This is a genomic window from Halocynthiibacter namhaensis, assembly GCF_000812685.1.
Classification (GTDB): Bacteria; Pseudomonadota; Alphaproteobacteria; order Rhodobacterales; family Rhodobacteraceae; genus Halocynthiibacter; species Halocynthiibacter namhaensis.
Genome location: NZ_JWIF01000045.1, coordinates 1 through 45372 on the forward strand (window position 1 = coordinate 1; position 45372 = coordinate 45372).

The window sequence follows — 45372 nt, forward strand, 5'->3', positions numbered from 1 at the left end:
ATTCAGGATCAATCGAGGGACGCTCAGTTGAGCTATAAAACTGCGCCAGATGCGCACGCACCCCAGATAGATCGATGATACCGTCAATTGCCCGCAAGACATGATCAACAGGAACATGATCCTCGATAGAGAAGTCATAAAACAGGGCGCTTTGCGCTTCTTGCCTTGGTCCCAACATCCAAACAATCTCCCATCTCAATAAGGAAATTGAATCAGTCAGGCGTGACTAAATCAACAAGAGTTTTTCAACAGAATAGGCAGATAGCGACCTTTGCAAAGTAGCGGCACCAGAACGCTGAGCTCCAAATAAAAAGAGACACGACCAACTGACCGTGCTTCTTGCGAAACATACAATTTGCCCTTGTTGAGTTTCCGGGCCAATGGGATGGTTGCAAGCATTTAGTGAAACCGCCTTGCCCAAACCATAGGTTTTTGGCGACCCTCACTCCCCACCAGCTCAACAAGATTGAATACCTAAGGAAATGGGATTATCAGGGATGAATGCGCGTTTACATTTCAGAGATAAAGCTTGCCAAACAACTTGAGCACACACATGGCGCAGGCTTGCTCTAAATTTCGAATTGCATAAAGCGAGGGCGCTATGGCGATCAGAACCGGATACACAAAGGCTGAGCTGTTGGTGATGGCCCGAACGATCACCGCTCAGGCGGATGCGCTCGTCGCTGAGCTGCCGAACCAGCCCCTACAAGTATTAGCTCTGGCCTGTGATTGTGACCGTTGTATCGACCCTGATTCCGTCTGGGCATTGCGGCGAACACCCGCACCGGACCTGACAACCGCCCTCGTCGCGCAATATCTTGGCGGGCTCGGCGCGATGGGCTTAGAGACTGATGATGATGCGCGTTTTGAGGCCCGTGTGATGCTAACCCATGTGGTTACAGAATACGGACGTTGGGTGGTGCAATCATCGGGCGTGACTGGCAACAAATCAATTCGCCCCTCCCACCTATCGCCGTTCGGCATAGTGGAGTGTTTGTTTCAAACTGGGGTTGTTCCAAGGTTGGATGCGACATTGCAAACGCAAATTCAAGACTATTTGTCCGACGTTGTCCGGTATTGCGTGGCCCAAAGAGCCCGCGGCCTTGACGGCGCATTGTGTTTCTTGTCGTTGTTCGGCGGTCGAATACAGGACATTATGGAAGAGTTTCAGACCGGACGTCCGTTGCGAAGTCTGAGATTTTGGACAGCGCTAGCGCGGGGCCACATCTGTTCACATCAGAACCACCGAACGATACCCAAGGATCTGCATCGTTGGTTTGTAGGCATGCCAAAAATGGATCGCGAATACCTGCTGTGTGCACTGGAAGAGCCCGGAGTTGAAAGGTTGATGGAGCGTTTTGCCTTCAGCGCGAAGGACCCGGGTTGGCTTTTGTATCTTTCGCGACTGCTGGAATGGCGGGAGGTCAGTATATTGGCCACTCGATATTCGGAATACTTGGATGGGCATCCCTAGATGGGCCAAACGCTCACTTCAAACTGGGTTCGCCAAGGTCTTGCGATACAGTTACCCTGCAAAACAAAAGCTTGCTTCATTTTATGCACTCAGTCCGTTCTAAAGAAGCCATTTAATGCAAATCACAACAAATGGCTCCTCCGGTATATTTTAAACAAATGCGAGCGAGGCATTGCTACCAATTAACACTCCTGCTGGCATATGGCGACGGCTGTCGTTACATTATACATCAAGGAAATTGCGGCACACATTGATTGCCGTGAAGCAGACCCATTAGGATTGCATGACCACCTTAATCAAGCAAACCGAGGGAACCAACTTCTGCTTTAGGCTGAATGTCATCATAAACTGCAAACTGTTTCGTGGTCTGGTCAGCAGATAACGTGTGAATTCGTTGTAGGTGCTATCGATGTCCGTTTGCTGGCATTCACCATGTTTCTAAACGTACTGAATGCGTTTCAAGGTAACTTTCGCTTCATAGACGATTTCACGAACGATATCGCTTGCGGATTGAACTTCTTTGACAGTTGATACGCCTTGTCCGGCCCACATTGAAACCGCCTCGATATTCCCGGTGAGGTCAGCTGATGGTGATTTTCTTTGATATCGCAGGACATCAGTTCCATCAGCAGATGTGGCCACGACATCACCTTCTCCGGGTCTTCCTGACTTGCATTTGTTTGACTCGATGCACCCACTGAGCTGATGATATAGGACCGCTATCTGCCTATTCTGTTGAAAAACTCTTGTTGATTTAGTCACGCCTGACTGATTCAATTTCCTTATTGAGATGGGAGATTGTTTGGATGTTGGGACCAAGGCAAGAAGCGCAAAGCGCCCTGTTTTATGACTTCTCTATCGAGGATCATGTTCCTGTTGATCATGTCTTGCGGGCAATTGACGGTATCATCGATCTATCTGGGGTGCGTGCGCATCTGGCGCAGTTTTATAGCTCAACTGAGCGTCCCTCGATTGATCCTGAATTGATGATGCGCATGTTGTTGGTTGGCTATATCATGGGCATTCGTTCTGAACGGCGTTTGTGTGATGAAGTCCATCTCAACTTGGCCTATCGCTGGTTTTGCAAGTTGGATTTGACGGACACAATTCCAGATCACTCTACATTTTCGAAGAACCGTCATACGTTGCCCGGCAGGGTATTGCGGAGCAATGTCCCGAGAGGGGCAGGTTCCGTGATAGTGATTTACTGCGGCATGTGTTTGAAAGCGTTGTGGCGCAGTGCATTGAAGCTGGCCTTGCAAGTGGTCAGAGGTACGCGGCAGATGCGAGTATCATTGCAGCGGATGCCACCGCCAGCAATCCACACCAAAGGCTGATTGGAATCCCAAAACGATAAACCCAGATGAAGCCCCGCGTGCAGTTCGCGAATATTTAGACACGTTGGATGACGCGGCTTTTGGTGCTGCCAGCCCTGTGGTTCCAAAGTTTATCTCACATGCAGATCCGGCTTCCCAATGGACAGGCGCACGTGGTGGCCCCGCGTATTTTGCGTATTCTACGAACTATTTGATCGATACGGACAACGCCGTCATTCTGGATGTCGAGCCAACACGGTCCATTCGCCAGGCGGAGGTGGACGCCGTCAAAACCATGATTGACCGCGTCCATGAGGTGCATGGCCTGATGCCCGAGCGCTTGATCGCCCCCTCTCGGGACATTGCTGCGCAATGCCCTGTCGGGCAATGGACACCGCTTATGGCTCAGGTCCAATGTTGGATTGGCTTGTGGAGAAGCGCGGGATTGCGCCGCATATCCCTGTGATTGATAAATTAGGCCGAAAGGATGGTACGTTTGAGCGGGCTGACTTTACCTTTGATGCGGAAAATGATCTCTATATTTGCCCCTGCGGCAAAGAGCTAAAGCAATATAGGTGTGCATTCACCACACCAAGATCTGGCCCCAATAAAGATGCCACCATCCGCTACCGCGCCCGAAAATTTGATTGTGAGGCATGCCCGCTTAAACAACACTGTACACCTAAAGAACCACAACGAAAAGTTACGCGTTCAATCTATGAACCCTCCCGTGATGTCGCCCGAGCCCTATCGCAAACGCAGCAATATGCCATCTCGAGAAAGTTACGCAAAAAGGTCGAAATGTCATTCGCCCATTTAAAACGCATTCACGGCCTAGGCCGGCTCCGATTGCGTGGCCCCTCTCGGGATCATGGCTCTGCCATGACCCTGCCAGCAATGCATGTGGCGCTCATGATGAATTTATCCTCGCCGCAACCGCCCAGAACCTCAAAAAATTAGCTAAACTGGCACCAAACCCAATTCAGGCCAGAGCCGTCCTATAAAGCTGCGGCGAAAGCCATTCAGTCTGTGAGGCACTCCCGCGAAAACCAAGAGTTTTTCAACAGAATAGGCTGGAAACCGTCATTAGCCGGCGGTGGGCCCCAAATGGCCATCAAGTCCGCACGATAGATACCCGTTCACACCCCCTTGCCCCTTGCCCCATCCCCCATTCCCCCCTATAAGGCGCCGTCCGGGTACAAAATATATGAACCGCGCAGTCTCTCGTGGATGGGTCGTATCCGGTTGTTGGCCTATCCTTTGAAATGCGCCCGAAAAATGAACGGAGCACACATGCCGCTATATGAGCATGTCTTCATCGCGCGTCAGGATCTTTCCAACACGCAAGCTGAAGGTCTTATCGAACATTTTGGCACTGTCCTTGCGGACAACGAAGGTAAACTCGTTGATAGCGAGTACTGGGGTGTCAAAACTATGGCTTACAAAATCAACAAGAACCGTAAAGGCCACTACGCCTTTTTGCGTTCTGATGCGCCAGCACCAGCCATTCAAGAAATGGAACGCCTGATGCGTTTGCACGACGACGTTATGCGCGTGTTGACCATCAAAGTTGACGAGCACAAAGAACTGCCGTCCGTACAAATGCAGAAACGCGAAGAACGTGGCGAACGCCGCGAACGTCGCTAATCAGCTTTAGAAAAGGACTGTAATTCATGGCTTCTAAACCATTTTTCCGCCGTCGCAAAGTTTGCCCATTCTCTGGCGACAATGCACCTGCGATCGATTATAAAGACACACGTCTTCTGCAACGCTACATCTCTGAGCGCGGCAAAATCGTTCCTTCCCGTATCACCGCAGTTTCCGCAAAGAAACAGCGTGAGCTGGCCCGCGCTATCAAACGCGCTCGCTTTCTCGCTCTGCTTCCTTACGCTGTTAAGTGAGGATCTGATCGATGCAAGTTATCCTTCTCGAACGTGTCGCTAAACTTGGCCAAATGGGCGAAGTTGTCGACGTAAAACCAGGTTACGCACGTAACTTCCTGCTGCCACAGAAAAAAGCGCTGACTGCTTCTAAAGCAAACATCGCCTCTTTCGAAGCACAGAAAGTTCAGCTCGAAGCACGTAACCTTGAAACCAAAAACGAAGCTGCTGCTTTGGCTGAAAAGCTTGACGGTCAACAGTTCATCGTGATTCGTTCCGCGTCTGACGCTGGTTCGCTTTACGGCTCTGTTACCCCACGTGACGCAGCAGAAGTTGCAGAAACCGGTGGCTTCACATTGGATCGCAAACAGATTTCTCTGATTGCCCCAATCAAAGCCCTTGGCCTGCACAGCATGCATGTACGTCTGCACGCTGAAGTAAGCGCGACTATCGAACTGAACGTTGCGCGTTCAGAAGAAGAAGCGCAACTTCAAGCTTCCGGCAAATCCATTCAGGAATTGGCCGCAGAAGCAGAAGCTGAAGCAGAATTCGAAATCGCTGAACTGTTTGACGATATCGGCGCTGCCGCATCTGACGACGACGACAGCGGTCTCGTGTCTACTCCAGAAGACGCATCTGAAGACGAAGCTTAAGCTTCCCTTCGTTGAAAATCTAAAGCCGCGCGGGCCCTGCCTTGCGCGGCTTTTTTTGTACCCAAGCAAGAAATGAAAATACAGGATCCTTCCTGACATAAGGCTGTCAGCAGCCCTGGTTTATAGCTGTCCCTTCAACCGAATCTGAGGACACAGAATATGAACTATTTTATCAAAACTACCGCGCTGGCTTTGGCGATTACAACTGGGTTGCTGGTTTCGCCATTGCGCGCAGACGACAAGATCGCAACCCAGGAATTGGTCCACGGCATGACATCCGCCATGGGGCGCGGCGATGTGCCGGTTGTTGTCGAAAGCTATACCGCAGATGGCTTGCTGGTCTTGGGGGACACCGAATTTCGCGGCCCCGACATGCTGACCGCCGCCTATCAAGAATTCGCCGCCATCAGCCCGCACATTACCTTTGAGCGCGAAAGCATCTGGGTTTCTGGCGACACCGCCCTACATATTGCCCCTTGGTCCATGACCGGCACAGGGCCAAATAACAGCGTGATCACCGATGAAGGCCTGTCCGTGGTGGTTATGCAGCGTCAAGACGACGGCATGTGGAAAATCACCATAGATCAACCCCATGCGGAAGCGAATACGAAGTAATCTGATCACATCAATCCAATCACTGGCAGCGCGGCTGATCTATACAGCCTCGCTGCCCTCTTGCGCTACCGGATGTCTGGTGCTCTGACTGAACTTGCCCTGTGGCTCGCTCCCCACCATTCCTTGCCAGATCATACGGGCCTACCGGTCACTCGCCGTCAACCATGATCAGAAAGCAAACCGGCCAGGCCCGGATGCACGCGCCCATAGCTGACAATTCGGATATCCAGCCCGGCGGCATTCACCTGACGCAAAGCGTAATCAATGGCGTCAGTGATCCATTCCATCCGGTTTCCAAAGGCCCCGCCCCCCAGCAGTGTCAGAAATAGTTTGTCAGAAACGCCACGCTCACGATTTGCAGCGGCAATCCGAAGTGTCATCTCATATGAGGCCTCCAGAACAAGGCGCGCAAAAGGTTCCCAATCCCATTCAGGCAAATTGTTATAGGACACAGGCAAAGCACTGGCATAGACCTGTGAAACAAGCGCTCCACTGCCACCGATCGTCACTTCCGTGTCCTGCTGCAGACCAATGCGCAGCAAACTCCGAACTTCATCGCGCGCGGCTTCGCTCATTCTCAGAATCTTACCCCGCAGCTGTGCCAAGGCTTCTTCGCCCGGCAGAACATATCCATTTTTCATCTGCCAGATTGCATTTTGCTGATTTCCCAACACGGCCCCTACGTCGAACAATGTATCAATCTGACTGCGGCATTGGCCGACATCCCCAGACAGGGTCGTAAAGTAATTTCGCCAGATCGTGCCCGCCCCGCAAGCAATCGCGCAGGCCGGTCCCTGGGTCAGGTCATATTCATACCCCGCGATCCCATCTAGTGGCGACACCGATGGCCCAATCATTTCCAGTAAATTGAACTGAGACGCCACCTGGAACACCGCGCCAGCATTTTCCGGCGCAGCGTGCAGCGCTGTGACATCTGCAACGACTTCGCGAAGCGTGTTTTGCCCTGCGGCCTTATACTCTGCCCCACGCAGTTCAGATAATGACGGGATTGTAAGCTGACCCGCCTGCATCTTTCGCCCTGTGGAACGGCTGATCAAAGTATCGCCACGCACGTCAAAAGCCGCGCGCACAGTGTCTGCATCGCCCTCAGGCACCCCTGCCAAATCTTCAAACCAGGACATGGTTATTCACCCTCCGGCATATATTCCAGGATATCGCCCGGCTGACAGTCGAGATGTTTGCAGATGGCTTCAAGCGTGTTGAAACGCACGCCTTTGACCTTGCCACCTTTGAGAAGGCTTAGATTGGTTTCAGACAGCCCAATCGCCGCAGCAAGTTCCCGTGATGAGATTTTGCGCTTCACCAGCATCAGGTCGAGATTGATTTCAATTGGCATGTCATCCCTCCCTTACAGAAATTGACTGTTCTCTTCTTCAATCTCGGCCGCGCGCCGCAGGGCGGTTGCAGTCACAAACAGGGGCAATGACAAGATCAAATAAACCAATTCAAGATCCAGCGGAAAATATTCCAACGTGGGACGGATATCGTCAGGCAGGTGATAAATCATCGCATAGGACCCAGGCCACAACAGAACTTGGATCATCCCCCAAAAGCAGACAATCGCTATTGCGCATGACTTCAAGTGCTTGGATAGCAAGTTCCCGTGATGAGATTTTGCGCTTCACCAGCATCAGGTCGAGATTGATTTCAATTGGCATGTCATCCCTCCCTTACAGAAATTGACTGTTCTCTTCTTCAATCTCGGCCGCGCGCCGCAGGGCGGTTGCAGTCACAAACAGGGGCAATGACAAGATCAAATAAACCAATTCAAGATCCAGCGGAAAATATTCCAACGTGGGACGGATATCGTCAGGCAGGTGATAAATCATCGCATAGGACCCAGGCCACAACAGAACTTGGATCATCCCCCAAAAGCAGACAATCGCTATTGCGCATGACTTCAAGTGCTTGGATAGCAATAAAAAATCGCGCTGAACGCTTCTTTTCAATATCTGGTGAATTGCCCAATACCCCCGCCCCAAACAGGCCAAAGCCGAAAGCAAAGTAACGATCATAAAAGCCGAAGCCCAAGGTTTTGGTCCGGGCAAACCTTCGGGGAGGCCCACCATGTCAAACATGGGCGTGTGATCCTGGGCAAACACAATCAGCCCAGCAATCACCAGAACCAACAAAACCATCATTGCAAGACTGCAAACCATTATTATGCGCGCTGCAAGTGCCATGACGCCTCTCCCTTTTGTTGGGGGCTGTCTGACATGTATTATGTGTCGGGTCAAGGAAGATACCTTTCGTTTATCGACATGCTTTTTATGTTTTACGTAAATTATTTTACTTGTAATTAAAAATTCACCCCCCTATATCGTCGACATCAATCAAACGGGCCCTGCCCAATTTTCGATAACAAAGGAAACAACATGATCAGAGCCGTTCTTCTCACAGGTCTTATTCTGACCGCCGCAGCCTGTGGCCAAAACGAAGTCGACAAGCCACTTGTCCTCGATGGTGTGGCCAATGCGTCTTACAACAACGATCTTGGTCAATGCCGTGCGATTGCCGCCAATTATCGCGCCGAAGATCTGCGGCGTGGTGCAATTGGTGGGGCTGTTATTGGCGGTATTGTTGGCGTTGCGGACGATAACTCAAATGATGTCGCTGGTGCGCTCACGGGGGTTGCGATTGGTGGACTGATTGGAGCCGCAGAAGCCAGCGAAGAGCTGGACGGATTGCGCCGTAACGTCATCATTCGCTGCATGATGGGCCGTGGGCATCCGGTCATCGGCTGAACCAAAGCACAGAACACACGACGAACAAAGCCCGCGCAGATATCAATTTGCGCGGGCTTTGTTATCTATATTGAAGAATAATCAGTAACGGCCAATAGCAACCCGACGCAATTGTTCAATCACATCGCCCCCGGCATCCACGGCCTTCAGATCAACCGAATACCGATTGCCCCGCCCCCCCGAACACGGTGGCAAGTAACCATCGGATGCATAACGCCCCGTGCCGCGCGCCTTTTTCACCACCTGAACCCCGCGCGGTAAATTGCGCGCCGTCAGGCCGGGAACTGCGGGCAAATCGGCGGATCCCCCAGACACTTGATACCCAATGGTGCCATGCCCGCCATTGCGGGACAAAGGTTGATAGCTGCGGTCATTATACTCGGCGATGATCATCACCGTGCCCGCAGGCAATCCCGTGATACGCATCGGCGGTGTTGATCCATTACCGCCAAACAATGTGCATTGTTGGCCAGTTGGCACGCGACTGCCATCCCAACCGCCCCCCAATGTGACCTGCATCTCGGCAAATGCGGCGCCTGCGGATAAAAATACCGCAATAGATGTGCTTATAATCAACTGTTTCATTTCAATCTCCTGGGTTTTTATACACCTCAGAGTATCAGCAGAATGCATATTCCCAAAGTAACATCTTTGCGGGCGCATAATTGACCCTTGCGCGTAAGCGGTGTGGGCCCTAAAAGGTGCCCTGAATTACGTGCCTCGCGCCGATTATTGGCTGTGCGGCTTTTCCAACGAATGAGGACGACTGACATGCAGGTCACCGAGACCCTTAACGAAGGCCTGAAACGCGCCTATGCGATCACGCTTACTGCCGCGGAACTTGACGCCAAAGTCAACGAAAAGCTGGTTGAAGCCCAGCCAGAAGTTGAAATGAAGGGCTTCCGTAAAGGTAAAGTTCCTATGGCGCTGCTGAAAAAGCAGTTCGGTGACAAGGTCATCGGCGAAGCCATGCAGGAAACCATCGACGGCGCGATGAACAAGCATTTTGAAGAATCTGGCGACCGCCCTGCGATGCAGCCAGACGTCAAAATGACCAATGAGAACTGGAAAGAAGGCGACGACGTCGAAGTTTCCATGTCTTACGAAGCGCTTCCAACCATTCCAGAAGTTGATCTAAAGGGTGTGTCCCTTGAGAAGCTCGTTGTAAAAGCGGATGACGCGGCTGTGACTGAAGCGCTTGAAGGTCTGGCTGAGAACGCACAGAACTTCGAAGAGAAAAAAGGCAAATCAGCTGACGGCGACCAGGTTGTCATCGACTTCTTGGGTTCCGTTGACGGCGTAGAATTCGAAGGCGGCGCGGGCGAAGATTACCCATTGGTTCTGGGTTCCAATTCTTTCATTCCTGGCTTTGAAGAGCAACTCGTTGGCAAAAAATCCGGCGAAGCTGTTGACGTAAACGTCTCCTTCCCAGCGGAATACGGCGCGGAACACCTGGCAGGCAAAGAAGCCCTGTTCAAATGTACCGTTAAAGAAGTTAAAGCCCCTGCAAAAGCAGAGATCAACGATGATCTTGCCAAGCAATTCGGTGCTGAAGACCTTGCAGCAATGAAAGTTCAGATCACTGAGCGTCTCGAAGCTGAATATGCTGGTGCTGCTCGTGCGGTTCAAAAACGTGCGTTGCTTGACGCATTGGACGGCAAAGTTGACTTTGAACTGCCACCAAGCCTCGTAGAAGCTGAAGCAGGTCAAATCGCGCACCAATTGTGGCACGATGAGAACCCTGAAGTTGAGGGTCATGACCACCCAGAAATCGAAACCAAAGAAGAGCACACCAAATTGGCAAACCGTCGCGTTCGCCTTGGTCTTCTGTTGGCTGAACTGGGTCAAAAAGCCGAAGTTGAAGTGACCGACGCTGAAATGACACAAGCGATCATGAACCAGGCACGTCAGTACCCGGGTCAAGAACGTCAGTTCTTTGAATTCGTTCAACAAAACCAGCAAATGCAACAGCAAATGCGCGCACCAATCTTTGAAGACAAAGTCGTAGACTATGTGTTTGAATTGGCTGATGTGACCGAAAAAGAAGTGTCCAAAGCGGATCTCGAAAAAGCGATCGAATCTCTCGACGCTGAGTAAGCGACTTGCAGATTAAAACAGAAAGGCCGCCCTTTGAGGCGGCCTTTTTTCTGCCCTGCTCAGATTAAATCTGCCATGTCTTTTTTCTTGCCTTTTCTCGTGACCTTCGCCCACTCGCCACCCACACCGTTTCCCCACATCGTCTCGCACATCGCCCCCATGGACATTACGCGTTAGAATTGTAACAAGAAATTTAGACTACTGATTTTGATGAACCTCCGTCAGCTGTAAGTGAGAAGACATGCCCCGTTTTGAAGTAAACAACGTGACGCTTGATGTGGATGATAGCCTGTTGAATGAACGTTTGTCCGAAAAGCTGGACAGCGGCGGTTATGAAGCAGTCGAAGCACGCGCGGCCAGCACACGGGTCAAGCCAGGCGATCGCGTTCTCGAACTTGGCGGGGGCGTCGGATATATCAGTTCGATCTGCGCCACGATTACGGACCCTAAAAACATCGTAACCGTAGAAGCCAACCCCAATACGGTTGACGTCATCCGCCACAACCTTGATCTCAACGGCGCGTCCGGCGTCAACGTGATCCATGGGGCTGTGGTCGGCGACGCGCAAGACATGGACACGCTTTTGTTTCATATCGGAAGGGCCTTTTGGAGCTCATCCATCGCGACGGTCGGCTCCGCCCAAAAAGACCTAGTCGAAGTCCCTGCCCTTCGCATATCTGACCTGCTGAACAACCATAAACCTGATGTCGTGATTATGGACATCGAAGGTGCGGAAGAACATCTGTTTGACCAACCATGGCCAGATTTCGTGCGACAGGTCATCATCGAACTGCACCCCAAAAAATATTCTGGCCGGATGATCCAAGAAATCTTTGATTGCATGTCGCACAGCGGCCTGGCCTATGATCCCGGATGCTCACGTGCTGCTCTGGTCGGCTTTAAGCGTGTCGCGAATACATAACGTGAGGGCCTTATTGCTCCGCCCCTTTTAAACATATCCCGATCTTGAATAGGCCCATCACAAAGCTCAAAGAGGCGTATATGTGATTGGCGGGAGCGCAGGAATGCGATCACCGTCCCGGCCAGCACACGCCCGAAGCACCACGCCTGGAGGGCCCGAATAAAACAGCACTTTATCCACGTTTGATCCGTCTTTCAGGAAATCCGCGAATTTAAGTGTTTGGGACTGTAAGAAATCACTTTCCTCTGAATACACAATCAGGCGCGAGTCAGCCCCGGGGGCCTGCCCATCAACATAAAGGCCAATTCGAACGCCTTCATTGCTGGACCGGAAAGAGAACCAGTCAATATGAATGAAATCCACCCCCACTGGCGCATCAGGGGTTATTTGCCTTGAAACCGGGCTAATGACAAAAGTGGTGTTGCTATCTGCCGCCAATATCTGGGACGGCACAGCAAGTGGATCCACCGGGTAATATTGGACTGCCAGCTGGCCATTTCGGCTGCCACGCCCGCCTTCAAATGCAAAGTTTTGGATATAAAATGGATGTTGATATTCTCGCCCGAGATCAACTGACTTCGCTGCATCCGAGAAGTTCACACATTCGGCAACACCAGATCTATCCTCTACATCACAACCAGAGATTACGGCCAAGGCACATAGTAACGCAACTTTTCTAAACATAAATCACCCCCAACAAAACACCCTATGATACCACAGTCCAAGCGGATTGTCTTGAAGTGAATTCCACACGCGTGCTGGCAAACGATCAAACGCAACCAAGTTGCCATCACGCAGTCAAACCAGTATTGACGAACATATATACACGGAGTATCGGCTATCAAGATCATCGGAGAGCGGCTCATTGGGCCTTGGATCGCAGTCATCGCATTGGTGATCTATGCCATTGCTATTGCTTTCACTGGTCCCGAGCGGGCTAGACAGTGCAGCATTTATTTTGCTGTGCACCGGCTTGGCCGTTACCCCATTCATCGCCCTCATACACATCAGTCGAATGGCGAAAGGCTTTGCGTATTCCGTCGCACGTTTGGTTTTCCTTACCGTGATGATGGCTGTGCCTACCTTCATATTTTTTGCGGTCGGGTCAGATTTCGGAGGCGGCGCGGAGGCATTTCTACTTGTGCTCACCCCCGGCATATTGTCTTTGTGGCTATCAGTGTTCTTTGGTGTCGCCGCCATGCAACGTTCACGTCGCACCAGCGAATAGATATAGGCCCTAGCAGTGGATTACTACGGGCAGACGCGAGCTTATTCCGGCTTGAAAAGGAAGCGCCGATTGACACCCACAGCCCCGACTGATCAAACGCGACGGATCAAATCACAATATGTCCAGAAAATGAGAAATTCCCTATGAACATCAAAGCCATAATTCTCGTCGGCCTCGTCGTATTTATTGTTCTACAACTTTCAAATCGCCAACCCGATCCCCAGCCCACACAAGAAATACGTGTACTGAACAACTAACCTGCCGAATATACGATCAAATTAAAGGGTTGGTCCTCTGGACCATTGCCAGTTTGAGGTTCGACTGCGCATCCATTTGGATTGATACGATCAAATCGGGGTCCACTTGTGAATCTACGCGCCGCTTCAACTCGCACCCGCTGGACAGTATTTCGATCAGACAGAATGCCTATTGGATTAACATTTCGGCCTGATGCTGTCGCATGGACAGACTTTTCAACTGTTCGATCGGGTGCACCCGCCCCCGCCGCTCTATGTTGTTTGGGGTGATGCATTTGACGTTTAGCATCGACTCAACCACGGTTCCCGCCTTATTGAAGGCCGTTGAGGCGGTACTGAAGGAAGTTGGGGTTTGCACTGGTGAGAACAAGTCCCGCACGGCTGGCGATATACGACAGTAAATGAACTTGTGAAGGCGGGGCGCAGCCCTGCAAATTCAGGCTGTCACATTTCCAGGGTACAAAAATATGCAGCCCAAGCCAGTCAGAAGGATGCCTCTCGTGCAGGTCAGAAAGCGCGGGAACAAAATAGTACCAAGGGATGAAAGTGCCAAAACAGCAAAAAATAAGACCCAAAAATCAAAGGCGAAGTCGTGAATTTTTTGAATAAAACCAATATGGTGCGGGTGAAGGGACTCGAACCCCCACGCCTCGCGGCGCCAGAACCTAAATCTGGTGCGTCTACCAATTCCGCCACACCCGCATCCATCGGATGATCAACATCCGGAACCACCCTTTAGCAAACCTATTTCAAAGTGGCGAGCGGAAAATGAGTTTTCACGGAAAAAAGTTATGTGTTGGACAGAATAATTACAACATGGCTGTAAAACCCCCTGAAATTCCACGATCTTTTGACATCAATTCATTATCCAGACAATCCGCGCATGGCCGGGCAAGCCAGCAAAACTGACCACAACAGGGTCAAGATGAATCGCTTTGGCACGCAGATGCAGAAAGCCAAAGAAACCGGAAGGTCCCGAGCCCAAACATCCGATGCCACAGGTATTCTCTCGCTTTTGTCGCCGATCAGAATTGATAGATCGGAAGGTGAACCGCTGCGCCCCGCTGTTTCAGTACATCCCCCAATCAGAAATTCACGGATGTAGGTCTTTGAACACCTTTGGCAGTTGTTCCGGCAGATCCTCAGCGATCAAGCCAGGCCCAAAGGCCAAGGCGCATTCTACATGCAACCAAGCCCCGGATTGCGCCGCATCAAATGGAGAACCCCCCCGCGCCAGAAGTCCCGTGATGAACCCTGCCAAAACATCACCCGATCCGGCCGTCGCCAGCCAAGGCGCGCTGCGTTCATACACCGCCGCATTCACAGCTGTGCGACCGTTTTGGTCTGCAATCACGGTATCAGCCCCTTTAAATAACACTGTGCACCCCGCCCGTTTCGCAGCCTCGCGGGTGGCATCCACCTTGGAATAAGCCGGGCCTGTCGTGGCAGGTGCATCCAGTTTCTCCGCGATATCCGGGAACAACCGCGCAAATTCGCCGCCATGTGGTGTCAGCACACAGCCCGGATGCAGCTTATCAAACAACGCCTTACCCCGCGCAAGCAAGGTCAGGGCATCCGCATCCAACACGCAATTGCGCCCGCTTTGCAGGGCAACATCCAGCAGCTCGGCTTCCCGCTCTCCAAGCCCAAGCGCAGGCCCAAGACAGAGCGCATTGATGCGTTTATCTTCCAAGATCGCAGAAAACGTCTCTGCATCCTTAACCCGCTTCAACATGATCGCTGTGATCTGACAGGCCACTTCCTGTTGCGCCGTTGGTGGCACGCCCAAAGTCACAAGCCCTGCCCCGACTCGCAAAGCGCCGCGCGCCGCCAGTCGCGCTGCCCCAGTCTGCGCCGGGCCGCCTGACAGAACTAGCGCGTGGCCATAGCAAAACTTATTGCCGCTGCTTTTTACGACACAGCCACTTATGGCACAGGGCTTGTCAATCAATTGACAGCTTTCGTTATGGTTAAACCATTCTGACGTCACATTCTCTAGGCCAATATCCTTTACGATTGACCTGCCACAAGACAGACCTCCGTAAGCCAGATAATGTCCATGCTTGAAGCTATGGAATGTCACTGTCAGGTTTGCATTGATGCACATATGTGTCGGGTTTACTTGCTCATACCCGGGCCATTTTCCACTGTCGACACACATTCCGCTCGGAACATCAATCGAGACCATATATGGTGCCTCCCCATTTTTTGAGGCCCCCGCCCAATAGTTTAACCCTTGTTGAGCCACACCCAATGATGTGAATGGTCGAGAGCACCCCGTGCCAAAGATCGCATCAATTGCCAAATTGGTGCCTGGATTATCTTCATTATATTCAGATATATCTGCGTCAGTTAATTGTGACACCCACGCAATCTCACACCAGCGTTCATAATTCACCCGCGCATCCGGGGGCAGTTTCTTGGCATCCCCGTAAAGAAACACCTCAACCGCCCAGCCCCGCGCATGCAAAAGCCGCGCGACGACAAAGCCGTCACCACCATTGTTTCCAGGACCACATAACACAATGGCTTTGAGCGGCGTGTTGCGCTTCTCGCTAAATTCAGGCCATTCCTCATAGATCGCCTCAACCACGCCCGCACCGGCACGTTCCATCAGCTCAAGGCCCGTCACTTCGCCACGATCAATCGCGGCTTGCTCGATTGCGCGCATCTGTGCGGCTGTTAAAAGTTCGGTCATCTCAAAACGCTCCATTTGCACAAAAATTAAGCACATCGCCCAATTTGAATGCACCGCCCCCCAGAATAATGGGCGACGCCTTAGATATGGATCATAGCGAATGGACCTGAGCGAGGGAACATGTTCTGACAGTCCCAACGAAACCAGCCACAGGAATCGCCGCCATGAAGAAGATCGAAGCGATCATCAAACCCTTCAAACTTGATGAAGTGAAAGAAGCCCTTCAGGATGTCGGCGTGCAGGGCCTATCCGTGGTCGAAGTCAAAGGGTTTGGCCGTCAAAAAGGTCATACCGAACTGTATCGCGGTGCTGAATATGTCGTGGACTTCCTGCCCAAGGTGAAGGTCGAAGTCGTCCTGCCTGACGACCAAGTGGATGAGGCGATTGAGGCCATCATCGACGCTGCAAAAACAGATAAAATCGGTGACGGCAAAATCTTTGTTTCCCCCGTGGAACAGGCCATTCGGATCCGCACAGGTGAAACCGGCGACGACGCCTTATAGAACGCACGCTGTAAGCCTTAACCAGACAACACAACATTAAGATCGAATGCCAAAGCATTCATAACACAAAGAAAAGGAAGATCCGATGAACTATGCTGACGTTCTGAAGATGATTGCAGACGAAGACATCACCTATGTCGACGTGCGCTTTACAGACCCACATGGCAAGTTGCAGCACGTGACTGTACACTGCGACATGATTGATGAAGACTTCTTTGAAGATGGCTTCATGTTTGATGGCTCTTCCATCGCAGGTTGGAAATCCATCGACAACTCTGACATGAAACTGATCCTTGATCCGGCATCTGCTTACATCGATCCGTTCTACGCTGAGAAAACATTGGCGATCCATTGTTCCGTGGTTGAGCCAGACACAGGCGAAGCTTATTCTCGCGACCCACGTGGCACCGCGCAAAAAGCCGAAGCATACCTGAAATCCACAGGCATCGGCGACGTGGCTTACATGGGCCCAGAAGCTGAATTCTTCCTGTTTGACGACGTGCGTTTCTCTGTTGAGATGAACAAAGTCTCCTTTGAAATCGACGCCAAAGACGCATCTTGGAACTCTGACACCAAATATGAAGGTGGCAACATGGGCCACCGTCCGGGCATCAAGGGCGGCTATTTCCCTGTGAACCCAATTGATGACGCGCAAGACATCCGTTCTGAAATGCTGTCCACCATGAAGGACATCGGCATGAAAGTGGACAAGCACCACCACGAAGTGGCGTCTTGTCAGCACGAACTTGGTCTGGTTTTTGACACACTCACCAAACAAGCGGATGAGTTGCAGAAATACAAATATGTGATCCACAACGTGGCGCATGCCTACGGCAAATCAGCAACCTTCATGCCAAAGCCATATTACGGCGATAACGGCACAGGCATGCATGTGAACATGTCCATCTGGAAAGACGGCAAGCCATTGTTCGCAGGCGACAAATACGCTGATCTGTCTCAGGAAGCTTTGTATTTCATCGGCGGCATCCTGAAGCACGCGAAGGTTCTGAACGCCTTCACAAACCCAGCGACAAACAGCTACAAACGCTTAATCCCTGGTTTTGAAGCCCCTGTTCTGCGCGCTTATTCCGCGTCTAACCGTTCCGGTGCTGTGCGTATTCCTTGGACCGAAAGCCCGAAAGCCAAGCGCGTTGAAGCGCGCTTCCCTGATCCAGCAGCGAACCCTTACCTCTGCTTCGCGGCACTTCTGATGGCTGGCCTTGACGGCATCAAAAACAAGATCGATCCAGGCCCCGCCTCTGACAAAGATCTTTATGATCTGCCACCAGAAGAACTGGCTGACATCCCAACTGTTTGCTCATCTTTGCGTGAAGCTCTGGAATGCCTCGAAGCAGACCATGATTTCTTGATCGCAGGTGACGTATTCACCAAAGATCAGATTGATGGTTACCTCGCGCTGAAATGGGAAGAAGTTTATGCTTACGAGCACATGCCACACCCAATTGAATACAAGATGTATTACAGCTGCTAAACTAGTTGATATCGTTACGAAAAGGCGTCCCTCGGGGCGCCTTTTTTCATGGCTGGTACATGCGCCCCCCTTCCACCCGGACCTTTAGAACAGGCCGGTTGTGTTGCATTTGATCTAACTTCCCCCACGCGGCAACGGAACCTTAACTGAATGTCGCCGATGCTTTGACCAAACATGTGTATAAGGGGACAAAATTGCACTGCTATGACGGGTTCAAAGTAACACCGAAGGCCTGCCCACGCACAGCGTCTGCTTTGCTGTTTTCTCACCCTGATGGCGGCCATCCGAATGATTTGCTGAGGCTGTTGAAAGGGTCCCCCGGCAAGGATTACGCCTTGCAGCCCAGTGGTGGGTCTGATTTTCTTTTGCTTCATAAGGGTCAGGTCGCCTTGGTGATTTCCCCATCCGGCCTTCCGCTTGCCGCCGGTTCCTTTGCCGGCACGTTTGACGAAAGCCTGGGCGACAATGGCAATTCCGGGTTGGGGGATATCTCTCGAATGGAACGCCACAGCATCATCGCACGCCATGAAAGTCACATTTTGCTGAACCGTTGCCAGCCGGATGTCAGCGCTGTGGTCATGCGTGATGTGATGATCTGGTTGGCTTCACTTCTGTCGCCAGATCAAATCTTCTGGGGCGAAACCGCAGCAATGTTTTCGAACGGATATTTCAAACAGCTTGGGACGGCAGGTGTGCAGCCGTTAACCCCTGAACTGCTGATCAAACCACGTGGTTTCCGTTCTGGTCACCACTTCAACGGCATCGAATTATGTGGATTTCACGCGGATGGCGCCGAAGACCTATTTGATTTACCCGTTTCCGTGGCCCAAGGCCCGTTAAACTTCGCCGATAGTTTTGGCGCGTTGAAAGACCTCGCCTTAGATTTTCAAACCAAAGGCGACCTGTTCCAACAGCTAACGGAAAACCACACGCGCGGCCCCAAATATGCCATCTTGCTGGACACGGATGAAATCAATATCTCGGTCACCCGCATTCACACCCAAGGCAAACACGCCCACCCGCGATACCTGCTGCGTTGCGAAGACAGTGTGATCATCGCCGCAAGCCCGGAACATGAACATTCCACCGCGCCAGACAGCCCGGAAGACGCTTTGCGTCACGTGATGCGGGGTTAGGCATGCTCTTCTTCAATGGGATGCAGCTTTAACCCATCCAACTGTTCCTGAGTTAGGTTATCCCTTAAAATCAGCGTTGTATGGATGGAAAAAACCACAGCATTGGTCTTGGGAAGACGCAACATGCTTTGTCTTTCAGACCGCACATAGGGCGCGATTGTCAGTTTAGGCCTGTCGCGTGGCGCATCCTCAAGGCGGGGTTGAAACAGTGATGGATCCTCATAAAACAATGCATTTGCGCGCCACAACGGCCGTTCTGGGCGGATTGCATCAAACATCCGCTGCACCCGCTTGGCAACATCCGCATCATACCTATCCACCGGCACATGGATCGCGACCAAGGGCTTCATAAACTTCTGCGCCAAAGTCCAACTGGCCGGAAAGCACAACAATGCCCCCGTCAGAATATGCTCGCGCGCGCCTTCGGGTTTCTCCATAATTACAAGGTCTTCTTGCACCAGCTTTGACAAGGTGATCAGCGGCTGTTTGGCATCAACCATGACCAACGTCCCGTCAGGCAGCGAGACCCGATCCCCCTGCACCGAAAACCCATCGGTTGCTGCCAACTCATCCAGAACATGGTCAAGCAACTCAACCGCAGCTGGCAGTGCGTCATCAGACAATGCGTGCACAAGGCCTGGCGCTTCCTCCAAAAGTCGTGCTTTTTCCGCAAGTTGCCCCATGCGTGCTTCGTCATGTTGCAGCCAATTCCCAGGCTCCATCGGCATAACACCTGGCAAACGCCGCGATTTTTCGTCCAACCAAGGGGCAAATCTTAGGAAATCTTGCAAAATCGGAAATGGGGCTGGCGTCGGCATCTGAACTGTCATGTCCGTTATTCCACTGGCTTTAGTATGTTTGATTTCAACTGTAGCCCAGCAATCCAGCCTTGGCCTCATAAAACCGACTTCGCCTTGGTCGGTTTCAGCCAGGACAAGGTGCTTCTCCTCAGGAAATTTGCAATGAGAGGAGACAGCAATATGAGCCATTTCAGCGACACCCGCAAAATTGACCCCAGCAAAGGGGCCCAATTGCCGGACGGCAGCCCGAATGAGAACGACCGCATCGAAATTGGGCCAACATTATTGGCCATGCAAGAATGGGAAGCAGCTGGCCTGATCCTGCCCAACCTTGAAAACATGCGCAAATTTCGCCTTGATCGTTTGGTCGCGGGGGTCAATCAACGCGGTTATGGCGGGGTTCTGTTGTTTGACCCGCTGAACATTCGCTACGCGACCGACAGCACGAATATGCAGCTGTGGAACACCCACAACCCGTTCCGCGCTGTTCTGGTTTGCGCCGATGGTTACATGGTGATTTGGGATTACAAGAACTCACCTTTCCTAAGTGAATTCAACCCTTTGGTGCGTGAACAGCGCTCTGGTGCGGATCTGTTTTATTTTGACCGTGGCGACAAGGTTGATGTGGCCGCTGACGTGTTTTCCAACGAGGTACGCCAGCTGATTGAGGCCCATGGCGGTGGCAACAAACGTTTGGCCGTCGACAAGGTCATGCTGCATGGGTTGCGCGCGCTTGAGGCGCAAGGGTTTGACATTCAGCCCGGCGAAGAACTCACGGAGAAAAGCCGCTGCATCAAGGGCCCCGACGAAATCTTGGCCATGCGTTGCGCCTCTGAGGCTTGCGAAATTGCCGTGACCGAGATGGAGAAATTTGCCCGCGAGAACGTGCCAGGTGGCGGTGTGACAGAGGATGACGTTTGGGCGGTGTTGCACGCGGAAAACATCCGTCGCGGCGGGGAATGGATCGAAACCCGTTTGCTGACGTCTGGCAAGCGCACAAACCCATGGTTCCAAGAATGTGGTCCACGTCAGATTAAGAACAACGAGATCATCTCATTTGATACGGATCTGATCGGTTCATATGGCATTTGTGTCGATATTTCCCGCAGTTGGTGGGTGGGGGATGAAACCCCCCCGGCGGACATGATCTATGCGATGAAACACGCGCGCGAACATATTGATGCCAATATGGATTTACTAAAACCCGGTGTGAATATTGAAGAGCTAAGCCGCCAATGTCACAAGTTGGACGACCCGTATCAGGCACAGAAATACGGCTGCATGATGCATGGCGTGGGCCTATGTGATGAATGGCCACTGGTGGCCTATCCTGATGCGATGGTTGAAGGCGCTTTTGACTATGAGTTAGAGCCCGGCATGGTGCTTTGTGTCGAAGCCTTGGTCAGCCCTGAGGGCGGCGATTTTTCAATCAAACTGGAGGATCAAGTTCTTATCACGGAAGATGGGTATGAGAATTTAACCAAATATCCATTTGATGCCGCTCTTTGTGGTGAATAACGACTTATAACCAGAGCGCTGGCCGGAGTTTTTGAAAAACTCCGGTCCGATTTCTTTCAAAGAAATCGACTTCACGCCGATGCACGTCCCCTCACCTTCGCGTGAGGTCGCATCTCCGTGCCTTGCAAGGTTGGATCCGAAGGGTCAGGTTGCAAGTTCTGCAATAGAGGATGCCAAAATGCCAACAGAGCGCGTTACATTTACAGGTCACAGTGGTGAAGATCTTGCGGCACGGTTTGACCTGCCGGATGGTCCCCATTTGGGCACCGCCATTTTTGCCCATTGTTTCACCTGTTCAAAGGACATCACCGCCGCACGTCGTATCGCTGGGCGTTTGGCCGGCATGGGCATTGCGGTCTTGCGTTTTGACTTCACGGGACTTGGGCATTCAAAAGGTGAGTTTGAGAACACCTCATTCACTTCAAATGTCGACGATCTCATCTTGGCGTCAGAATATCTGAAAAACCGTGGCATGGCACCTGGACTGCTGATTGGTCATTCGTTGGGTGGGGCTGCGGTTTTGAAAGCGGCAGGCAAGATTGACAGCGTAAAGGCCGTCACAACATTGGGTGCGCCGTTTGACCCCGAACACGTAACCCATAACTTTGGCGGGGCGCTGGGCAAAATCTGCGCCGAGGGCAAAGCCACGGTTGATCTGGGTGGCCGCCCCTTCACCATCCGCAAAGAATTCATCGATGATGTGGCAGGCGAAAACCTGGCCGCCGACATCGCGAAACTAAACCGTGCTTTGCTGGTCATGCATGCGCCGCAGGACACGACGGTTGGCATTGAAAACGCAGCAGAGATTTTTGGCGCGGCGAAGCACCCCAAAAGCTTTGTAACGCTTGATAAAGCTGATCACCTAATTACCGACCCTTGTGACGCGGAATATGCGGCAGAAGTGATCTCAAGTTGGGCCGGAAAGTATATGGACCTTCGCCCACCGGCCCCGCCCATTGGCGCACCAGAAGGGATCGTGCGCGTGTCTGAGGCTGACGCAGCTGGCTTTATGCAGGACATTCAAAGCGGCCCGCTGCACCATGCGGTCGCGGATGAACCACTTGCCTATGGTGGCACAAACCGTGGCATGTCGCCCTATGGGTTTATGGCGGCAGGGCTTGGGGCCTGTACTTCTATGACGATCCGTATGTATGCCCGCCGCAAGGGCTGGCCGCTTGATCATGTGGCTGTGGACGTAAGCCACGACAAGGTGCACGCACAGGACGCAGGGGATGGCAGCATTGCGCCCCCAGGTTCAAAAATTGACAGTTTTTCCCGCATGATCCGGTTGGAAGGCGACCTAGACGCTGAGCAACGCCAGCGTCTGTTGGAAATTGCCGACAAATGCCCCGTGCATAAAACACTGGAAAGCAGTTCTGAGATTAAGACCTGTTTGGCGGAGTAATCTTCTGCCTCAGACAGCTTGATGCTTCCAGCCTGGGTCCTGACAATGCGTCAGGACCTTCCGGTTTGAGACATTCGGGTCATAAGACGGCGGAGCCAAGGTCTTGGGCGCAACTTGCGTCGTCGACCCTGGGTATTACGTTGCAACTGACCAGCCTCCGAGGCCTTCGGACGCCTGGCCTTCTGTGGCTTTCGAACTTGCGAAGGGCATTGCAATACAGCGTTATGCAGCATGTCGAGAGTATCAGGTGACAGACCCAGAAATGGGGACCAATTCTCTGTATCTATGGCTGTGCGCATTGCATCAACAGCAACCTGATACCCCCTTTCAGAGGCCCAAGCCGCGGACGTGAGGCTGAAATGGCTGATCAAATCCTGCCTTTGTGCTTTGTCCAACAAGCTGTAATCTATGTCCTGAGATACGGTTTCTGATCCGGCTGCATTCTGTATCTCGATCATGGAACGCAAAATCATACGCCGACTTTCCCTGTCTTTCACCAGCGTATTTAGCAAACGGGAAACCTCTGTCATTTCTCGGTCCGGTGTCGCATAGCGCGGAACGTCCAGTTCCGGCAACGCGCCAGGCAAGCCACATAGCGCCTGAAACCTGTCCCACAAATCCCCCTGCGCCCTTGCGTCATCAAAATCTTCCAGCTGAACCCTGCGGTCAAAACCCTGTTCAAATGGAGAAAATAGAGCTGGAAGATCTGTCAAATGGTCTTTGTAATCCACCATAAATTCAGAAATCCTACGCGCACCCTGACGCCGCCCTGCAAAGCTGATCTCTCGATAGAACGCATCAAAAAAACTGTCTGGTCGGCGCACCATCGCTATTGGATGCACCTCACCCAACTCATTCAACGCCCCGACCAAGAGGGGAATAACCTTTAATCTGTCCGGATCACCGGGCATCAGAAAATTTTCACATGAAAGTACGATCGTATGGGCATCTGATCGCCGAATTTCATCCTTTAAATCTGCCCAAATATCGTTGTTCTGGCCACGTAGCGACGACAACAGCAGCTGATGACCAGGAAGCGCGCCGGCGCGAACATGGAATCCCCCTTCCTGAGGTATACCAGTTTGGGGGAACAGGACACCCAGCGCGTTTAGCGCCTCTCTGTGTAACTGCATCTGATGCTGCAGAAATGTTGTCCCGGTTTTATGCATTCCCAGATGCACGATGACTTTCTTCTTACCGTGGGTGACATCGATTTTCGCCGGAACCGAATGGGAAATGTTTTTGCGCTCGGACATCAGTTCAGCTGCGGCTTTAAACTGACCACCTTTGAACATCTTGTGCAGCGTTTTGATATCACTTCGGGTGATAACCCCTTTGGCCGTTTTACGATCAACCCGAGAGATCGGACGCACAACTATATCGTCGATCATCGCGTCGTCCATCGTCGTGCCGCGCAACAAGGCCGAAACCCGTTTCCCAAACCGGACATATTCATCGGCTTCTGACGTCGCTATTGTGGCAACAAGATCGAGATCCCAGATCAATCGCGACACCGAATTAAACGTTTCACGGCGCAGTATTCGCCAGGGTAATTTCCCGTCAGAGCACCGCTGCCGGACCACCTTCAGACACTTTTCTAGCAATTGTAACTGCAGCAGATGTATATCTTGATTGTTCGGCGAAACCGAAATGGATCCAGCTCGCCGTCGCCAAACGCGGGTAGCTTCGCCCAAAAAAGCAATCTTTTCCGCCTGTGTAACGCTTTCAAGTACAAACAGTCTGTCTTCAAACTTCCTTTGCTCTACATCAAAATGCAGGGATTTTTCTTTCAGAAAACTGGCGCGGTATAAACTCGACCAAGATGAAACAATAAACTGGGCTTGTTGGAATTCGGTAAGTCCGGATACAACCCGCTGTTTTGAAAACAACTGCTTGTCCCTAGGCAAAATCTCTATTTCAGGCGACCCAATCTGAGAATAGTAGGTCTGGGCATGTGTGATGTCCGCACCTGTTTCCTGCGCGTAAAAAAATGACGGCGCAATCCGGTGCTGGTGTAATAATCATCAGCGTCCAGAAACCCAACCAGTTCCCCCTTTGCTTGTGCAAGCCCTAGGTTCCGGGCAAGGGAAAGGCCCCCATTCACGTCTGGCGAAACAATTACAGCGTTCAACGGGGCGACCAGCTGGCGAATATCATCTGGACTAAATCTGTCAGGGTTATCATTTACAACAATGATTTCAACTTCGCTGAGGCCCTGCCCCACAACAGATTGCACAGCCTGTTTTAAAAAAGCCGCTTCGTCATAAAAGGGGATAATAATACTTAAAGCAGGTTTGGATACGACAGGCATAACAGCGGCAGTATCACAGGCTTATTGGTGGATTTGCATCATCGCCATCAGGTTTTTCAACAGAGGAACCATCTGCAGAATCGTCTTCAACATCATCAACGTCTTCAAATCCGAAAAAACCAATCATAAGCAAAATGCCAAACACGGTCGTAAGAAACACCTGAAACTCAAACACTATTTACTCCCACGAACAATAATAGGCTTTTAGAGGATTTTTAACAAATAGTGAACAAAAAATATGCCTGCAACACATATCCATTCAGTTTCGGTTTGCCAAGCGCGTGGCGAATCTCTGGGTGCGAAAAAGCTTAAGCGCACAAATGATTGGACGGTCTTGCATTCCCCCCTACGAGATCGGAAGGAACGCCAACGTCTGTTGGAAATTGCCGACAAATGCCCCGTGCATAAAACACTTGAAAGCAGTTCTGAGATTAAGACCTGTTTGGCGGAGTGAAGGAATGGGGCGCTGCCCCCAAACCCCCAGAGTATTTCGGGAAAGATGAAAGATCAGCGTGGCATCGTAAAACGTGCCAATACCCCCAGGTGATCGGACCCTAACAGATGCCGCAGCTGGCTTTCTGTGGCAAAATGACCGGGCACCAGAACGTGATCAATCGGCAAAGTGATCAGCCCATCTTTCATCGGAAATGTATAAAGTACATTGCCTGCACGCCTGCTGGTTGTGGCCTGCGCAATTTGTCTAAGCGTGTGTGACCAAGGCACCATGTTGAAATCCCCCGCGATTAGCACCGCACCGTCGAGACTTTCGAGCCCGGGTAAAAGCCGATCAACCTGCCCAGCTTGGCCATAGGGGTAAGGCCAATGCAGATGGATGGACGCAAGCCAGAGCGTTCCGTAATGGGTCTGGACCTGCATCGCGACCATGCCGCTGCCAGCATCACAAACGACAGGAAGCTCTGTGCGTGGAAAATGCGTCGCAACCGCAACCCCACCCACACGTGCGAAATCACAGAAGGCTTGCGTTGGATGAGTTTCAGAGAGACCCTTTAGCAGTTGACGGTTGTCTTGGTCGACTTCTTGTAGGGTGACAAAATCAGCCCCTGTTGCAAGGATATCTTCCTGCAGCGAACGGGTATCCCCCATACGGAAGGACATATTTTTCTGATAGATCTGATAGTCAAAATCTGATGTTCCGGTGATCCAACTGCCCTGCCATGTGATTTGGGCGAAAGCTGCAAAAGCGGGCAAGGCAACCGCCGCCCAGACCCAACGTTCTTGGCCTTGTTTGGGGGCTGCAATGAGGCAGACCACCACAATCGCCCCCGCCAGATGCCAGCGAAACACGGCAAGCGAATCCCCCAAAGGATGCAGCATCCCTGCAAAACTGAACAGAAACAGGATAATTAAGACGATCAGGCAGAATTTAGACAATTTACGCATAAGTTTACATGGCAGATGCCCGGATTTCAGGCAAGCACGACCTAATCCACCCGCAAGACTTGCAAATTTTGCCCCACCCCCTATGAGACTGGGAGCAACGCCAACCCTTATAAAGGCCTTGCCATGATCTCTCGTTATTCTCGCCCTGAAATGGTCGCCATCTGGTCACCTGAATCCAAGTTCAAAATCTGGTATGAGATCGAGGCCCACGCCTGTGACGCCATGGCTGATATCGGTGTGATCCCACGCGAAAACGCCGATGCGGTTTGGAAAGCCCGCGACGTTGAATTTGACGTGGCGCGCATTGATGAAATCGAAGCCGTCACCAAACATGACGTTATCGCGTTTCTGACCCATTTGGCGGAACATGTTGGTTCTGATGAGGCGCGTTTTGTACACCAGGGCATGACGTCATCTGACGTTTTGGACACTTGTTTGAACGTGCAAATGGTGCGCGCTGCTGACATCCTGTTGGCCGGTGTTGACCGCGTTCTGGCCGCGCTGAAAACCCGCGCATTGGAACATAAAGACACTGTGCGTGTTGGTCGTTCCCACGGTATTCACGCGGAACCCACCACAATGGGTCTGACATTTGCGCGTTTCTATGCGGAAATGGATCGCAACAAAGCACGCCTTCTGGCTGCGCGCGAAGAAATCGCAACCGGCGCGATTTCCGGTGCTGTTGGTACTTTTGCAAACATCGATCCCGCTGTTGAAGAACATGTTTGTGCGAAACTGGGTCTGCGTCCTGAGCCGATTTCAACACAGGTGATCCCACGTGATCGCCACGCGATGTTCTTCTCTGTTTTGGGTGTGATTGCGTCTTCCATTGAAAACGTTGCGATTGAGATCCGCCACATGCAGCGCACCGAAGTTCTCGAAGGTGCGGAATTCTTCTCTATGGGGCAAAAAGGTTCATCCGCGATGCCGCATAAAAAGAACCCAGTTCTGACCGAAAACCTGACCGGTCTTGCCCGTCTTGTGCGCATGGCTGTGATCCCTGCGATGGAAAACGTGGCGCTGTGGCATGAACGCGATATTTCGCATTCCTCCGTGGAACGTGCGATTGGCCCGGATGCGACCGTGACCCTTGATTTTGCCCTGCACCGTTTGGCTGGCGTGATCGAAAAGATGTTGGTATTCCCACAGAACATGTTGGACAATATGAACAAATTCCCAGGTCTTGTGATGTCACAACGTGTTTTGCTGGCCCTGACACAAGCTGGCGTTTCCCGCGAGGATGCTTATTCCATGGTGCAGCGTAATGCGTTGCAAGTTTGGGAAAAACGCCTTGATTTCCGTGAACTTCTTCTGGCCGATGCTGAGGTTGTTGCGGCGCTGGGCGAAGATGGCGTCAACGAGAAATTCGACATGGCCTATCACACCAAACATGTCGACACGATCTTCAAGCGTGTTTTCGGCGAATAATAACTAAGGTGTAAGGGGTCTCTTAACGCTTCATCGGCCATAGTCGGGTTAACCGGCCAAAATGCCGATGACCGCGATGGAGAACCCCTTGCCCGACGGATTACCAAGCCTGCCCCTGCCCCCGCCTCTTCCCCCAATGGGCGGTATGACCAGTGACAACCTACCTGCGGCGCCCAGTCTGCCGCAAAGTCAAAAAGCCGCCATTCTTGTCCGCCTTTTGCTGAACGAAGACATCAAACTTCCCCTTCAAGATCTTCCTGAACCCTGCCAAGTTTTATTGACAGAACACATGGCATCAATGCGGATCGTAAAGCGTGAAATTTCGCGTGATGTCGCGAAAGAATTTCTGCGTGAACTCGTGACCATTGGTTTAACCAATTCTCGTGGCTTGGAAGGTGCTTTGACCGATCTTGAAGGCGTGATCAATGAAAGCACCATTCAGAAAATGCGTCGTGAGATCGGCTTAAAAGCCATTTCTGATCCGTGGTTGCGTCTGGAACGGCTGGACAACGACGAACTGCGCACCATGTTGATGTGTGAAAGCAATGAAATCGCGGCGGTGGTTCTATCCAAATTAAGCGTGCCGCGTGCCGCGGAATTGCTCAGCTCCCTGCCTGGTGACATCGCGCGTAAAATCACCTGGGCCATGTCAATGACCGGCACAGTTAGCCCAGATGCCATTGAACGCATTGGGCTTTCCTTGGCCAGCCAATTGGATTCACACACACCCGTTGCCTTTGAAGAAGCCGCCGAAAACCGCGTGGGTGCGATCCTTAATCAGGCGAAAGCGGCTGTGCGCGATGACCTGCTCGAAAGTTTGGAGGTCGAGGATAAGGAATTCGCCAAGGAAGTGCGCAAATCCATCTTCACCTTCGCCCATATCGCCACACGACTTGATCCAGCAGATGTCACCAAAGTATTACGTGATGTCGAAACCGGCGCCCAGATCGATGCGTTTGCCTTCGCAGCGACGGACACGGAAAGCGACAATGCCGCCACCGTCAATTTCATGCTGGGTCAAATGTCATCACGCTTGGCCGACAGTTTGCGCGAGGACATGGAAGCGCGCGGCGAAGTGAAAGAAGAAATCGGCGAAGCGGCCATGGGGAAAATCGTGGCAGAGCTGCGTCGCATGGCTGACGCCGACGAAATCGTCCTGCTGGAAGAAGAAGAGGAGGAGGAAGAAGCGGAAAATGCCTGATCTTGATGGGCCTTTGATGAACGCTCGGCCCGTTTCCGCCACTTGGCGCTTGGCATTGGACTTGCGATATTGCCGATGCTGGCGTATTTCCCAAGAAGGCACCCACAGGAATAGACCCCCAGCATGGCATTTCGTCGCAAAGACATACCAGATTACGCCGTAAATTTGCTTGCGCGTGGCACGCTTGGCATGATGGCCTTATTGCCTTATCGTACACGCGTTTCACTGTTTGGTCGTATTTTTGAACATATCGTCGCCCCCATCGCAGGGTGGCGAAAGCGCGTGCGCAGCAACCTTGCCTATGTCATGCCAGATATCCCGGAAGCCGAAGTAAAACGCTTGACCCGGGCGGTTGCAAACAATGCGGGCCGCTCTCTGATTGAGATATATTCCGGCCAAGAATTCAAAGACCACGCGGCAAAGATGCCAATCACAGGTCCTGGCTTGGCAGCAATGGAAGACGCCCGCGCATCGGGCCGACCGGTGGTGTTGGTCACGGGACATTTTGGAAATTATGACGCCCCACGCGCGGCTCTGATCGATCAAGGGTTTAACATCGGCGCCTTATACCGTCCGATGAGCAACCGTTTTTTCAATGACCATTACGTGAAATCCGTCGCTGAAATCGGCAGTCCTATTTTTCCCAGCTCTCGCAAAGGCCAAGTCGAGATGATGCGTTTTCTGCGCGGTGGTGGTGTGTTGGGCTTTTTTATCGACAACCACACCTCATCCGGCGTCGAGATGGATTTCTTCGACAAACCCGCAATGACCAGTCTTTCTGCTGCGGTCATGGCACTGAAATACAACGCGCTTTTGCTGCCCGTTTGGGGCATCCGTGGCGATGATGGGTTCAGTTTTGAGATCCGCACAGGCGAACCCGTGCAACATTCGGATCCAGAAACAATGCTGCGCGCATTAAACGTCGAATTGGAAGCCATCACACGCGACCATATGGATCAGTGGTTTTGGATCCATCGGCGCTGGAAGCCTGAAATCATTGAACAGGTTCAGCGCAGGCGTGCCGCCGCCAAAACGGACCCGTAATTGGCTTTTTGAACGAGAACAACCAGAGGCCCATCTTGAATGCCATCGGTGCTAAACGTTAGATCCTCTTGCGCGTTCCAACGGGTTAGAACGTCAATACCAGTTACGATCGAGCCATAAGAAATACGTTTCCCCGCGTTTTCGCCACGTTGAATTTCCACCGTTTCTTCGGGGGTATAGCGCACGATCAGCAGCTCGACCTCACCCGCAGAGGTTTCATAGGCAATATTTCTTGCACGAATTTGCAATGTGTCCCCATCACGTTCGACATCCAACGAGACCTGCTCTGCCCGCGCCTGGTGTCGTTTGATTCCGTCTGCCAATTCATCAGGGTGACTTCCAACGACGTGGTCCTCGCCATTTAGCACCATTTGAGGGGTGTAAATGGTACGTTTATGGGCGGCGGCGGCGTATCCGCGCTGGCGATCTGCATGCTCTGGCCGTGCCAGCGTATCCGCCCAACCGATGTAATCCCAATAATCCACATGCAACGCCAAAGTGATCACATCGTCACGATCAGCATATTCCTTTAGCAAAGCGTCCGCTGGCGGACAGGAACTGCACCCTTGTGATGTGTAAAGCTCAATCACAACCGGGTTGCTGTCTTGCGCCACAGAAGGTGTCGCAAAAGAAAACACGGCAAGTGCGGTTGCATTTAGAATCTGTTTGATCATGTGGTTGTATCCTTGTCTTATGCCTTTCTACATCCCTCGCTGATCAAAAACCAATCAAGGTTTTGCGAGGTCGCTGTGTAGATTGTAACAAATCCCCTGCGTTTCCCCGCCAATACCGCTTTTGCCCTCAATCGACACGACATTGTGTACATTGGTATACAAAAATATCACCTCCCCCCTTGATCCGACCACAAACCTGGTGCAAAAGCAGGCCAGCGATACCCCTGAACATTCACGAGGGAGGCCAGAATGCCCATCACCGTCGGACAAGATACCGCCAAAACCCGCAAAACCCTGCAGGTCGGCAATCAATCCATTTCTTATTATTCAATTCCTGCCGCGCAAGCTGCTGGCCTTGGCGATTTTTCCAAATTGCCTGCCGCGCTGAAAGTCGTGCTGGAAAACATGTTGCGCTTTGAAGACGGCAAGACCGTCTCTGTTGACGACATCAAAGCATTCGCTGAATGGGGCGCCAATGGCGGCAAGAACCCACGCGAAATCGCTTACCGCCCTGCCCGCGTTTTGATGCAAGATTTCACCGGCGTTCCTGCTGTTGTTGATCTCGCGGCTATGCGCGATGGCATTGTTGCCCTTGGCGGCGACGCTGAAAAGATTAACCCGCTGAACCCTGTTGATCTGGTCATCGACCACTCTGTTATGATTGACGAATTCGGCAATCCACGCGCGTTCCAAATGAACGTTGACCGTGAATACGAACGCAATATGGAACGTTACACCTTCCTGAAATGGGGCCAGTCTGCGTTTAACAACTTCCGCGTTGTGCCGCCCGGCACCGGTATTTGTCACCAGGTGAACCTTGAATATCTCGCGCAAACCGTTTGGACTGACACCGATCAGGACGGCAATGAAGTCGCCTATCCTGACACGCTCGTTGGCACCGACAGCCACACAACCATGGTGAACGGCCTTGCTGTTCTAGGTTGGGGCGTTGGCGGCATTGAGGCCGAAGCCGCGATGCTGGGTCAGCCGATTTCCATGCTTATTCCCGAAGTTGTTGGCTTTGAGCTGACCGGCGAGATGATGGAAGGCACCACCGGTACCGACCTTGTGTTGAAAGTCGTTGAACTGCTGCGGGCCAAAGGCGTTGTTGGCAAATTTGTTGAATTCTATGGCAAAGGTTTGGATGTTCTGCCCTTGGCAGACCGTGCAACCATCGCCAACATGGCGCCTGAATATGGTGCGACCTGTGGTTTCTTCCCAATCGATGGCGAAACTCTGCGTTACCTGCGCACATCTGGCCGCGACGAAGACCGCATTGCTTTGGTTGAAGCCTATGCAAAAGAAAACGGTTTCTGGCGCGATGCAGATTACGCACCTGTTTACACCGACACGCTGCACCTTGATATGGGCACGATTGTTCCCGCGATTTCCGGGCCAAAACGCCCACAGGATTACGTTGCACTGACCGAGGGTCAAAACGCATTCCGCCGTGAAATGGAAGAAACCTTCAAACGTCCAATGGGCAAAGAAGTTGCTGTTGCCGGTGAAGATTACACCTTGGAAAGCGGCAAAGTTGTGATCGCATCCATCACATCTTGTACCAACACATCCAACCCATATGTGATGATCGGCGCGGGCCTTGTGGCACGCAAAGCTGCGGCCCTTGGCCTTGATCGCAAGCCTTGGGTTAAGACGTCTTTGGCACCAGGTTCCCAAGTTGTGTCTGCCTATCTTGAAGCAGCAGATCTGCAAAAAGACCTTGATTCCATTGGGTTTAACCTTGTGGGTTACGGCTGTACGACCTGTATTGGCAACTCTGGCCCGATCCAAAAGGAACTGTCTGAGGCCATCGCTGAAGGCGATTTGGTGGCGACATCTGTTCTGTCAGGCAACCGCAACTTTGAAGGCCGCATCAGCCCTGATGTACGCGCAAACTATCTGGCGTCGCCCCCCCTTGTGGTGGCTTATGCGCTGGCGGGTACGCTGGACATCAACTTGGCAACCGATGTGATCGCACAGGATAAAGACGGCAATGACGTCTACCTGAAAGACATCTGGCCAACCACGCAAGAAGTTGCGGAACTGGTTGAACAGACCGTGACACGCGAAGCCTTCCTTGAGAAATATGCCGACGTCTTTAAAGGCGACGACAAATGGCAGGGCGTTGAAACCACCGACAGCCAAACATATGATTGGCCGTCTGCTTCGACTTACGTTCAGAACCCGCCTTACTTCCAAGGCATGACCATGGACACCAAAGAAATCACCAATATCGAAGGCGCGAAAGTGCTGGCAGTGTTGGGTGACATGGTGACAACCGACCACATCTCACCTGCGGGGTCCTTCAAGGATACAACCCCTGCTGGTCAGTATCTGGTTGATCGTCAGGTGCCCGTGCGTGAGTTCAACTCATATGGGTCACGTCGTGGCAACCACGAGGTCATGATGCGCGGCACATTCGCCAACATCCGCATCAAAAACGAGATGCTCCCAGGCGTTGAAGGTGGTTACACCAACGGCCCAGACGGCGCGCAGACCTCTATCTATGACGCGGCAATGGCGCACCAAGAAGCTGGCACACCGCTGGTGATCTTTGGTGGTGAACAATATGGTGCGGGTTCCTCGCGCGATTGGGCCGCCAAAGGCACAGCCCTTCTGGGTGTGAAAGCCGTGATTGCGGAAAGCTTTGAGCGTATCCACCGTTCCAACCTGGTTGGTATGGGTGTGATCCCGTTCGAATTCACCTCGGGTGACTCACGTAAATCCTTGGGTCTGACCGGTGAAGAAACCGTTGCGATCAAAGGTTTGGACACCATCAAGCCACTGCAAGATGTTCCATGTGAAATCACAATGGCCGACGGTTCCGTGAAAGCGATCACTTTGAAATGCCGCATCGATACCGCGGTTGAGATCGAATACATCGAAAACGGTGGTGTGTTGCATTACGTGCTGCGCAATCTCGCAAAAAGCTGATCAGACACATCTTAAAGAACGAAGGCCCGGGTGAGAATCACTCGGGCCTTTTGCTTTTTTCGACCCTAACGGCACGGTCCTCGCGAACTATCTCGGGTTGATGTCATATCGAAAAATTCGCGCCCCGATACATGCTTGAAATGAGAATCTCAGCTGCAAAATGCAAAACATCCACTTTTTATGATGAATTCTGTGATTTTTTCTGGATTCACGCCGGGTGCCAGGTAATTATTAACCTGTGTAAGAAAAGTAGTATATTTATGATCGATCTCAGTTTCCCAAAAGGTACCGCACGCCGGGCCTCTCTTCCACTTCCCCTTCTTGAAACGGGGGTTCTATTGCTCTTGGCTGTCCTGCCTTTCATCCTCACATGATGCGGCTTCATGCGGTGTATTTACCGGCATGAAGAAGAACAATTGACGAAAAACTGTGCAGCGGGTTAATTTTGATCCGCTGCACGCGCGAGTGCAGGTCGTATAATCGCATCCAGCGTACGTTGGGTGATGGGGCCCGCAAAGCGTTGAACAATGCGCCCTTCCCCGTCCAATATGAATGTTTCAGGCACGCCTGCCACGCCCCATTCCAACGCCGTACGCGCAGAGGCATCTGCACCAATCGCGGCATAAGGGTTGCCAAGTTCGGCCAGAAACCCAAGGGCGTTTTGCGGATCATCCTTATAGTTCACGCCATAGATCGCCATACCTTCAGAACGCAAAAGTTCCAGATTTGGATGTTCCGCACGGCATGGCGCACACCAACTTGCCCAGAAATTCACAAGTTTGACGCCCCCAGTTGTCAGGTCTTCCCGTTTGATCTCTGGCAGGTCAGCAAGCGGTTCCACGAACATCTCAGGCGCGATCACACCTTGACGGCCCTCAAAGGTTTTCTCGCCCCCAAGGCCCAGAAACGCAAAAATCAAAAAGCCCCCAAAGATTGCGGGTGGCAATGCCATTACAGGGTTGAATTTCATGACTTATCCCGTCTCGCTTCCACAGCGCGCAAGGCTGTCTTAACCCGCTTTGCGCGCCAAACACTGGCCCCACATAGGACCGCGATCAAACCAATGCTGGCCCCATAGGCCAGGACCACCTCAAAGGCATATTTTCCAAGTTCAGGCATTTCAATTCACCCTTTCGCGCGCCAGTAAGGCTTGCATCCGGCGCAGTCGGATTTCGGTGCGCGTGCGCAGCAAAACCAGCGCAACAAACAACAGAAAAAAGCCCAACATGCTTAAAGCTAATGGATAGAAATAGACATTGCTGACCTTCTCGGCCGTGTCTGCGCCCGTCACCCCATCGACGCGGATCACAGATGCGCCTTGATGCAAACCTTGGTTCCAAAAGTTCACAGCATAGCGTGACAAGATCGCGAAAACCGTCCCAACCAAGCACAAAACCGAGGTCAAATCCGCAGCTGTATCGTCGTTTTCAACCGCTTCCCACAAGGCCATATAGCCAAGGTAAAACAGGCCCAAAATCAGGAAAGATGTCAGGCGTGGATCCCAGGCCCACCAGGTGCCCCACATGGGTTGGCCCCAAACTGCGCCGGTGATCAAGGCGATCAAGGTCATCACAAAACCAATCGGCGCAGATGCGCGTGCCGCCAAAGCCGACACATGATGCCGCCGGATCACCCACACCAAAGAGGTCACCAACATCATGAACCACGCGTTGATCGCGATCATCGCCGCGGGCACATGGATAAAGATAATTTTGACGGTTGATCCCTGTTTGAAATCTTCCGGTGTCAGGAAAAATCCCCAATACAATGCACTGACAATGCTGATCGCAGCCAGAGCAGAAACCCACGGCAAAACCGCGCCCGAAAGACGCATGAATTTTGTTGGATTTGCATATTCCCAAAGTGACATGGCGCTTAGCTAGCTTTCTTTTCACAGGGCTTCAAGGGGGCGCATTAACGCAGGTTCGCACGCAGGGCAGCCGCCCCGGCCATCGGCAGAAATGCCAAGGCCCCTAGGGTGATTACGATCAAGAAAATGAAGGGGGCCAGCGGATCTTTAAAGTTCATAAGTGAACTTGCACATTCCGCGCCGAACACCAAGGTTGGCACATAGAGCGGCAAAACCAGCAGTGACAATAACAAGCCCCCCCGGCGCACGCCCACGGTCAACGCAGCACCAAATGCGCCGATGACCGACAAGGACAACGTGCCGGGCAACAGTGACGCCATCAGCCAAAGATACCCCTCAGCAGGCAGATTTAAAAGCACGCCCAAAAGCGGCGAGATCAATGTCAAAGGCAAGCCCGTGACCAACCAATGTGCGATGGATTTCACCAAAACCACACCAGACAGGGGCACTGGCGCACAGACCAACGCGTCAAGCGTGCCGTCTTCAAAATCCAACGCAAAGATCCGATCCAACGTCAGCAGGCAGGCCAACAACGCCCCCACCCAAAGGATGCCCGGCGCAATACGCGCCAACAGCTGTGTTTCCGGGCCAACGCCAAGCGGCACCAAAATCACGACCATCAAGAAGAACGCAAGGCCAAGCCCCGCCCCCCCGCCTGCGCGGGTCGCAATGCGCAGGTCCCGGATCAATAAAGAGATCATAAGCTGCCCTCGCTTAGGAACACATCATCACCAAGGGGCGTTTCATCATCATCCTCATCACCACCAGACGGGGCATCATTCAAATCACCGCGCGTCGAATAAGGTTGCAAATCCAATGTCGCCGCCTCAATGCCGGGATCAATATGAGTGGCGATCAAGGCGGATCCACCAGCGGCGCAATGGGCGCGCACAGCATCTGCAAATAGGGTGACACTGTCCGCGTCAAGCGACACGGTGGGTTCATCAAGCGCCCAGATTTCAGCGCCGGTCACACACAGACGTGCCAGCCCGAGACGCCGTTTCTGACCGGCTGACAGGCTTTGGGCGGGACGCGTGGTCAGATCACCAAGGTAAAAGCTTTCAATCGCATGATCGAGGGTCGCAGAAATCCCCCTGCGTCCCACACCATGGACAGACGCCCAGAACCGCAGGTTTTCAGAAACGCTCAGCGTGCCCTTAATCGCATCTGCATGCCCGGCCCAAGCAATCGCACCGTTCATTTCAATCGATCCACGCAAAGGCGGCTGCAAACCTGCAATCGTGCGCAGCAAGGTGGTTTTCCCAACCCCGTTGGGGCCACGCAGCAACACAGCCACACCAGGAGACAGTTTAAAACTGACACCACGCAACACAGGCACACCGCCGCGCGTGCAGGTCAGGTTTTCAACCCGAAGCCCACCCCGAGGCAGATCATTAGACGTGTCATTTGGGTTGCTCATGTCGATCCCGCATTAATGTTCACCCGATGTATCACATAGAACGGGTTATCAAACTGTCAGCATTGCCGCAGCAATACGCCGCCCTTCTGACAACAGAATGTTATAGCTGCGGGCCGCTGATGGCGAGGACATAGGTTCAACCCCAATGCCGGCCGCCTCAAGGGCTTCGCGAAAGGCTTTGGGGGGATGGGCGATGTCAGCACCTGTGCCGCAAAACACCACGTCAATTTCCCCTGCCAAGACATCGGTGATCGCGGTGACATCATCATATCCGCCCCAAGCCGTCACACCTTTGGGCGAGACAATCACATGCCCCTCAAAGACCTCACCACCGACGCGGAAAAATCCGGGGCCATAGCCATCCACAGGTTTGGCATCCGTATAGCTGATTTCATTCAGGCGCATGCTGCGTCTCCCGTTAATCCCAGATTGGCAGGCCGGACACGGCCGCACATCCAATCACGATGTAGGCAAGGATTCTATATCCTCGTTCAAACTCTGGTCTGAAAATAGCAGCGCCCACGACATTTGCCAGCAGATAAACCGGCGCGATCACAAGGCCGATCCAAATCGCTGACGGGATCAATTCGCCATAAAGCCACAGCACCACCAACATGAAGATATCGGTCAACAGCAAATACAGGAAGATATTGGCGCGCACGACCGAAACCGCATGCTGACTGGCCATATACAGCAGGATCACAGGCGGTCCAGGCAGGCCCGCGACACCGGCCAAAAAGCCGCCAAAGCCCCCTGCCATCCAGATCATATATTTCTTTAACTCGCCCGGGTAACGCACGCCGGACACCAACAACACCAGCAAAACCATAGTGATGCCAGACACGAGGTAACGGAAGATTTCAGGCGCGATCAGGGACAGAACGTATAGCCCAACAGGCAACAAAACCGCCATACCACCGACCAGACGCAACACATCACGCGGATGGCTTTTGCGCCACATCTGCGGCACCAACGGCAGCGGACCGATCAGATCCATAATGATAAGGGTGGTTAGGGCTTCGAAGGGGGACAAGACCTGACCTGCAAAAGGCAGATAAATCAAGGCCGTCCCAAAACCGGAAAATCCCCGGATGAGGCCCGCCAAAGCGACACCAAAACACAGGAATAAGATCCCCTCCGCCTGAGAAGCGTCAAACAGAGGGGATAGGAAATCAGGCATCGATATCAGCGTATTGGCCGGATGCACGGTTGGCCGCTTCTTTGGACCAGTCGCGCTTCACGCCGAGACGGTTCAGAATGGCCGAAGCCACGAAAACCGAACTGTAGGTCCCGATGACAACACCCATGATCATCGCGAAAACAAAGCCCCGGATCACGTCGCCACCCAATACAAACAGCGAAATCAAGGCGATCAAAGTGGTGACAGATGTCATCACGGTGCGCGACAGGGTTTCGTTGATCGACAGGTTCAGAACCTCTTGCAGCGCACGTGTTTTATACTTGCGCAGGTTTTCCCGCACACGGTCAAACACCACTACAGTATCGTTCAGGGAATAGCCGACAATCGTTAGCAAAGCCGCGATAATCGCCAGATCAAACTTGATCTGCAACAGGGCAAAAGCCCCGATGGTGATCACAACATCATGCACAAGGGCGGCCACCGCGCCCAAAGCAAACTGCCATTCAAACCGCAGCCAGATGTAGAACAACACGGCCGCAATCGCCGCCACAACCGCCAGAACAGCGGTTTGCACCAGCTCGCCAGAGACCTTCGGACCGACGCTTTCAACCGCCTCAAAGCGCACAGTTTCATCCACGGCTTTCAAAGCGGCCAGAACGTTTTGCGTGGTCTCAGAGGCCACGGCAGCATCCTGTGCTTCAATTCGGATTTGGGTAACGTTGTTTTCTGGTTTCAATGGATCTTGGACGATAACGATAGATGTATCTCCAAGGCCCAGAGGCGCCAAAGCTTCGCGATAATCGGCGACGACAACCGCATTGTCAGCATTGGTGCGGAAGGTGGTCCCGCCCCGGAAATCAATCCCGAAATTCAAACCCATCATGAAGAACAGCGCAACAGAGGCCGCCATCATTAGGACTGAAAAACCGCCGCTTAGGGCACCGCGTGAAAAGAAATCAAAATTGGTCTCAGTAGGAACAAGTTTCAAACGCATCTCTTATACCTCGATCTCTTTAGGACGTTTACGCTCGAACCAGATCACCACCACAAGGCGGGTCACGAAGATCGCGGTAAACACAGATGTAATGATGCCAAGGCCCAGCGTGATCGCAAAGCCTTTCACCGGACCAGACCCCATCACGAACAGGATCACAGCGGTTAGGAAAGTGGTGATATTGGCGTCGATAATCGCGGAAAGGGCTTTTTCATAACCCAATTCAATCGCACGCGCAGGGCCACGTTTTGCTTTCAGCTCCTCGCGGATACGCTCGAATATCAGCACGTTGGCATCCACCGCCATACCGATGGTCAAAACGATCCCCGCAATACCCGGCAAAGTCAGGGTCGCGCCAATGGCGGACAACAGACCAAAGATCAGGCCGACGTTGATCACAAGGGCGATATTGGCAAAGAAACCGAAGGTGCCATAGGACAGAACCATGAAGATCAGAACCGCTGCAAAGGCCACGATACAAGCGATGCGCCCGGCCTCAATGCTGTCCTGACCCAATTCTGGCCCAATGGTGCGTTCTTCCTCAAATGTCAGTTCCGCAGGCAATGCACCGGCGCGCAAAAGCGCTGACAATTTGATGGTTTCCTCAATGGAGAAACGGCCCGTGATGATGCCAGACCCACCCGCAATATGGGATTGGATGGTTGGGGCTGAGATCACTTCGCCATCCAGAACGATTGCAAAGGGGGATCCGATATTGTCAGCGGTGTAATCGCCAAATTTCTGCGCACCCGAAATATTGAAACGGAAACTCACGGCTTGGCCCCCGTTTTGATCCGTCGTAGGTTGCGCATCCACCAGGTCTTCACCACCAACAACAGCGCCTTTTTCGACGATGTAATATTGGCCTGGTTCATCCACGGATGGCATGATTTCATTGCCAGGGCCTGGCGCCACAGCGGGATCATTCGTGCGGCGTACAACCGGACGGAATTCAAGTTTCGCAGTTTGTCCCAACAGGCCTTTCAGCTCCTCAGCCGATCCAAGACCGGGCACCTGGATCAACACACGCTGGGTGCCTTGACGTTGAATGGTGGGTTCACGCGTGCCAACTTCATCCACACGACGGCGCACGATTTCAAGGGTTTGCACCATTGTGCGTTCATCCATCGCCGCTTTTTCAGCGTCAGACAGGGTCATTGAAATCACATCACCATCAGACGCGAACACCAAATCCATCTCGCCCACACCGGCCAAGGTTTGCACCGGTTGTGCCAAAGTGCGCAGCAGTTCAAGCGCGCGTGGCATGGCCTCAACATTGGCGATGCGCAGCTTCAAAAAGCCGGGGGCTGCATCAAGTTGGCGTACACCACCGATTGTGGCGCGTTCTTCACGCAAAATGTTGCGCACCGTGGTCCACATGCCGTCAACCCGGGTCGCGTATGTGTCTTCGACTTGGACCTCTGCCAGCAGATGCACACCGCCACGCAGATCAAGCCCAAGGTTCACAAGCGCGTTAGGCATATAGGACGGCCAAGCGTCAACATCGGCCTGCAATTCAGGCGTGACGCCCGTGGCTTCGATTTCGATTACAGCGTCGTTATGGCGCTCAACCGTGGTGTAAAACGCATTGGGGAGCGCAAGCCACAGACCCAGCGCACAAAGTGCCCAGATCGAGATCCGCTTCCAGAGAGGGATATCAAGCATTCGAAAAAAATCCGCCTGTCAGATGAAGTAAGACAGCCCTAACGCGCAACATTCACGTCGCGGGTTAGGGCTTTGATTTATTGAATTATTTAGCGGGTTCAGTCTTGGACAAAACAGTCGCGATTGTGGATTGAACAACGCGTACTTTCACGCCTTCACCCAGCTCAACCTCAACTTCATTTTCGCCTTCTTTGACCTTGGAAACCTTACCGATCAAACCGCCTTGGGTGATCACTTGGTCACCACGACGCAGCGCAGACACCATATTTTGGTGTTCTTTCATCTTCTTTTGCTGCGGACGGATCAGCAGGAAATACATGATCCCGAAGATTGCGATCAGGGGGACGAATTGAAGCAAGGATTCCATTGGTGTTCTCTCTGTTAATGCCAGGTGGTCCGGCTGTGTCTTTACGTTGCCGCGCACCCTATATGTGGTCCCGCGCCTTGGCAAGCAAGGGGGTGCGGGAAGATAGGATTTGAGGGGTTCCACAACAGACACTATATATGCTCAAGTTATGCATATACGGCATGCGGTGGATTTAGGTGTGCCTTACGGATTGAATTGGGGACTTTGAATGGCTGAGAAGAAGGATGACCTGATGGAATGGCTGGGTTTTGCGAACCCGCCAAAGTTTGTGAATGCCCCCAGGTTCGGCAGGATTTTGGGCTGGTTCCTGATGGTGTTTGCCATACTGATTTTTCTTCTGGCCTGTGGCATCATCGCGAAATTCACAGTCAGCGTTTTCTCGGGCGGCCTTCGCACCGAAATTGATCAAGCGCGAACGACGAGAGAACTTGGCACTGCGGTCCTCGCCCTGTTCGGTGCCCCCTTCCTGGTTTGGCGCACAGTGATTGCAAGCAAACAAGCGCATACGGCAGAGCAAGGTCTATACACAGATCGGATCGCAAAGGCTGTTGAGCAGATCGGTGCGGATAAGGTGGTTAAGCAGCAACGCAAGGATGAAAAAGGCAACCTCACCTATGAACGAGACAAGGATAATAAGCGCATTTTCTCGAAGCCGATAATGGTCGAAGAAACTGCCCCGAATTTGGAAGTTCGAATAGGTGGCCTTTACGCACTCGAACGTATCGCCCGGGACAGCCCAAAAGATCATATTACGGTTATGGAAATTATCTGCGCATATATTCGGGAGAACTGTAAACCTGACGTATCTCAGTTCCCCGCGGATGATGCGCCTCTAGACGTTTGGATAAACTGGGATGTCCCAGCACAACAACACCCCCGCAGTGATATCAACACTGCGATTTCCGTCATTAACAATCGTGACAAGAGACAACTTGAGCGTGAAAAAATACGCAAATTCAAACTTAACCTAGCGGGTGTAGATTTTCGCGGCTTGACGGTCAAGTTAACGAATTTCTCAGGTACGAACTTCAACAATGCAAAGTTCCTAGCGGCAACAATATCTAATTCTACGTTACGAGGTGCCCATTTTGATACCGTCGACTTTCGCAAAGCACGGCTTTGGTCTTCCGATTTCAGCAACTCTACATTCTTTGTGTGCGACCTAAAATTCGCCGTATTCAACGACGCAAAGCTTGTAACAACAGTATTCGACGGCTGTCGATTCCAAAGCGCCTCATTTACAGATGCCTATCTCATGGGGGCGAAAATTGGTTACTCTTCTTCCTAGGATAATACTACCAACTTCAACGGAGCAAAGTTAACAGGCCCAGCATTTCATCGTATTACGATGCAAACTGATGCATATGAGACGGCTCAACCTCAAATCCTTAATCTAGATCAGATGAATGCCAGTTTTGGTGATGCATCCGTAAACTTCACTATAAGTTCAATGAGTGATGCATCTGTCACCACTCCTGAACATTGGGAGAATAATGTTATTCCATTCGAGGAATTTGAGGGCAAATGGCGAGCTTGGCAGAAATCCATCGGCTTTGATCCAGAAAACCCGGAGGGCAGCGCCTGACCCTGGGTGGGGGTGAAGCCCCCTCCCGTCAAACCACTGGTTTACCTCAGGCAAAACGGGCGGGTCGGGGGCTGCCCGGCAAGCCGGGTGAAGAGATTAGAGACATAAAACTGCCCATTCCGCCCCGCGCAAAAATGCGTCATAACTGCGAAATAACGATTCACTTTAATCAGGAACCTGACAGATGCATGACATCCGGTTGATCCGCGAAAATCCCGAAGCTTTTGATGCGGCCATGGCGCGCCGGGGGCTCTCTGGTGTCTCATCCCAGGTTCTTGCGCTTGACAGTGCTCGGCGTGCGAAGATCCAGGCGGCGGAAACGGCCCAGGCTGAACAAAACAAAGCGTCAAAGCTTGTGGGTGCGGCCAAGGCTTCGGGCGACGAGGCAGAATTTGAACGTCTGCGCGCGCTTGTATCTGCCAAAAAGACCGAAGTTGCCGCCCTGAATGACGAGGCGAAAGCCGAAGACAAAGCGCTTTATGACCTGTTGATGGCGACGCCAAATGTCCCTCATGAAGATGTGCCAGATGGCGCGGATGAGGATGACAACGTTGAAATCCGTCGCTGGGGCACGCCAAAGGACTTCGCGTTTAAGCCCAAGGAACACTATGAACTGGCCGCGTCAAAGGCGGGGCTTGATTTCGAAACCGGCGCGAAATTGTCCGGGGCGCGTTTTGTTGTGCTGTCGGGTTCGGTTGCGCGCCTTCACCGGGCTTTGGCGCAGTTCATGTTGGAATTGCACACCGAAGAACATGGTTTACGCGAGACGTGGACGCCGGTTTTGGTGCGCGAAGAGATGATGTATGGCACGGGGCAGCTGCCAAAATTTGGCGAAGACAGCTATAAAACGACCGAAGGCATGTGGTTGATCCCGACATCTGAGGTGACGCTGACCAATATCGTGAATGGCGAGACTTTGGATGAGACCGACTTGCCGCGCCGTTACTGTGCGCATACGCAATGTTTCCGTTCCGAGGCGGGTTCTGCAGGGCGTGATACAGCGGGCATGTTGCGTCAGCACCAGTTTGAGAAAGTTGAGATGGTTTCTGTCACACATCCTGACAAATCCATGGAAGAACACGATCGCATGACCCGTTGTGCAGAGGCCGTGTTGGAACGCTTGGAAATCCCATACCGCACGGTTGTGTTGTGCACCGGTGATCTGGGCGCTGGCATGCGCAAGACCCATGATATTGAGGCATGGTTGCCGGGCCAAGACACCTACCGCGAGATTTCATCTTGTTCCGTTGCAGGTGATTACCAAGGCCGTCGCATGAACGCGCGCTTTAAGCCCACTGAGGGTGGCAAACCTGAGTTTGTGCACACGCTGAATGGGTCTGGCTTGGCTGTTGGGCGTTGCCTGATTGCGGTGCTGGAAAATGGCCAGCAGGAAGATGGATCTGTTGTCCTGCCAGAAGCGCTGCGTCCGTTTGTGGGTGGCAAGACCATGATCAATGCGGAAGGTGTGTTGGTCTAAGCACCACGCATTTTTGAAAGTTCTACGACAGGCGGTGGCGGTGTGCCCCCGCCTGTTTTTCGTTCTGACGAGTGGGGCGTTTCATCCAAGATCGGACTTCGTATTCAGGCCTTCCCCGCGCCAAGGGATCAACGCAAGCAATGGGCCAGGTGTCATGTCGATCGCGTGTTTTTGGTGAGGCATGTGGTGGATCATTTCGCCAGCACCCGCAACACACGCGGGCTGACCCTCGGAATGAAATGTCGCGCTGCCGGCAAGGATGCAGTAGATTTCCTCGGGTGCGTGGGAATGTTCGGGATACTGCAGCCCCTGCCCCCAATAGCCAATCGTCACGCGGGCAGTGTCAGACATGAACATACCATCCGGCGAGATCACATTCAGCCACGCATAGTTGTTCAGAAACTCCCGCGAGAACCCATCGGCCTGTGTATAGGTTTGTTGCCAGTTCAAACGATCCGAGAGATGCGCGATCTGCGTGACCAGCGGGCGTGTCAGGTCATTTGGTCTTGTCGCGGTTTAGTTCCGGTCTCTTTCGAGCAATGTTTGCTATGAAGGAGATAGAGAATGGCAAAGAGATACACAGACGAGTTTCGGCGTGATGCGGTGCGCATGGCGGCGACGAGTGGCTTAACGCGGCCTCAACTTTCATCAGATTTAGGGGTTGGGCTTTCGACGCTGAACAAATGGGTTCAACAGCATCAACACGATGACCTGATGTCAGGACCGCATGAAGACGTTGAGAAGGAGAACACGCGGCTTCGCAAGGAAGTCCGTCTGCTGCGCGAGGAGAGGGAAGTGTTAAAAAAGGCGGCAATCTTCTTTGCAGGCCAAAGCCGGTGAGATTTGCGTTCATCGACGCCTGGAAAGAAGAATGGCCAGTTGAGTTCCTGTGCAAAGTTATGCGGGTCACATCACGTGGTTTTCGCGCGTGGCGGGTTCGCCCGATGAGCCAGCGTCAACGCGATGATATGGTGATCCTGGCTCACATCCGTGAACAGCATCGCTTAAGCCTGCAAAGCTATGGGCGGCCTCGGATAGTCTTGGTTGGAACGTTCAAAGGATGGCTGTTCCCGTGGGAGCAGAAAGATGAGAGACATGCTG

The 45372-nt window shown here is 52.4% G+C and carries 49 protein-coding genes, 1 tRNA gene and 2 pseudogenes; 24 read left to right on the forward strand and 28 right to left on the reverse strand.

Translation table 11 applies throughout. From position 1 onward, the window contains the following. Window positions 1–178 (reverse strand): transposase (locus tag RJ38_RS18840; RefSeq protein ID WP_474995139.1); only part of this gene is annotated, 178 nt, incomplete at its 3' end. A 423-nt stretch (window positions 179–601) separates the two neighbouring features. On the opposite strand from RJ38_RS18840, the gene RJ38_RS06925 reads away from it, so the two are divergent. Then, window positions 602–1474 (forward strand): hypothetical protein, encoded by an 873-nt coding sequence (locus tag RJ38_RS06925; RefSeq protein ID WP_039018157.1) that lies wholly within the window; start codon window positions 602–604, stop codon window positions 1472–1474. Between the two features lie 438 nt (window positions 1475–1912). On the opposite strand, the gene RJ38_RS06930 is transcribed toward RJ38_RS06925, so the two are convergent. Next, window positions 1913–2116: a hypothetical protein gene (locus tag RJ38_RS06930; RefSeq protein ID WP_039018158.1), complete on the reverse strand. Its 204-nt coding sequence runs from the start codon at window positions 2114–2116 to the stop codon at window positions 1913–1915. A 164-nt stretch (window positions 2117–2280) separates the two neighbouring features. Here RJ38_RS06930 and RJ38_RS06935 point away from each other — a divergent pair. The 5 genes and pseudogenes from RJ38_RS06935 (at window position 2281) to RJ38_RS06955 (ending at window position 5938) form a co-directional block, all read left to right on the forward strand. Then, a pseudogene (locus RJ38_RS06935) lies at window positions 2281–3794 on the forward strand (IS1182 family transposase). 289 nt (window positions 3795–4083) lie between these two features. Further along, window positions 4084–4437 (forward strand): 30S ribosomal protein S6, encoded by a 354-nt coding sequence (gene rpsF, locus RJ38_RS06940; protein WP_039018191.1) that lies wholly within the window; start codon window positions 4084–4086, stop codon window positions 4435–4437. Between the two features lie 26 nt (window positions 4438–4463). Further along, window positions 4464–4691, forward strand: a complete 228-nt coding sequence (gene rpsR, locus RJ38_RS06945; RefSeq protein WP_039018159.1) for a 30S ribosomal protein S18 — start codon at window positions 4464–4466, stop codon at window positions 4689–4691. An 11-nt stretch (window positions 4692–4702) separates the two neighbouring features. After that, a complete protein-coding gene (gene rplI, locus RJ38_RS06950) occupies window positions 4703–5323 on the forward strand; it encodes a 50S ribosomal protein L9 (protein ID WP_039018160.1) in 621 nt (206 codons plus the stop codon). 159 nt (window positions 5324–5482) lie between these two features. Continuing rightward, a complete protein-coding gene (locus RJ38_RS06955; protein WP_039018161.1) occupies window positions 5483–5938 on the forward strand; it encodes a YybH family protein in 456 nt (151 codons plus the stop codon). A 158-nt stretch (window positions 5939–6096) separates the two neighbouring features. Here RJ38_RS06955 and RJ38_RS06960 read toward each other — a convergent pair whose 3' ends face one another. Genes RJ38_RS06960 through RJ38_RS06970 form a run of 5 tightly spaced genes read right to left on the reverse strand, consistent with a single transcriptional unit; the run spans window position 6097 to window position 8142 of the window. Next, window positions 6097–7080, reverse strand: a complete 984-nt coding sequence (locus tag RJ38_RS06960; protein ID WP_039018162.1) for a hypothetical protein — start codon at window positions 7078–7080, stop codon at window positions 6097–6099. A gap of 2 nt (window positions 7081–7082) precedes the next feature. Next, the gene (locus RJ38_RS06965) at window positions 7083–7295 is read right to left on the reverse strand and encodes a helix-turn-helix domain-containing protein (protein ID WP_039018163.1); all 213 of its coding nucleotides are present in this window, start codon (window positions 7293–7295) and stop codon (window positions 7083–7085) included. 12 nt (window positions 7296–7307) lie between these two features. Further along, the gene (locus RJ38_RS18845) at window positions 7308–7466 is read right to left on the reverse strand and encodes a hypothetical protein (RefSeq protein WP_156121791.1); all 159 of its coding nucleotides are present in this window, start codon (window positions 7464–7466) and stop codon (window positions 7308–7310) included. Further along, window positions 7447–7617, reverse strand: a complete 171-nt coding sequence (locus tag RJ38_RS18850; RefSeq protein ID WP_156121792.1) for a hypothetical protein — start codon at window positions 7615–7617, stop codon at window positions 7447–7449. Before RJ38_RS18850 ends, RJ38_RS18845 begins: the two co-directional genes overlap by 20 nt. 12 nt (window positions 7618–7629) lie before the next feature. After that, window positions 7630–8142 (reverse strand): hypothetical protein, encoded by a 513-nt coding sequence (locus tag RJ38_RS06970; RefSeq protein WP_039018164.1) that lies wholly within the window; start codon window positions 8140–8142, stop codon window positions 7630–7632. Between the two features lie 192 nt (window positions 8143–8334). Here RJ38_RS06970 and RJ38_RS06975 point away from each other — a divergent pair, with 192 nt between their 5' ends. After that, entirely contained in the window at window positions 8335–8703 is a 369-nt protein-coding gene (locus RJ38_RS06975) for a hypothetical protein (protein WP_039018165.1), read from the forward strand. A gap of 81 nt (window positions 8704–8784) precedes the next feature. Here RJ38_RS06975 and RJ38_RS06980 read toward each other — a convergent pair whose 3' ends face one another. Then, window positions 8785–9288, reverse strand: coding sequence for a hypothetical protein (locus RJ38_RS06980; RefSeq protein WP_039018166.1), 504 nt, complete (start codon window positions 9286–9288; stop codon window positions 8785–8787). 186 nt (window positions 9289–9474) lie between these two features. On the opposite strand from RJ38_RS06980, the gene tig reads away from it, so the two are divergent. Both tig and RJ38_RS06990 read left to right on the forward strand, forming a co-directional pair. Further along, window positions 9475–10800, forward strand: coding sequence for a trigger factor (gene tig, locus RJ38_RS06985; protein WP_039018167.1), 1326 nt, complete (start codon window positions 9475–9477; stop codon window positions 10798–10800). Window positions 10801–11041: 241 nt separating this feature from the next. Next, a complete protein-coding gene (locus RJ38_RS06990) occupies window positions 11042–11722 on the forward strand; it encodes an FkbM family methyltransferase (protein WP_039018168.1) in 681 nt (226 codons plus the stop codon). A gap of 66 nt (window positions 11723–11788) precedes the next feature. Here RJ38_RS06990 and RJ38_RS06995 read toward each other — a convergent pair whose 3' ends face one another. From RJ38_RS06995 to RJ38_RS07010, 3 genes are all read right to left on the reverse strand, one after another. Continuing rightward, window positions 11789–12406: a hypothetical protein gene (locus RJ38_RS06995; RefSeq protein WP_039018169.1), complete on the reverse strand. Its 618-nt coding sequence runs from the start codon at window positions 12404–12406 to the stop codon at window positions 11789–11791. 1418 nt (window positions 12407–13824) lie between these two features. After that, window positions 13825–13909 (reverse strand) — tRNA-Leu (locus RJ38_RS07005). A gap of 391 nt (window positions 13910–14300) precedes the next feature. Beyond that, window positions 14301–15905 carry a bifunctional ADP-dependent NAD(P)H-hydrate dehydratase/NAD(P)H-hydrate epimerase gene (locus RJ38_RS07010; RefSeq protein ID WP_039018192.1) on the reverse strand — a complete coding sequence of 535 codons (1605 nt, stop codon included), beginning with the start codon at window positions 15903–15905 and terminating at the stop codon, window positions 14301–14303. Window positions 15906–16069: 164 nt separating this feature from the next. Between RJ38_RS07010 and RJ38_RS07015 the strand changes: the two genes are divergently transcribed. The 3 genes from RJ38_RS07015 (at window position 16070) to RJ38_RS07025 (ending at window position 19036) form a co-directional block, all read left to right on the forward strand. Then, a complete protein-coding gene (locus RJ38_RS07015; RefSeq protein WP_039018171.1) occupies window positions 16070–16408 on the forward strand; it encodes a P-II family nitrogen regulator in 339 nt (112 codons plus the stop codon). An 85-nt stretch (window positions 16409–16493) separates the two neighbouring features. Next, on the forward strand, window positions 16494–17900 hold the full coding sequence (gene glnA, locus RJ38_RS07020) for a type I glutamate--ammonia ligase (RefSeq protein ID WP_039018172.1): 1407 nt from the start codon (window positions 16494–16496) through the stop codon (window positions 17898–17900). A gap of 194 nt (window positions 17901–18094) precedes the next feature. Beyond that, complete coding sequence (locus RJ38_RS07025; RefSeq protein ID WP_156121793.1) at window positions 18095–19036, forward strand: hypothetical protein; 942 nt, start codon at window positions 18095–18097, stop codon at window positions 19034–19036. Here the strand turns inward: RJ38_RS07025 and RJ38_RS07030 are convergent. Then, window positions 19033–19866 (reverse strand): heme-dependent oxidative N-demethylase family protein, encoded by an 834-nt coding sequence (locus RJ38_RS07030; protein ID WP_238321661.1) that lies wholly within the window; start codon window positions 19864–19866, stop codon window positions 19033–19035. The genes RJ38_RS07025 and RJ38_RS07030 overlap by 4 nt on opposite strands. Before the next feature lie 150 nt (window positions 19867–20016). On the opposite strand from RJ38_RS07030, the gene dddP reads away from it, so the two are divergent. After that, a complete protein-coding gene (gene dddP, locus RJ38_RS07035; RefSeq protein WP_052245254.1) occupies window positions 20017–21354 on the forward strand; it encodes a dimethylsulfonioproprionate lyase DddP in 1338 nt (445 codons plus the stop codon). 178 nt (window positions 21355–21532) lie between these two features. Beyond that, window positions 21533–22759 carry a bifunctional alpha/beta hydrolase/OsmC family protein gene (locus RJ38_RS07040; RefSeq protein WP_039018175.1) on the forward strand — a complete coding sequence of 409 codons (1227 nt, stop codon included), beginning with the start codon at window positions 21533–21535 and terminating at the stop codon, window positions 22757–22759. Between the two features lie 50 nt (window positions 22760–22809). Here RJ38_RS07040 and RJ38_RS07045 read toward each other — a convergent pair whose 3' ends face one another. From RJ38_RS07045 to RJ38_RS18855, 3 genes are all read right to left on the reverse strand, one after another. Further along, window positions 22810–24264 (reverse strand): hypothetical protein, encoded by a 1455-nt coding sequence (locus RJ38_RS07045; protein ID WP_156121794.1) that lies wholly within the window; start codon window positions 24262–24264, stop codon window positions 22810–22812. A 407-nt stretch (window positions 24265–24671) separates the two neighbouring features. Then, window positions 24672–25070: a glycosyltransferase family 2 protein gene (locus tag RJ38_RS19510; protein WP_052245255.1), complete on the reverse strand. Its 399-nt coding sequence runs from the start codon at window positions 25068–25070 to the stop codon at window positions 24672–24674. 13 nt (window positions 25071–25083) lie between these two features. Next, window positions 25084–25245 carry a hypothetical protein gene (locus RJ38_RS18855; protein WP_156121795.1) on the reverse strand — a complete coding sequence of 54 codons (162 nt, stop codon included), beginning with the start codon at window positions 25243–25245 and terminating at the stop codon, window positions 25084–25086. A gap of 63 nt (window positions 25246–25308) precedes the next feature. On the opposite strand from RJ38_RS18855, the gene RJ38_RS19390 reads away from it, so the two are divergent. Beyond that, window positions 25309–25524: an OsmC family protein gene (locus RJ38_RS19390; protein ID WP_039018177.1), complete on the forward strand. Its 216-nt coding sequence runs from the start codon at window positions 25309–25311 to the stop codon at window positions 25522–25524. A 53-nt stretch (window positions 25525–25577) separates the two neighbouring features. On the opposite strand, the gene RJ38_RS07060 is transcribed toward RJ38_RS19390, so the two are convergent. Further along, window positions 25578–26471, reverse strand: a complete 894-nt coding sequence (locus tag RJ38_RS07060) for an endonuclease/exonuclease/phosphatase family protein (RefSeq protein WP_039018178.1) — start codon at window positions 26469–26471, stop codon at window positions 25578–25580. A 123-nt stretch (window positions 26472–26594) separates the two neighbouring features. Here RJ38_RS07060 and purB point away from each other — a divergent pair, with 123 nt between their 5' ends. From purB to RJ38_RS07075, 3 genes are all read left to right on the forward strand, one after another. Further along, window positions 26595–27899: an adenylosuccinate lyase gene (gene purB / locus RJ38_RS07065; protein WP_039018179.1), complete on the forward strand. Its 1305-nt coding sequence runs from the start codon at window positions 26595–26597 to the stop codon at window positions 27897–27899. A gap of 88 nt (window positions 27900–27987) precedes the next feature. Continuing rightward, a complete protein-coding gene (locus tag RJ38_RS07070; RefSeq protein WP_162183558.1) occupies window positions 27988–29100 on the forward strand; it encodes a FliG C-terminal domain-containing protein in 1113 nt (370 codons plus the stop codon). A 123-nt stretch (window positions 29101–29223) separates the two neighbouring features. Continuing rightward, the gene (locus tag RJ38_RS07075; RefSeq protein WP_052245257.1) at window positions 29224–30144 is read left to right on the forward strand and encodes a lysophospholipid acyltransferase family protein; all 921 of its coding nucleotides are present in this window, start codon (window positions 29224–29226) and stop codon (window positions 30142–30144) included. Here the strand turns inward: RJ38_RS07075 and RJ38_RS07080 are convergent. Beyond that, the gene (locus RJ38_RS07080; protein WP_039018180.1) at window positions 30108–30818 is read right to left on the reverse strand and encodes a DUF1223 domain-containing protein; all 711 of its coding nucleotides are present in this window, start codon (window positions 30816–30818) and stop codon (window positions 30108–30110) included. The two genes, RJ38_RS07075 and RJ38_RS07080, sit on opposite strands and share 37 nt — an antisense overlap. A 249-nt stretch (window positions 30819–31067) precedes the next feature. Between RJ38_RS07080 and acnA the strand changes: the two genes are divergently transcribed. Continuing rightward, window positions 31068–33752, forward strand: a complete 2685-nt coding sequence (gene acnA, locus RJ38_RS07085; protein WP_039018181.1) for an aconitate hydratase AcnA — start codon at window positions 31068–31070, stop codon at window positions 33750–33752. A gap of 439 nt (window positions 33753–34191) precedes the next feature. On the opposite strand, the gene RJ38_RS07090 is transcribed toward acnA, so the two are convergent. The 10 genes from RJ38_RS07090 to yajC form a co-directional block, all read right to left on the reverse strand. Beyond that, window positions 34192–34722 carry a DsbE family thiol:disulfide interchange protein gene (locus tag RJ38_RS07090; protein ID WP_238321662.1) on the reverse strand — a complete coding sequence of 177 codons (531 nt, stop codon included), beginning with the start codon at window positions 34720–34722 and terminating at the stop codon, window positions 34192–34194. Next, window positions 34719–34871: a heme exporter protein CcmD gene (ccmD, locus tag RJ38_RS07095; protein ID WP_039018182.1), complete on the reverse strand. Its 153-nt coding sequence runs from the start codon at window positions 34869–34871 to the stop codon at window positions 34719–34721. Before ccmD ends, RJ38_RS07090 begins: the two co-directional genes overlap by 4 nt. A 1-nt stretch (window position 34872) precedes the next feature. Next, complete coding sequence (locus tag RJ38_RS07100) at window positions 34873–35622, reverse strand: heme ABC transporter permease (protein ID WP_039018183.1); 750 nt, start codon at window positions 35620–35622, stop codon at window positions 34873–34875. 44 nt (window positions 35623–35666) lie between these two features. Then, window positions 35667–36323, reverse strand: a complete 657-nt coding sequence (gene ccmB, locus RJ38_RS07105; RefSeq protein WP_039018184.1) for a heme exporter protein CcmB — start codon at window positions 36321–36323, stop codon at window positions 35667–35669. Continuing rightward, complete coding sequence (gene ccmA / locus RJ38_RS07110; protein WP_082005663.1) at window positions 36320–37042, reverse strand: heme ABC exporter ATP-binding protein CcmA; 723 nt, start codon at window positions 37040–37042, stop codon at window positions 36320–36322. The genes ccmB and ccmA overlap by 4 nt, the downstream gene beginning before the upstream one ends. Window positions 37043–37090: 48 nt before the next feature. Next, window positions 37091–37447 (reverse strand): Mth938-like domain-containing protein, encoded by a 357-nt coding sequence (locus RJ38_RS07115; RefSeq protein ID WP_039018185.1) that lies wholly within the window; start codon window positions 37445–37447, stop codon window positions 37091–37093. Window positions 37448–37460: 13 nt separating this feature from the next. Further along, entirely contained in the window at window positions 37461–38222 is a 762-nt protein-coding gene (locus RJ38_RS07120) for a TSUP family transporter (RefSeq protein WP_052245258.1), read from the reverse strand. Next, on the reverse strand, window positions 38215–39177 hold the full coding sequence (secF, locus tag RJ38_RS07125; protein WP_039018186.1) for a protein translocase subunit SecF: 963 nt from the start codon (window positions 39175–39177) through the stop codon (window positions 38215–38217). Before secF ends, RJ38_RS07120 begins: the two co-directional genes overlap by 8 nt. A 3-nt stretch (window positions 39178–39180) precedes the next feature. Beyond that, the gene (secD, locus tag RJ38_RS07130; RefSeq protein ID WP_039018187.1) at window positions 39181–40842 is read right to left on the reverse strand and encodes a protein translocase subunit SecD; all 1662 of its coding nucleotides are present in this window, start codon (window positions 40840–40842) and stop codon (window positions 39181–39183) included. Between the two features lie 85 nt (window positions 40843–40927). After that, window positions 40928–41209, reverse strand: a complete 282-nt coding sequence (gene yajC / locus RJ38_RS07135) for a preprotein translocase subunit YajC (RefSeq protein WP_039018188.1) — start codon at window positions 41207–41209, stop codon at window positions 40928–40930. Window positions 41210–41417: 208 nt separating this feature from the next. On the opposite strand from yajC, the gene RJ38_RS18070 reads away from it, so the two are divergent. The 3 genes from RJ38_RS18070 (at window position 41418) to serS (ending at window position 44271) form a co-directional block, all read left to right on the forward strand. Further along, entirely contained in the window at window positions 41418–42497 is a 1080-nt protein-coding gene (locus RJ38_RS18070; RefSeq protein WP_052245259.1) for a pentapeptide repeat-containing protein, read from the forward strand. A 60-nt stretch (window positions 42498–42557) separates the two neighbouring features. After that, on the forward strand, window positions 42558–42794 hold the full coding sequence (locus tag RJ38_RS07145) for a hypothetical protein (RefSeq protein ID WP_039018189.1): 237 nt from the start codon (window positions 42558–42560) through the stop codon (window positions 42792–42794). A 184-nt stretch (window positions 42795–42978) separates the two neighbouring features. Further along, entirely contained in the window at window positions 42979–44271 is a 1293-nt protein-coding gene (serS, locus tag RJ38_RS07150; RefSeq protein ID WP_039018190.1) for a serine--tRNA ligase, read from the forward strand. A gap of 81 nt (window positions 44272–44352) precedes the next feature. On the opposite strand, the gene RJ38_RS07155 is transcribed toward serS, so the two are convergent. After that, the gene (locus RJ38_RS07155) at window positions 44353–44766 is read right to left on the reverse strand and encodes a dimethylsulfonioproprionate lyase family protein (RefSeq protein ID WP_082005664.1); all 414 of its coding nucleotides are present in this window, start codon (window positions 44764–44766) and stop codon (window positions 44353–44355) included. Between the two features lie 69 nt (window positions 44767–44835). Here RJ38_RS07155 and RJ38_RS07160 point away from each other — a divergent pair, with 69 nt between their 5' ends. Together RJ38_RS07160 and RJ38_RS18860 are read left to right on the forward strand one after the other, a co-directional pair. Next, window positions 44836–45111, forward strand: a complete 276-nt coding sequence (locus tag RJ38_RS07160) for an IS3 family transposase (protein WP_039016955.1) — start codon at window positions 44836–44838, stop codon at window positions 45109–45111. After that, a pseudogene (locus tag RJ38_RS18860) lies at window positions 45108–45372 on the forward strand (hypothetical protein); the annotation flags it as partial. The gene RJ38_RS07160 and the pseudogene RJ38_RS18860, both read left to right, overlap by 4 nt.

Excerpts from the sequence above, each read along its gene's own strand:
- RJ38_RS06925 (WP_039018157.1), top strand. The coding sequence starts at position 602 with ATGGCGATCAGAACCGGATACACAAAGGCTGAGCTGTTGGTGATGGCC.
- rpsF (WP_039018191.1), top strand. The coding sequence starts at position 4,084 with ATGCCGCTATATGAGCATGTCTTCATCGCGCGTCAGGATCTTTCCAAC.
- rpsR (WP_039018159.1), top strand. The coding sequence starts at position 4,464 with ATGGCTTCTAAACCATTTTTCCGCCGTCGCAAAGTTTGCCCATTCTCT.
- rplI (WP_039018160.1), top strand. The coding sequence starts at position 4,703 with ATGCAAGTTATCCTTCTCGAACGTGTCGCTAAACTTGGCCAAATGGGC.
- RJ38_RS06955 (WP_039018161.1), top strand. The coding sequence starts at position 5,483 with ATGAACTATTTTATCAAAACTACCGCGCTGGCTTTGGCGATTACAACT.
- RJ38_RS06960 (WP_039018162.1), bottom strand. The coding sequence starts at position 7,080 with ATGTCCTGGTTTGAAGATTTGGCAGGGGTGCCTGAGGGCGATGCAGAC.
- RJ38_RS06965 (WP_039018163.1), bottom strand. The coding sequence starts at position 7,295 with ATGCCAATTGAAATCAATCTCGACCTGATGCTGGTGAAGCGCAAAATC.
- RJ38_RS18845 (WP_156121791.1), bottom strand. The coding sequence starts at position 7,466 with ATGATTTATCACCTGCCTGACGATATCCGTCCCACGTTGGAATATTTT.
- RJ38_RS18850 (WP_156121792.1), bottom strand. The coding sequence starts at position 7,617 with ATGCCAATTGAAATCAATCTCGACCTGATGCTGGTGAAGCGCAAAATC.
- RJ38_RS06970 (WP_039018164.1), bottom strand. The coding sequence starts at position 8,142 with ATGGCACTTGCAGCGCGCATAATAATGGTTTGCAGTCTTGCAATGATG.
- RJ38_RS06975 (WP_039018165.1), top strand. The coding sequence starts at position 8,335 with ATGATCAGAGCCGTTCTTCTCACAGGTCTTATTCTGACCGCCGCAGCC.
- RJ38_RS06980 (WP_039018166.1), bottom strand. The coding sequence starts at position 9,288 with ATGAAACAGTTGATTATAAGCACATCTATTGCGGTATTTTTATCCGCA.
- tig (WP_039018167.1), top strand. The coding sequence starts at position 9,475 with ATGCAGGTCACCGAGACCCTTAACGAAGGCCTGAAACGCGCCTATGCG.
- RJ38_RS06990 (WP_039018168.1), top strand. The coding sequence starts at position 11,042 with ATGCCCCGTTTTGAAGTAAACAACGTGACGCTTGATGTGGATGATAGC.
- RJ38_RS06995 (WP_039018169.1), bottom strand. The coding sequence starts at position 12,406 with ATGTTTAGAAAAGTTGCGTTACTATGTGCCTTGGCCGTAATCTCTGGT.
- RJ38_RS07010 (WP_039018192.1), bottom strand. The coding sequence starts at position 15,905 with ATGACCGAACTTTTAACAGCCGCACAGATGCGCGCAATCGAGCAAGCC.
- RJ38_RS07015 (WP_039018171.1), top strand. The coding sequence starts at position 16,070 with ATGAAGAAGATCGAAGCGATCATCAAACCCTTCAAACTTGATGAAGTG.
- glnA (WP_039018172.1), top strand. The coding sequence starts at position 16,494 with ATGAACTATGCTGACGTTCTGAAGATGATTGCAGACGAAGACATCACC.
- RJ38_RS07030 (WP_238321661.1), bottom strand. The coding sequence starts at position 19,866 with ATGACAGTTCAGATGCCGACGCCAGCCCCATTTCCGATTTTGCAAGAT.
- dddP (WP_052245254.1), top strand. The coding sequence starts at position 20,017 with ATGAGCCATTTCAGCGACACCCGCAAAATTGACCCCAGCAAAGGGGCC.
- RJ38_RS07040 (WP_039018175.1), top strand. The coding sequence starts at position 21,533 with ATGCCAACAGAGCGCGTTACATTTACAGGTCACAGTGGTGAAGATCTT.
- RJ38_RS19510 (WP_052245255.1), bottom strand. The coding sequence starts at position 25,070 with ATGCCTGTCGTATCCAAACCTGCTTTAAGTATTATTATCCCCTTTTAT.
- RJ38_RS19390 (WP_039018177.1), top strand. The coding sequence starts at position 25,309 with ATGCCTGCAACACATATCCATTCAGTTTCGGTTTGCCAAGCGCGTGGC.
- RJ38_RS07060 (WP_039018178.1), bottom strand. The coding sequence starts at position 26,471 with ATGCGTAAATTGTCTAAATTCTGCCTGATCGTCTTAATTATCCTGTTT.
- purB (WP_039018179.1), top strand. The coding sequence starts at position 26,595 with ATGATCTCTCGTTATTCTCGCCCTGAAATGGTCGCCATCTGGTCACCT.
- RJ38_RS07075 (WP_052245257.1), top strand. The coding sequence starts at position 29,224 with ATGGCATTTCGTCGCAAAGACATACCAGATTACGCCGTAAATTTGCTT.
- RJ38_RS07080 (WP_039018180.1), bottom strand. The coding sequence starts at position 30,818 with ATGATCAAACAGATTCTAAATGCAACCGCACTTGCCGTGTTTTCTTTT.
- acnA (WP_039018181.1), top strand. The coding sequence starts at position 31,068 with ATGCCCATCACCGTCGGACAAGATACCGCCAAAACCCGCAAAACCCTG.
- RJ38_RS07090 (WP_238321662.1), bottom strand. The coding sequence starts at position 34,722 with ATGAAATTCAACCCTGTAATGGCATTGCCACCCGCAATCTTTGGGGGC.
- ccmD (WP_039018182.1), bottom strand. The coding sequence starts at position 34,871 with ATGCCTGAACTTGGAAAATATGCCTTTGAGGTGGTCCTGGCCTATGGG.
- RJ38_RS07100 (WP_039018183.1), bottom strand. The coding sequence starts at position 35,622 with ATGTCACTTTGGGAATATGCAAATCCAACAAAATTCATGCGTCTTTCG.
- ccmB (WP_039018184.1), bottom strand. The coding sequence starts at position 36,323 with ATGATCTCTTTATTGATCCGGGACCTGCGCATTGCGACCCGCGCAGGC.
- ccmA (WP_082005663.1), bottom strand. The coding sequence starts at position 37,042 with ATGAGCAACCCAAATGACACGTCTAATGATCTGCCTCGGGGTGGGCTT.
- RJ38_RS07115 (WP_039018185.1), bottom strand. The coding sequence starts at position 37,447 with ATGCGCCTGAATGAAATCAGCTATACGGATGCCAAACCTGTGGATGGC.
- RJ38_RS07120 (WP_052245258.1), bottom strand. The coding sequence starts at position 38,222 with ATGCCTGATTTCCTATCCCCTCTGTTTGACGCTTCTCAGGCGGAGGGG.
- secF (WP_039018186.1), bottom strand. The coding sequence starts at position 39,177 with ATGCGTTTGAAACTTGTTCCTACTGAGACCAATTTTGATTTCTTTTCA.
- secD (WP_039018187.1), bottom strand. The coding sequence starts at position 40,842 with ATGCTTGATATCCCTCTCTGGAAGCGGATCTCGATCTGGGCACTTTGT.
- yajC (WP_039018188.1), bottom strand. The coding sequence starts at position 41,209 with ATGGAATCCTTGCTTCAATTCGTCCCCCTGATCGCAATCTTCGGGATC.
- RJ38_RS18070 (WP_052245259.1), top strand. The coding sequence starts at position 41,418 with ATGGCTGAGAAGAAGGATGACCTGATGGAATGGCTGGGTTTTGCGAAC.
- RJ38_RS07145 (WP_039018189.1), top strand. The coding sequence starts at position 42,558 with ATGCAAACTGATGCATATGAGACGGCTCAACCTCAAATCCTTAATCTA.
- serS (WP_039018190.1), top strand. The coding sequence starts at position 42,979 with ATGCATGACATCCGGTTGATCCGCGAAAATCCCGAAGCTTTTGATGCG.
- RJ38_RS07160 (WP_039016955.1), top strand. The coding sequence starts at position 44,836 with ATGGCAAAGAGATACACAGACGAGTTTCGGCGTGATGCGGTGCGCATG.